The sequence below is a fragment of the Bacillus sp. GC_Bacil_1 genome, assembly GCF_026540675.1.
Taxonomy (GTDB): domain Bacteria; phylum Bacillota; class Bacilli; order Bacillales; family Bacillaceae_G; genus Bacillus_A; species Bacillus_A cereus.
Genome location: NZ_JALNUG010000006.1, coordinates 230,687 through 282,923, shown reverse-complemented (window position 1 = coordinate 282,923; position 52,237 = coordinate 230,687). Strand labels below are relative to the sequence as shown.

Sequence of the window (52,237 nt, the reverse complement as noted above, 5' to 3'; positions counted from 1 at the left end):
TGAAGTCGCAAGCCGGCTTAGCTCAATTGGTAGAGCAACTGACTTGTAATCAGTAGGTTGGGGGTTCAAGTCCTCTAGCCGGCACCACTTTCAAAATGAGCCATTAGCTCAGTTGGTAGAGCATCTGACTTTTAATCAGAGGGTCGAAGGTTCGAATCCTTCATGGCTCACCATTTTCAATTTAATGCGGGTGTAGTTTAGTGGTAAAACAAGAGCCTTCCAAGCTCTGGTCGAGAGTTCGATTCTCTTCACCCGCTTTTCAATTATGGGCCTATAGCTCAGCTGGTTAGAGCGCACGCCTGATAAGCGTGAGGTCGATGGTTCGAGTCCATTTAGGCCCACCATAATTGTTCCGCAGTAGCTCAGTGGTAGAGCTATCGGCTGTTAACCGATCGGTCGTAGGTTCGAGTCCTACCTGCGGAGCCATATTTATAGAGAAGTACCCAAGTGGCTCAAGGGGCTCCCCTGCTAAGGGAGTAGATCGCGAACGCGGTGCGAGGGTTCGAATCCCTTCTTCTCTGCCAGTAATTGGCCCGTTGGTCAAGTGGTTAAGACACCGCCCTTTCACGGCGGTAACACGGGTTCGAATCCCGTACGGGTCATACTAAAAGAGATAGCATAATCTGCTATCTCTTTTTTGTTGTGTATAAATATAAAAGAAGCTATAACAGATTATAAATAATCAATTTAAAAAAGTTATATTAATTTAAATAGGATTACCTCTTCTTATACATAAGAAAAGAGGTAATCCTATTTTTTGAATATGTTTTAACTCTCTGCTGAGCGGCCATCCGGTTTCATAACAGCATGACTATATGCGGAGTGAAGAGTTTTGTATCCTAAAAGTGCAATAGTTAAGGCAAGGCCTCCTGCTATAATAGCCACACTAAATCCTGCCCGAGCTCCAAAGTTATCAATAACTAAACCAGCTATCGCCGATCCTATGGAGACTCCAATACCAAGTCCTGTAATTGCCCAAGTCATTCCTTCAGTTATTTTTGATTCAGGTACGATTTTTTCCACAAGTCCCATAGTAATAATCATTGTAGGAGCGACAGATAACCCTGCAAAGAAAACAATAACTACTAGCCAAGGAATAGTGTTTACGAAAACTAGTGGCAGCATTGTTATCATGGACAGTGTGACTGCTATTAAAAACTGATTATAGGGTGGAGTATTGAGTTTAAGAGTACCGAAAATTAGACCTGCAAGGCATGAACCGATTGCATAGACAGAAAGCACAAAGCTAGCAGCTACCGTGTTTCCTTGATGTTCAGCAAAAGCTACACTAACGACATCTATTGTGCCAAATATAGTCCCTATGGCGATGAGTGTGAATACTAGTACTCGTAAAGAACCAATTTTAAACACTGTTCCTTTGTTTGTAATGTCGTGAGGGTGTACAGGCGGTTCTGTGCTTTTCTGCATGGCGAATAGGCATACCCCAATTGTAAGAAAAACAGATGATAAAAGTGGGCCTGCTTCTGGGAAGAACATAACACTTAAACTGACAGATAATACAGGCCCAATTATGAAGCAAATTTCGTCGACAACCGACTCTAAGGAAAATGCTGTATGCAATTTATGGGATCCACGGTATAGTTTAGTCCAACGTGCACGCACCATGGCTGACATGTTGGGCATACAACCTGCACATAAGGCGGATAGAAATAGCGTCCAATAAGGAGCTTCATATTTCGTACATAGAAGTAAGAGAATCGTAAAGAAAACACTGATACCTGTAGTCGGAAGAAGTATGCGAGATTGCCCTAATTGATCGGCCATCCGAGAAATATGAGGAGCTAGTAAAGCTGATGATAATGTAAAGGTGGCTGCAACAGCTCCAGCAAGCCAATAGTCACCACGTAACTGAGATAACATTGTAACAATACCAATGCCCATCATTGATATGGGCATCCGAGCTATAAATCCTGCTAATGAGAATCCTTTTGTACCAGGAGCACTGAAAATTTCACGGTAGGAATTAAACATAATAATCACCAAAGTATTTGACGTTTACATATACATTCTTCATTCTTTTAACTCCTCCTCTGTTTCATTAATACCTTCTATAAAAAGGGACAGTGAGTCAATGTAGGGGATGGGTAAGAAGTTATATTATCTTGTAAGCTAGAAATAATTGACATACGCACCGTATGCCAATATCATATTAACATACGGTGCGTATGTCAATTGAAATGTTTTATCTCTGGATAGAGAGCTGACGTTCAAAGGAGTTATTCTTTTACATAGAGAACGATACTATAATGCGATTTATTTTGAATAAAGAGAATGAATAGAAATAGGAGGAAAAGATGGTTAAAAAAACGAGAGCAGAAATGATTACTGAAACACGTGCTAAATTGCTGAGTGCAGCAAGAGAGGCTTTTGGTACAGTTGGATATGTAAACACGTCTATGGATGATTTTACAGCATCTGTCGGTTTAACACGTGGTGCAATTTATCATCATTTTGGTGATAAAAAAGGGTTGTTAGAAGCAGTTGTAAAAGAAATTGACATGGAAATGGATAATAAATTAGGGGAAGTATCAAATGAGGCGGAAGGAAAATGGGAAGGATTTGTTGGGCGTTGTCGTGCGTATTTAACAATGGCACTTAATCCAGAAATTCAGCGAATCGTACTTCGAGATGCACCAGCAGTATTAGGAAATAGTTATTATCAATCATCACAGTCGCAATGTTTAACGACGATGGCGGAGATACTTCAACAATTAATGAAGGACTCTATTATTGAAAAAACGGACTGTGAAGCCTTAGCAAGATTCATAAATGGCGGACTAGTGGACCTTGCTTGTTGGATTGCGAATTCTGAAGATGCAGAGATGCAGTTGTCTAAAGCTTTGCATGGCCTAACACTTATATTGGATGGTTTATTACTAGAAAAGAACGCTTAATTTTAACGGATATTTTTTAATATACAGTAATGGTTAAAAGGGAGGTGATAAAGTATAGGCTAATTCATTTATTTCACCGTAGTCTATATAGGCCAACTGACGTCCAGCTTATAAGGGGATAATGTGTTAGTTTGATTATAGAAATTGAATTTAGTTATAGGGAATAATCGAATCACATTCTTTTTGTTCACAATCTAAAGAAAACGCCTCCATTGAAATGGATTCCACACCTGATCTAATAACTTTACACTTTATGTGAAAAAGTTCACAAATAGGTCATAATTTGTGAAGTAATTCACAATGATACGTGCTACAATATGAGTGTAAAGAAGTTAAACAACATTAAATTAGTATTTTAATTAATTACTTAAACAATCATAAAAAATAGATGTGAACAATAGAGAGGGGAAATTACCATGAAAAAAGGTATCAATCGTGTAGTATTAGTAGGAACAGGAGCTGTAGGTTGTAGTTACGCTTACTCAATGATCAACCAAGGTGTAGCTGAAGAGTTCGTATTAGTAGATGTTAATGAAGCAAAAGCAGAAGGGGAAGCAATGGACTTAAGCCATGCGGTACCATTCTCTCCATCACCAACAAAAGTTTGGAGCGGTAGCTATGCAGATTGTAAAGATGCAGATTTAGTAGTTATCACTGCTGGATTACCACAAAAGCCAGGTGAAACTCGTTTAGACTTAGTTGAGAAAAATACAAAGATCTTTAAACAAATCGTTCGCGGTATTATGGATAGTGGATTCGATGGAATCTTCTTAATCGCAACTAACCCAGTTGACATTTTAACTTACGTAACTTGGAAAGAATCTGGTTTACCAAAAGAGCGCGTAATCGGTTCTGGTACTACTTTAGACTCTGCTCGTTTCCGTTACATGTTAGGTGACTACTTAGATGTAGATCCACGTAACGTTCATGCTTATATCGTTGGTGAACACGGTGACACTGAACTTCCAGTATGGAGCCACGCTACTATCGGTGTACAAAAACTAGAAACAATCTTAGCTAACAACGAACAGTACAATCAAGAAGACTTAGATAAAATCTTCGAAAACGTACGTGATGCAGCTTACCATATTATCGAGCGTAAAGGTGCAACTTACTACGGAATCGGTATGTCACTACTTCGTGTAACTAAAGCAATCTTAAACAACGAGAACAGCGTATTAACTGTATCTGCATACCTTGAAGGTCAATACGGAGAGAAAGATGCTTATGTAGGTGTTCCAGCTGTAATTAACCGCGAAGGTGTACGTGAAATCGTAGAACTTGAGCTAAATGAAGATGAAAAAGCGAAATTCGCTCATTCTGTAAAAGTATTAAAAGAAACAATGGCACCAGTACTATAATAATTGCTAAATAATTCAGAGGTGGGAAACTGCTTCTTACCTCTGAACTTATATAATTTAATATAAATTCCTTTTCCGGTTTCCCTTGTATATCCCCAATATACCCCTTTTGCTGGATAAGGGTCGTTTATAGAAAAGAGCACTCTACTTTACGTAGAGTGCTCTTTATTATCCCGCATTAACGGGCAGTAAGATCCCCACCTCAAAATGCAGCGAAAGCAAAGAAGTTAGTTTGGTGATCAACTGCCCGTAAAAGCCCGATTGGTTCAACTAATAATCAGTGGGGGGTGAACACCCCCCACTGATTAAAGTTTCACTTTATCATTTTTTAGGCGTTAATCCCAATTTCTTTAAAATATCTGTCAGTGTACCGCTTTTTGATTTTTCTACAGGTGTTTGTGATTTAGATGCATCTGGCCCTTTTTTCAAGAAGTTCTTGTCAACGAAGCGAATATCTTTTTCGTCGACAATCCCATCTTTATTAAGGTCTCCGTCTTTTACAGTTAGTCCTTTTTTACCATAGTTGCTAGCGATAATTTCAGCATCTTTAATATCGATTACTTTATCAGCATTTACATCGCCGGCAAGGTTTTCGTCAGGTCTTGCATAATAATATTGGCCAAGCAGCTTACCGTCTTTTTCAGTACCAAGTTTCGTTGTTAGGCGGCTTGTTAAATGTCCTGGCACTTCTACATATAGGTTATAGTCGCGTTTATTAACTGGAAGTCCATTTAGTTTGAAGTACCCATATTTATCTAGTGAGCCTTCAAACTTATGACGGTAAGAATCAGTTGCGTATACTTTTACGCCAAGCTTTGCATAATCAAACTTCTCATCTAAATATCCACGTTCATTTAAGAATGCACCAGGTTTAATATTTCCTTCTACTAGTGAATTTAAGGACATAACTGAGAATGTTTGATCTTGAAGTACACGCATTCTATTTGGTTCTGATTCACCTTGTTTCCAGTAAACAAAAATTGGTGACTCTAATTGAGCGTTTGCTTCATAAAATTCATCATTTTCTACTTTGAAAGTTACATCAATGAACGGGAAATCACCATCTAATCCAGCAAAGTTTTTGTCATCGATAGCGCCACCAACTGTAACCGAACTTGCCTCTAGTTTCGGTTCATTTACTTTTGCGGTTACTCCTTTTTCGGAAAGTAGCTTTTCAAAAGCAGGATTAAACTTCGCATTTGCAAATTTGAAGTTCTTCTCTAGGAAGTTTACATTAAATTGCCCAGCAACAAATTGTTTTACGTGTTTTGCGTTTAGTGTTACTGTGAACTCGTCATTTTTATATAATTCTTTTTTATCGTAACTAGCTTTCGAATATTGAGCACCTTGTGGGATAAACCAGTAGTTATTTACACCGCTTGGATAGTCAGCTCCTGCAGTTGCATAATCGAAAATATATACGCCTGTGTTCATTGGACCTTCCGTTTTGAAGGAGTCAGGTGTAATGCCAACTTTAAAGTCGCCATTTGCATTAATCGGTAAAAACTTATGCAAGTATGGAGAATAGTCATAGTACATAACGCCATTCGCTTCTTGCGTAATGTTTAATCCTTTTCCTTTTAAGTAGTCAACGTTTGAATCGTATACATTTCCTTTAATCCATAGTGCTTTTTTGCCATCTTCTACTGTATAATTTTCTTCATTTAACTCGTAAATACCAGGTTTTAATCCAGTTAGTTTCACTTCTGGTGGGGTATTATCAATTACAACATAATCACCTTTTACACGTGCTTTCCCAGCCTTATCATAACCGACAAACTCAATTGTGTAGTCTCCTTCTGGTAAGTTGATTTTCTCATCACCAATTGGTTTTGCAGGATCATTTGTAAAAGGATACACTTTTCCATTAAAGAATGAGTCTAAGTAGTAATACACATCAGTTTTTAGTCCACTTGTGTTTAATGTCCCAATGAAGCCCAGAGCTTTATCTGTTTTGGAATCTTTTACGATAAGATCTAACGTTTCAAGTTCGCTGTTTAATTGGAATGCCCCGTGAACATACGATTCACCGTATGGATTAAATTTAGATGTATCAGTTGAAATTGCTTTTCTTGATAGTATTGCATTTTCAATACCAGGCTCTGATACACGAATAGAGAATGGGATTTGATATGTTTCTTCTTTATTTTTCGTGTTCGTAATATGAATATATCCTTCATATCGGCCTTGTTTTACACCGGCTGGAACATTAATTTTTGCTTCAATTTCATCTGCTTTGCCAGCATCAAGAGTAATTGTTTCTGGAGCTGAGATTTTTACACCGTTTGCGACAGCATCGTTAATAGTAGAAGAAGCCGGTGTATAAGAAATTTCTGTTTTAAATTCTTTTTTCTCTTGTTTATTATGATTAGTTACTTTTATATTTCGTTTTTGTTCAAGAGCTTCACCGTCTTTTTGATAAAACTTACCGAATGCAATAGATCCAGTTTCTTCGGGCACTTCAATTACTTCATCATTTACAACAGTTTGTGTCGTATCTAATACTTTAAAGCTTGTTTCTGTACGAACGGCGTTGTAAGCATCTACTCGCCCAGCTCCAACTTCATACACCGAATATTTTTCTTTTAAATCATCAGCTGTGTTCATAAGAGACGCTTTTACATCGAACGGAGAGTAGTCTGGGTGTTCTTGTAAAATTAGAGCAGCAACGCCAGCAATATGAGGGGAAGCCATAGATGTTCCTTGCATACGCTCATAGGAAACAGCGTAGTTTTCACCCTCTTGCGGGTCGTTAATATATTCAGGAACTGTTGAAAGGACAGCGACACCAGGCGCTGTAATATCAGGCTTAATATCATCATTTGCTGTAACAGGACCGCGTGAGCTAAAGTCTGCAAGATGATCGCCTTCTGTTTGAATGTAATTAATTTCATCGAAAGTTAAGGATGTGCTACCTTGTTCAATTTGAGCTTTTAGTTTTTCACCGTCTTCTTTCGTTAGGCGGAATGCTGGAATGTATTTTGTGCTTTCACCAACGTAGAAAGGAATTTCTCCATCCACGTTGTTATAAATAATAACGGCTTTTGCACCTGCTTGTTTTGCGTTAGCAATTTTTTCATCAAATGAGGTTGTACCACGTGCAACGAGAGCGATTTTTCCTTTTACATCTTTTTTACTAAACTCGTCAGGCGTACCGATTCCTACAGATTCAATAGGTAAAGTTTGTCCCTTGAAATCTTCTATTTTATCAGTGAAGTTTTTGCCGAACAAAATTAGGTTAGGGAATTGTAATTGTCCAGCATGACCTGATAGTTTCGGTAAGGAAATAGAGCTATCACTGGCTCCAACCGTAATAGCAAATGGCGAAGCACCTGGTGATCCGAGTGTTGATGGATTCGGTCCAGAGTTACCAGCAGCAACGACTGTAACAACGCCTGAAAGCATCGCGTTATTAACAGCGATAGATGTTGGATCAAGAGGATTGTTGCTATCATCACCTAACGATAAGTTAATAACGTTCATACCGTCAGAAATAGATTTATCAATTGCAGCGATAATACCTGAACTATCTCCACTTCCGTATGGACCGAGTACACGATAGTTATACAGTTCAATGTCAGGTGCAACACCTTTTACTGCTGAATCAGATTGGTTCTTCTTTTGAGCAGAAACGATACCTGCTACGTGAGTGCCGTGGGCTGTGTAGAAGGAAGAACCACGGTTATCAAATTCAGGAGCACCAGATTGTTGCCATTCTGAATAAGTAGTTTCCATTGGATCTGCATCATTATTAATAAAGTCCCAACCCTTTACTGAATTTGGATCTACTTTGCTAGAGTCCTCACCAGGTTTTGCGCGATAGCCTTTATATACGTCTTTTAAGTCAGGGTGATTGTAATCAATACCTGTATCTAATACACCAACTTTAATTCCTTTTCCGGTAATACCCTCACTATGTAACTTATCTACCCCGATTTGAGGGATGCTGTCTGTTAGTTTTTGGGGTGCTTTTTGCTCAGCTTGTTTTGGTAAATTTAATTTCACTTCGTAATCTTTCCAAATGCGTTTTACAACACCAATTCGTAACAACTCTTCAACTGTATTTGCTGGTAATGTCATTGCAACACCATTTAGCGCATGCTTATAAGAACGTTTAATTTGTACAGACTGGAAGTTTCCTGATTTTACTGATGGGCTGAATTGATAAAGACGTTTTAGTCCTTTTTCGAATTCTTCATGTTCTTGATCAATACGTACTTTTATATTTTCAGGAGCAGATTGTAATCCTTTTTCTTTTTGTTTTAATTCATTAATCTTTACTGGAGCAGTTTGAAATTCTACAATGATATTTACAGGCTCAGAACTACTCGTATTAATATCTGGTGAAATTGTAAAACCAGGGTTGGCATCTACCGTTTGTAATGCCAGGCGTTGTTCTTTAGAAAGCTTCGATAATATAGAATGAGCATTTGAAGATTCAATTTGGTTAATAGGACTTTCAGCAAGTACATTGAACGGAATGGCAGTTGAAAACAGAACGCCAGCTGTTACCATTCCAGTAACAAAACGATTTTTCTTTTTCATTTATAGGCCTCCGGTAATTTATATTTTTAAAAATTATTTCTCCACACCTGCTGTTTGCTCAGCATGGAAAGTCCAGTTTAGCTGCAGGGAATCACCTTGAAATTTATTTTGATCTTGGTCGTTATCTTCAAATGAGAAGAGAACGTGTAAGTAATCTGTTTCACCAGATTTAATACCATCTATTAAGTTATGACGTTCTAGAGACGTAGCGACATCTTCAGGTTTCATAGTTTTTAATTTTGATAGTTTTGTTTCCCACAAAATCTCATGATCATCGTTTGGATTAGATGGCTGTCCATCATTCACTAGAAACTTGACGATAATGTGATCACCTAAATCTTCACCGTCATTATTTTGCTTTGCATCTGTAACTTCATATGATGTTTCAAGTGCTACTTTTGCGATATCCAATGTACCTTTATTTTCAAGCTTGAAGTTCCTTTCAATAAAATCACCTGGTTTTAAATCTTTCACATTAACGATTACACTTGGATTAAGAGAAAGATCTAGTGTTCCAGCTTGAAATGAGTTACTTGATGTTTCTGAATCACTGAAATAGGCGAATACACCTCCGAATGTAAGGGATAAACCAAGTGAAGCGGTGACAACTCCCATTCCTACTTTTCGTTTTAATGACATAAGAAAGCCCCCTAGTTAAATTTTTATAGCAATCGTTCGCAACAAGGATAAATAAGTAAACATAGTAGTCCGCTATGAATTATAGTTACGAAAGATAACGGTTCTTTATTGAGAACAAGTATATGCTTATGAATTTCGCATTTCAATAAAATCATGACAAAAAATGTTGAGAAACATTTTTTTATGACAGATTATTTTATGGTTATTTTAAGTGGAAAATAGGGTGAAAGATAGAATAAACCTAATAAAATAAAGGTTGAGAAAAAAATAATAGGAGGAAATATAGAAGTAGAATGAAGCGTTTACAATGAATATTCGTCAAAATTCGATATTTTACACGGAAATGTGAAGAAAAACTAACATTTTTAAGAAAAAAACGAATGTTTTTTATAAATTAACAAGGATATTGCAGTTTTTCGCAGAAATAGTTAAAGTATAAAAAATTCTGTCATCTAAGTGAGGTGAGCATATTGAGTGTAATAAATTGTGAAGAAGTGAAACGAGATGAGTTTCATACAGAAAAGTACTATGAAAGTTATAACATCTTTGGCGCGCATGTTGTGACGGAAGATGAGATTCAAGGGGTACGATTTACAGTGTGGGCTCCTCATGCGAAAGCAATGAGTGTTGTTGGGGATTTTAATGAGTGGGATTATGAGCAACATAAGATGCTACAAGTGACAGAAGAAGGCATTTGGTCCTTATTTATACCGCATATTGAAGAAGGAGAAATATATAAATATGCGATCGAAACGTTGGCTGGTGACGTCATTTTAAAGGCAGATCCGTATGCTGTATATGCAGAAGTAAGACCGAATACGGCATCTGTAGTTTTTGATATAAAAGGATATGAATGGAATGATAAAAACTGGAATCGTAAGAAAAAGAAAAAATCGATTTATAAAGAAGCGATGACAGTTTATGAATTACATTTTGGTTCTTGGAAAAAGAAAGAAGATGGAACGCTGTACTCTTACAGGGAAATGGTTGAAGAGCTCATCCCGTATGTGGTGGAACATCAATTTACACATATTGAAATTATGCCGCTTGTTGAGCATCCATATGATCGTTCTTGGGGATACCAAGGAACGGGATATTATGCAGCGACGAGTAGATTTGGTACGCCGCATGATTTAATGCATTTTGTCGACGAATGTCATAAATATGGAATCGGTGTCATTTTAGATTGGGTGCCGGGGCATTTTTGTAAAGATGCTCACGGTTTATATTTGTTTGATGGCACACCGACCTATGAATATAAAGATAAAGATGTACAAGAAAATCCAGTATGGGGAACTGTCAATTTTGATTTAGGGAAGAGAGAGGTACGTAATTTCTTAATTTCAAATGCGTTATTTTGGATGAGATATTTCCATATTGATGGTTTCAGAGTAGATGCAGTTGCGAATATGTTGTACTGGAATAAAGAAGGACAAGAGCAAAGTAATGAGCTTGCTGTTTCATTTTTAAGAGAGTTAAATGAAGCAGTGTTTGCAGAGGATGAAGATTTTCTTATGACGGCAGAAGATTCAACAGCTTGGCCATTTGTAACAACTCCAACGTATGAAGGTGGGCTTGGATTCAATTACAAATGGAACATGGGCTGGATGAATGACGTGCTGAAATATATGGAGTGTGCGCCTGAATATAGGAAACACATTCATGAGAAAATGACGTTTTCTTTACTATATGCGTACTCTGAAAACTTCATATTACCGCTTTCTCATGATGAAGTCGTTCATGGGAAAAAGTCGTTATTAAATAAAATGCCAGGTTATTACTGGGATAAGTTTGCTCAACTTCGTTTATTATATGGATATTTCTTTACTCACCCAGGAAAGAAGTTACTTTTCATGGGAGGAGAATTCGGACAGTTTGATGAGTGGAAAGACCTTGAAGATTTAGATTGGAATTTACATGATTTTGAAATGCATCGTTATATGCATGATTACTTTAATGAGCTCATAGCATTGTATAAGCGCTCAAAACCACTTTGGCAGCTTGACCATTCACCTGAAGGTTTTCAGTGGATTGATGCTAATAATAATGAGCAAAGTATTTTCTCTTTTATCCGCCAAGGGGATAAACAAGAAGATGCGTTAGTTGTCGTATGTAATTTTACGAAAGCTACATATGAAAACTATAAAGTAGGTGTACCAGATTTCGAGTATTATAACGAGATTTTAAACAGTGATGCACAGCAATATGGCGGTTCGGGGCAAGTGAATAAGAAACGTCTTAAGACAATTCTAGAACCGTACCATAATCAAGCGGCACATGTAGAGATTACAATTCCACCATTCGGCGTATCCATATTACGACCAGTGAAGACGAGAAAGGGGAGCAAAAAACAAGATGGCTCAAAAACAAAAGTGCGTAGCAATGTTACTAGCAGGGGGAAAAGGTAGTCGTTTAAGTGCATTAACAAAAAATTTAGCCAAGCCAGCTGTTCCATTTGGTGGTAAATATCGCATTATTGATTTTACGCTAAGTAACTGTGCGAATTCTGGTATTGAAACGGTTGGGATTTTAACACAATATCAACCACTTGAACTTCATAATTATATCGGAATCGGAAATGCGTGGGATTTAGACCGAGTAAACGGTGGGGTCACAGTATTACCTCCTTATGCGGAGTCTTCAGGGGTTAAGTGGTATACAGGTACGGCAAGTGCCATTTATCAAAATTTAAACTATTTAAGTCAGTATGAACCGGAGTATGTTCTTATTTTATCAGGTGACCATATTTATAAAATGGATTACAGTAAGATGCTAGATTACCATATTGAGAAAGAATCGGACGTATCCATTTCTGTTATTGAAGTACCTTGGGATGAAGCGAGTCGCTTTGGCATTATGAATACAAATGAAGAAATGGAGATTGTTGAGTTTGAAGAGAAACCACAATTTCCAAGAAGTAATCTTGCATCAATGGGAATCTATATTTTTAATTGGCCAATTTTGAAAGAGTATTTAGAGATGGATGCGAGAAACCCTGAATCTAGTAACGATTTTGGAAAAGATGTACTTCCGCTTTTATTGGATGAAGGGAAGAAGTTAATGGCGTATCCGTTTGAAGGATATTGGAAAGATGTTGGAACGGTGAAGAGCTTATGGGAAGCGAATATGGATTTGCTTCGCGATGAAACATCACTGAATTTAAACGATCGTAATTGGCGTATTTACTCTGTCAATCCAAACGAACCGCCTCAATATATTGCTGAAAAGGCGAAAGTAGAAGAATCGCTTATTAACGAAGGGTGCGTCATTGAAGGGGACGTGAAGCATTCTGTGTTATTCCAAGGAGTGACGGTGGAAGAAGGAAGTATGGTGATTGATTCTGTCGTTATGCCAGGGGCTAAGATTGGTAAAAATGTTGTGATTGAAAGAGCGATTGTTGGATCAGAAATGGTTATTGAAGATGGAACAATCATTCGTCCAGAAAAGAATGTTGACGATGTAGTATTAATTGCTGAAGGGAAATAGAAAAGGGGGATGAAATGAATGGGAGAAAAAATGTTAGGAATTATTAATGCAACGGGAAGTTTTCCTTCCTTAAAGAAAGTAACAGGGCATCGTTCACTAGCGGCGTTACCGTTTGGGGGCCGTTATCGACTCATTGATTTCATGCTTTCAAATATGGTGAATTCTAGTATTCATAGTGTAGCAGTTTTTACAAGCCATAAAAATCGTTCGTTAATGGACCATGTTGGTTCAGGAAAACAGTGGGATTTAGATAGAAAACGAGACGGACTATTTTTATTCCCGCCAAACTGCCAATGTGACCAAGATGAATTTGGGTCTTTTGCACACTTTAGAAGACATATTGATTATTTTCTAAGAAGCAGAGAAGAGTACGTTGTTATTACGAATAGCCATCTCGTAACAGCATTAAATTTTCAAGCGGTGTTAGAGCGACATATACATACGGCAGCTGATATTACAGAAGTTTGCCATGAAGGGGTTTCGCTTCAAACATACGTGTTAAAGAAACAATTATTATTAGATTTATTTGAGTCATATAAAGATGTGGAGCAATACAGTTTATTTGATGTAGTGAGAGAAAAACGCGGGAAATCATTACATATTGCTACATATGAACATACTGGATATGTAGCAATTATTGACTCGATCGAAAGTTACTATAAACATAGCTTAGAAATTTTGCAACCTGCTATTTGGAAGCAATTATTTAAGAAAGAAGCGCCGATCTTTACGAAAGTAAAAGATGAGCCACCAACTCGTTATCTAAAGGGTGCAGTCGTGAAAAATACAATGATTGCAAATGGCAGTATTATTGAGGGGGAGGTAGAAAACAGTGTTATTTCCCGTTCAGTTAAAATTGGAAAAGGATCAATTATTCGTAACAGTATTATTATGCAAAAGAGCCAAATTGGAGATAACTGTATAATAGACGGTGTTATTATTGATAAAGACGTGAAAATTGGCGACGGTGTCGTATTAAAAGGAAATATCGATGAGCCGTATGTTGTAGAAAAAGGAAGCGTACAAAACAGTACGATTAATAGTTATTCCTAAAGAATCAGTGGGGGCTTTTTCCTCCACTGATTAAAGTTTTAATTTAAATGAAAACTCGAAGGGAGGAAGCTGCAAGAGGAGTAATAAAAACTTTTCGCGCAGTGGGACAACAAGTGAATATTTTATTTGCAGTATCAGAATGTGTACCGTTTGTGAAATCGGGAGGATTAGCTGATGTAGCGGGTGCGCTCCCAAAAGAGCTGAAAAAATTAGGAGTGGACGTTCGTATTATACTTCCGAATTATAGCCTCATTCCACAAAAGTTAAGAGATGGATGTACGTTACATAAAGTAATTAACGTCCCGCTCGGGTGGAGGAATCAATATTGTGGAATTTTAAAAGGTGAGCAAGACGGAATTACGTATTACTTAATAGATAATGAATATTATTTTAAGAGAGATTCTCTGTATGGTCATTATGATGACGGGGAGCGTTTTTCTTATTTCTCAAAAGCAGTGTTAGAGTGTATTCCGCACCTTGACTTTGAAGTGGATGTTCTTCATAGCCACGATTGGCATACGGCTATGGTTAATTTCTTACTTCGTGAAAAGTATCAAGATAACCCGTTATATGAGCGTATTAAAACGGTATATACGATTCACAACTTGCAGTTCCAAGGAGTATTTCCTCCTGAAGTGATGTACGACTTGTTAGAGCTTGGTGATGAATATTTTCATAGTGAGCAGCTAGAGTTTTATGGAAACATAAACTTTATGAAAGGCGGTATTATCGCTTCGGATCAAATTACAGCGGTGAGCCCGACGTATAAAGAAGAAATTCAATATGAATTTTTCGGTGAGAAGCTAGATGGATTACTGCGAAAATATAATGATAAGCTTAGCGGCATTGTAAATGGTATTGATACGAGCGTATATAATCCAGAAACGGATTCGTATATTAAGGCTCAGTATGATGCAGAGTCATTATATGAAAAGAGTGAAAATAAACGCGCTTTGCAGCGTTATTTTGGTTTGCCAGAAAAAGAGGATACACCAATTATTTCAATGGTAACGAGATTAACGAAGCAAAAAGGTCTTGATTTAGTACGCACTGTATTCCGCGAAATAATGGAAGAAGATGTACAATGTATTATTTTAGGTTCAGGTGATTCGGAATATGAGCAATTCTTTGAGTGGATGGCATATGAGTATCCGGAGAAGGTAAAAGTTTATATCGGATTTAATGAAGAATTAGCGCACCAAGTGTATGCGGGAAGCGATTTGTTTTTAATGCCATCGCTGTTTGAACCGTGTGGACTTGGACAACTTATCGCATTAGCGTACGGTACGATTCCAATTGTAAGAGAAACAGGTGGATTAAACGATACGGTACATTCTTATGATGAAGAAACAGGCGAAGGAAATGGTTTCAGTTTCACGAACTTTAATGCACATGACATGCTGCATACGGTTCACCGTGCAATTGAATTTTATCACGATAAACCAGTGTGGGAGCAGCTTGTAAAACAAGCGATGACTGAAGATTATAGCTGGGAGCAATCGGCTCTTGCTTATAAGGAATTGTATAAAAGTCTCATGGAATAACATGTAGGTGGTGAAAAAATGTTTACTCATGTTGAAAGTTTTAAATCAACTTTTCTAGAAAAGTTAGAGACGATGTATGGGAAAAGTTTCAAAGATTCTACAACTCGTGATCAATATAATACGCTCGGCCATATGGTACGTGAGTATATGAATAGTCAATGGATTGCAACGAATGAGAGTTATCGATCCGGAGAGCAAAAGCAAATGTATTACTTGTCTATTGAGTTTTTGCTTGGACGTTTGCTTGGAAGTAACATCTTGAATTTAGGTATTAGAGATGTATGCGAGCAGGGGTTATCTGAACTAGGGATTTCGTTGCAAGAGTTAGAAGAAGTGGAAGCAGATGCAGGCCTTGGTAATGGTGGGCTTGGACGCTTAGCAGCCTGTTTTCTCGATTCACTTGCATCTTTAAACTTGCCAGGACACGGCTGTGGAATTCGTTATAAACATGGTTTGTTTGATCAGAAAATTGTTGATGGTTATCAAGTTGAATTTCCAGAACAGTGGCTTCTTCATGAAAATGTATGGGAAGTAAGAAGGCATGATCAAGCTGTGGAAGTAAGTTATTTCGGCAGTGTTGAACCGCTAGAAATTGACGGGCGTTTAGAGTTTAGGCATACAAATGCAGAAGTCATTATGGCAGTGCCATATGATGTGCCGGTAGTAGGCTATGAGACGAGTACTGTAAATACACTTAGACTTTGGAATGCTGAACCAGTTCCGTTCCCGCAAAACTGCAAAGATATTTTGAAATATAAGCGCGAAACAGAGGCTGTATCGGAGTTTTTATATCCAGATGATACGCATGATGAGGGGAAAATACTTCGGTTAAAACAACAGTATTTCCTCGTATCAGCAAGTTTACAAAATATCGTTCGAATGCATAGAGAAAGATATGGTGACCTTCGTCAATTACATGAAAAAATTGCGATTCACATTAACGATACACATCCGGTTTTAGCAATTCCAGAACTGATGCGTATTTTACTAGACGAAGAAAAGTTAACATGGGAAGAAGCTTGGCACATAACGACGCAGACGATTTCTTATACGAATCATACGACGTTATCAGAAGCGCTCGAAAAGTGGCCAATTCACATTTTTAAACCGTTATTACCGAGAATTTATATGATTATTGAAGAGATTAATGAACGTTTCTGTCATGAACTTTGGGAACGTTATCCTTATGAATGGCATCGCATCGAAGACATGGCAATTATTGCGCATGATCTTGTGAAAATGGCTCATTTAGCAATTGTCGGTAGCCATAGCGTAAACGGTGTAGCAAAAATTCATACGGAAATATTAAAGCAGCGGGAAATGCGATTGTTTTATGAATTTTATCCAGATAAGTTTAATAATAAGACGAATGGAATTGCTCATAGGCGCTGGCTTATGAAAGCAAATCCACAGTTAACAAATCTCATTTCAGAGGCGATTGGAACAGAGTGGAAGAAAGAACCGATTAAGCTTCAATCGTTGCAAACAGTTCAATACGATGCGAGTTTCCAAGAGAAATTTGCAGAAGTAAAACAAGAACGTAAAGAGATTTTAGCGGAGCGCATTCATAATACAATGGGGCTTACGATTGATCCAAATTCTATTTTTGATGTGCAAGTGAAAAGATTACATGCTTACAAACGACAATTATTAAATGTTCTTCATATTTTATATTTGTATAACCGTTTGAAAGAGGATGCTAGTTTTACATTTTATCCGCGTACTTTTATTTTTGGAGCGAAAGCATCACCTGGATATTATTACGCGAAAAAAATTATTAAATTAATAAATGAACTCGCAAGAAAAGTAAATAATGACCCGTATGTCAGTCAATATATGAAAGTTATCTTTCTAGAAAACTATCGAGTTTCTTTAGCGGAAGATATATTCCCGGCAGCGGATGTAAGTGAACAAATTTCAACGGCGAGTAAAGAAGCATCGGGAACAGGTAATATGAAATTTATGATGAATGGTGCGATTACACTCGGAACGCTAGACGGAGCTAACGTTGAAATAAAAGACCGGGTCGGTCATGATAACTGTTTCATTTTCGGCTTAACAGCGGAAGAGGTTCTTCATTACTATCAAAATGGTGGATATCGTGCAAGTGATTATTATCACCACAATAGGCACATTAAAAAAGTAGTTGATCAATTAACAAATGGTTTCTTTGCACAATCGGGAGCAGAATTTGAAGCGATTTATGATTCTCTCGTTATTCAAAATGATGAATATTTCGTTCTGCGAGATTTTGGCCCATATGCTGAAAAACAAGAAGCTGTCGGTAGAGCTTATGAGAACCGAACGAAGTGGCTAGAAATGTCGATTTTAAATATTGCACAGTCTGGTCATTTTGCGAGTGATCGAACGATTTTGCAGTACAGCAATGAAATTTGGGGTATTGGTAATGTAGTTAAACAGTTTTAAAGAGGATGCTATATTGGGAGATATATTATCGATTTACCAACAAAAATGGATATTAATAAATAAAACGGGCTTAATAAAATTAAGCTCGTTTTATTTATTTTGCTTAAGAAAGAAATGGAACAGTGGTATATATGATACCTGCCCCATCATACTCTCCTGTCGCAAAGTATGAAAATGTAAAGAAACCTGTGACCGTAAAAATTACAATAAGAAAAAGTGTGAAGATAAATTTTAACATGTAAGGTCCCCTCATCCAAAAATAACTTCATAGAGTATTATAGTATACGAATATTTTATTTCCAATTGTTTACTGGTTAAAAATGAGAAGTCAGACATGTTTTGTATGTTGTAATGGAATGATTATTTGTAATGGATTTTGTATTTTTTGTAAATGTCATATTGTGATGGACGTGTGCATACTCCCAATCATGATCATTAAAATTTATGTTTCGGGGAGGGAGAAGTGGAACGACATCGAACAAGTTGACGAAACGAAAGCTACTAGCTACTTGTAGTTTATAATAATTTCGAAAAGCGATATCTCCTACTTTTGGAGAAGCGAATGTATAAAGTCCATACTGTGCGAAGGCAGTATTTATACGTGCATCTAATATGTGTAATGTGGCAAGCGCACCACCTAGACTATGCCCAGTAGCTAGCAGTTTTTTATGTGCTGGCAATGATACGAGCATATCCATAATAGAATCACGACAAGACTCATAAATAGAGAGAAAGCCGTTATGGACATTTCCGCTATTTAAAGCATAAGGATAAGGTTTTTGATTGACGAGAGAGTCAATAATCCAATCAGGGTCTGTTTGAGTGCCCCTGAAGGCAACGATAATTGTATCCTCAGATTCTAATATAAACCCGAACCATTCTGTTGTTTGAATGGCTTTTCCTTGAAACCCTTGTACATATTGAAAACCATCTGGTATTTCGAAAATACCATTTTGTTTATATTGTTCATACGTTAACTCACAACAAGAAGCTAACAGTATGGCAGTGTCTTTATCAAAGGATAAAGGAGTACGCATTAAGGAAGCCCTCCTTAAGAAAAGGTATAGTTTAATATATGCGGTGAGGAACTTGATTCATGCTTTTGGAAAAAAGACTTGAACCTACAGTTACGTGAGGGAGTATGATTTTTGTAAACATATTGTTAGGAGGAGTGTAAGATGAGCAAAAGGGAAGGCTGTTCAATTGGTGAGTTTGCAAAGAGGACAGGCACATCAATACGGACACTACAATATTACGATGAAATTGGACTACTTAAACCTGGAAAGAATGTTAGCTCTGGTCACCGTGTGTACAAAGGAAAAGATATATTAGAACTACAGAAAATAGTGAGTCTTAAAGTATTAGGATATAGTTTAGAAGAAATACGCGTTATGCTGAAAATGCCAAGTTTGAATGTAAATTTAAAAGAAACGTTGGAACAACAAAGAAAAGCCTTTGAAGAAAAGAGAAGACACATTGAAGTTTCGATAAAGGCGCTTGAACGAACAATGGTATGTCTTGAGGAAGATGAAGAGTTGGATAGTGACATATTAATGAGTCTAATTAACAGCATTCAAAAAGAAAACGAACAACGTTTATGGCTTGAAGGATATGTATCAAAAGACTTGGCTGATGGATTATATAATAAGTCGGAAGAAGAGGGCATAGCACTTGATAAAGAGTTTGTGCGTTTAGCAAAAGAAGTGAAAAGGTTATTTGGAAGACAAATTGAGGATTCAGAAGTGCAAAAATTGGTTGATGAACATATGAAGGCGACTCTTAAGTATGTTGGTGAAGGGACAATGTATTCTTTAGGTAAATTAGAGAATATAGAAGAACAATATAATAATATGATGCCATCTCCTTACACGGAAGAAGAAGAGGCATGGCTTAATGAAGCGATGGAGTATTATATGATTCGAAATGGTATGTATAGCCCTCCGCAGTAAAAATAAAGTGCCATAGTCATAAACTTTAGAGAAATGCCTCCGATGTTTTTTTTGCATTGGAGGCATTTTTTACTCTTTTCCATCTAAAAGGTGAACAAGGCCACCTAATATACTACTTTCACCAGTACTTTATAATGCTGGTCTTGTAAGAGGTTTGAAAAAATAGCCTGTATATATTTGAACGATGATTACCTATTTACTTGTGTTTGTTCGCACTATATACCGAAAATTTCGGGAAACAAAACATATTATTTATCTGTTTGTTTTTGCCTTTTTTTCAAATACTCCGCACGTAATTGTTCAAGTTTTTGCTTTTTATCAAATTTGGCAGGCTTCTGTTTTTCATGAAACTTTGCCACAGCTACCTGACTTTTGGAATCCAATTGATATTTTCCCACTTTGTTCACCTACTTTTCTTGTCTTGAAAGAGAATCTATTCAACAAATATAATATACCTTATTTTACTGAAGTAAACCTTATTACTTTATTTCATCTGCTTTTTCTCGTTTGTAGACGTAAATTAAAACACCCTTCCACTGCATTACTGCAAGCAAGGGTGTTTAATTTTAGTATTATATTAGTCGATGGACAAGCCTGCATAAGGGCCCTTTTTACTCTTTCCCATCCAATAAACGACCAAGGCCACCTAATACACTACCTTCGCCAGTACTTTGCGCTGCTGGGCTTGTAAGGCGTGCTGCTAATCGGCTAAGTGTTAAGGACTGAATCCAAACTGTTCCAGGACCTTCTAATGTTGCGAAGAATAAACCTTCGCCGCCAAATAGAGCTGTTTTTACTTTACCAACGAATTCGATATCATAGTTAATATCTTTTGTCATGGCAACGAGACAACCTGTATCAATGCGAAGTTTCTCACCAGGTTTTAATTCACGTTTATATACAGTTCCACCTGCGTGCATGAAAGCAAGGCCGTCACCTTCAAGTTTCTGCATGATAAACCCTTCACCACCGAAGAAACCAGTTCCTATTTTTTTCGTAAATTCAATTCCGATAGAAACACCTTTTGCGGCACAAAGAAAGGCATCTTTTTGACAAACTACTTTTCCTTGATATTCTGTTAAATCTACAGGAATAATTTTACCAGGATAAGGAGCAGCAAATGAGACGTGGCGTTTGCCGTGACCTGTATTTGTAAATACAGTCATAAACATACTTTCGCCTGTAACGAGACGTTTACCAGCGCCCATTAATTTGCCGAATAAACCGTTAGATGGGCCAGAACCGTCACCAAAGATTGTTTCCATTTCAATGTAATCTTCCATCATCATCATTGCGCCAGCTTCTGCAATAACGCTTTCTTTTGGATCTAATTCAATTTCAACAAACTGCATATCATCGCCATATAGCTTATACTCGATTTCATGTGCTTGCATTTTTTCACCTCATAAATATGTAGTAATTATATTGTACAGAAGTTAAAAGAATTAGAGTACTGTATTTTTGTTAATTTTTGAATAAAAATAGAATGAAAATTTAAGGTTATACTAGGATTATAAAAAATGATGGAATGAAAGTGTTCTCATTTGACGTTTTCGATATAGCATGATATAGTGAAAGCACTATTGAGCTACATAATGTGGTACGGAAATAAAGCACGTTGTATTAAAGGCTGTAAGCTTGTTATACATTCATGTCCTTTATATCCACCTTTTCATGTGGATTCATAGTTTCATTTTTATTTAGGAGGTACATGACATGCAAACAGGTAAAGTTAAATGGTTTAACGGCGAAAAAGGTTTTGGCTTCATCGAAGTTGAAGGCGGAGAAGACGTATTCGTACATTTCTCAGCTATCCAAGGCGACGGCTTCAAAACTTTAGAAGAAGGTCAAGAAGTTTCTTTCGAAATCGTTGAAGGAAACCGCGGACCACAAGCAGCTAACGTTACAAAAAACTAATTAGCTAGCGATAAAAAGCATTCCGATTTTCGGAATGCTTTTTTTTATTCTTTGGAACTAGATTCATTTGAAGATAATTCACCTTTGAAGGTACGTTCTTCAAAATCATCAAGCATTTGTTCATATTCTTCATGCTCTTCTGTAGCGAAAACTTGTGGGTTTTTCCCGTACATATCCGTACCGATAAAGTTTTCAAAATCCTCCACGTAGCCTACGTTTTCTTCACTATTTACATACATGCCATTATAGTTTTTTGAATCTTGTCTTTCTAAATCAGACGGCGTTTCAGATGTTCCGTAATTTGCGACATCTTGCCACGCATCTTCCGCATCGTACTCAACAGAATGGTCCTCATCATGCTTGTGGAAAGAAGGAGACAACACTTCTTCTTCAACTGGCCGTGTATTCATATTTAACTTATTTGTCGCGTGCTGTATGCATGTTGTAGCAGTCGGCATTGCTTCCAATCTTTCAAATGGAATTTCTTCGCCAGACACTTCACAAATGCCGTACGTACCCGCTTCTATTTTTTGTAGGGCATGTTTCGTCTCCTCAAGCTGTTTATGCCAAAGTTCAATAAGCCCGAAGTCTTTTTCACGTTCATATAGCTCTGTAGCCATATCACCTGGATGGTTGTCATAGCTAGACAGTTCTCCTACTGAATCGCGTTCAGAAGCACGATCTGTATTTTCATGAGTTTGTATCGTTTGTTCCAGTTCTTGTTTTTGTTTTTCTAAAATGGATTTAAATTGACCTACTTGTTGTGGAGTTAACATAGTCGTCCACCTTCCTACAATTCAGTTTCTTTACATAGTATGAGCGTTGAGAGTAGGAATTATGAGATGAATTTCAGATATGAAAAAGGAGCCGCATAAGCAGCTCCTTTTATAGAAAGTATCCAAGTAATAATCCGATTCCCATTAGGAAACCGAAGATTGTATTTGTTTTTGCTGTTGCAATCATCGCAGGTACCATTTCCATTGGAATGCTTTTGCCGATAAAGCCTTTCGTCGCTTTAAATGCTTTCGGTGCACTTAAAAATACGATAAGCATCCATGGTGATACGATGCCCACGATAATTAAAGCAATTGTCCAAATGTAGGAAACGATGAACATCGAAGCAAGTACACCAACAGCTCTTTCACGTCCAACGAGAATTGCTAACGTTTTACGACCGTTTTCTTTATCGCCATCCAAGTCGCGAATATTATTAGCTAGTAAAATGGCGCCAATTAAAATGGAGCTTGGAATAGATAGTAAAATGACTTCTGATGTTACAGTTCCAGTTTGAATAAAGAATGAAATCCCAATAATAATGACACCCATAAATAATCCGGCTGTCAACTCTCCAAATGGTGTATATGCAATTGGAAGTGGGCCACCTGTATAAAGGTAAGCAACGGCCATACAAACAAGACCGATTGCAGCAAGCCACCAGCTAGAATTCATACAAATATAAACACCTAATAGTATTGCGATGCCGAAAAATCCAAATGCTAAGTTAAGCACTGTTTTTGGCTGAATGCCATCGCGAACGATAGCGCCGCCGATACCAACTGAACCTTCGTGATCGAGTCCTCTTTTATAATCAAAGTATTCATTAAACATGTTTGTTGCTGCTTGAATGAGAAGACAAGCAAGAAGCATCATAAGGAAAAGAGGAAGATGTATTTGATTTATACCTCCGACCTGCATCGAATATGCTGTTCCGATGAAAACAGGTACGAAAGCTGCTGTTAATGTATGGGGACGTAGTAAACTCCACCAGATGCGCCAGCCAGTTTGCTTACTTGGCTTTGGCGCCGTAGGAGAGGAATTCGTTTTGACGTTCATTTCCATGTTGAATCCTCCTTTGGTCACATATTGTACACAACTAAGTGTAGAAAAAGCATCATTTAGTGTCAACGTTTATTTTCTAGGAAGAGAAGGTGAATTTCTCAGAAATGCTAAACGTTGACAGGCCTTTCGTTTGAGGTGTATCTTAAAATCAAGCGTAATTATGACTATTTTTCGCCCATAGGGGGGAGACAATTGTGATTCAAACGAAACAAAAAGGCTTGCAAGAAGTTCTTATTGCAGCTATCAAGCGTGCAACTAACGAAAAAACATTGGTTAGTTTTGTAAAACAAATAGACTGGGTGGATCCGCTTCTGTTCTATGCAGCAGGAAAAAGGATTTCATTCGAAAATAGATGTTATTTTGCAGACCCGGCTCAGCATGTAATATTTGCAGGAATTGGCTCTGTTTTCACTATAGCAAATTCTTCTCATAAGCGCTTTCAAACCGCTCGTGACGAGTGGGAGAAAGTAAAAGAGAATGCATTTGTCCAAAGAGATGAATATGAATTTGGAACGGGTCCGCTTTTATTTGGTGGTTTTTCATTTGATCCAGAAAAAGAGAAAACGGACCTATGGAAAGAATTTAAAGATACGACATTTTCACTACCAGCATTTTTATTAACTGTAAAAAATGAAAAAGCATGGTTAACGATGAATACATTTGTTGCAGCAACAGATTGTGCAGAAACTCTTTATAATGAAATGATTTCTTTAGAAGAGAAAATTTTTGAGGAGAGTAAATGTGCGCTAAACGGATCGAAATTAACTGTTATTTCTAAAGTAGAAGTGGATCCGAAAGGCTGGATGAAAGCAATTGAAAAAGTACAAGATGAGATGAAGCAGGGTAACGTGCAGAAGGTTGTATTGGCGAGGGAACTAAAAGTAGAGATGAACCATTCGATTGATTCTGCTCTTGTTTTAGAAGCACTTCGCATTGGTCAACCGGATTGTTACGTATTTTCTTTTGATTATAAAGGAGCATGCTTCTTAGGAGCGACGCCTGAGAGATTAATTCGCAAAGAAGATGAGAAATTTACATCGATGTGTCTTGCGGGTTCAATCGGTCATGGTCATTCTATAGAAGAAAGTGAACGAAATAGTAATGCGCTTCTTCATGATGAAAAGAATTTAGCTGAACATGGGTATGTTGTTAACATGATTCGCTCGGTACTAAATGAACATTGCGAATACGTTAATATTCCGGAAAGCCCAGGCTTATTAACAACGAAAAACTTAATTCACTTATATACGCCTGTAGAAGCAAAAGGCGATGCGAGTCTTTTAACAATGGTAGAAGAATTACATCCAACACCAGCTCTTGGCGGGACACCTCGTTTGGAAGCGATGAAACTGATTCGTGATGTTGAATTGTTAGACAGAGGATTGTATGGTGCACCGATTGGCTGGATAGATGATGAAGGAAATGGTGAATTTGCGGTTGCACTGCGCTGCGGATTATTAAACGGCGAGAAAGCATCCTTATTTGCCGGTTGTGGTATTGTAATTGATTCAATCCCGCAGCTTGAATATGAAGAAACAAGTTTGAAGTTTAGACCGATGCTTGGTGCTTTGGAGGAATTAATGAAATGAACAATCATATAGAAGCATTATCATATTATTTAGGCGCGTTCGTGGATGAACTGACGCGTCTAGATGTATGTGATGTTGTCATTAGTCCAGGCTCACGGTCAACGCCGATTGCTTTACTAATGGAACAACACGAAGGAATGAACACATATTTACATGTAGATGAAAGATCAGCAGGATTTTTCGCGCTTGGTATTGCGAAAGCGAAAAAACGCCCAGTAGCATTATTATGTACGTCAGGAACAGCAGCAGCTAATTACTATCCAGCTGTATGTGAAGCTTTTCATTCAAGGGTCCCGCTTATCGTCTTAACAGCGGATAGACCGCATGAATTAAGAGATGTGGGTGCACCACAAGCAATGAATCAATTTAATTTATACGGTACTTTTGTGAAACAATTTACAGAGATGGCACTGCCAGAAGCGAGTGAAGCGATGTATCATTACGCTCGTATGACGACGCAGCGCATAGTAGCAAATGCTTGTTTAGCGCCGCAGGGTCCTGTTCATCTTAATTTTCCAGTTCGCGAGCCACTTATCCCTGATTTCTCACTAGAAAGCTTATGGGATAAAGGACGTAGTGAATATACAGGAGTAGTTCAGCAAGGAAACGTGACGATGCCGAGTGAATATGTAGATTCTCTTGTAGGGCGCCTTTCACATATGGAAAAGGGGCTTATTATTTGTGGAGATGATAGTCATTCAGAAATTGCAATGTTTGCAACGCAACTAGCTGAAAAAACTGGCTATCCTATATTAGCAGACCCACTTTCTAATATTCGTAGCGGACACCACGATAAAACGATGGTAATTGACTGTTATGATACATTTTTACGAAATGAGCAGTTAAAAGAAAAATGGAAACCGGACGTGTTAATTCGCTTTGGTGGTATGCCTATTTCTAAATCATTAACGCAGTTCATAAAAAAACAAACGAAAGCAGTTCATATCGTTGTCGATGAATCAGGACAATGGAGAGATCCAGCTCTTGTTGCGACAGAAGTTGTGCAAGCAAGTGACATTGAATTTTGCAAGGCAGTAATAGAAAAAATGCCAGTTATGAAGAAGAATGATTGGTTCGTAATGTGGCAACATATAAACGAAAAAACGAAGGAAACGCTTCGTGAAATGGAAACATATGAAACTGCATTTGAAGGAAAGGTTATTACAGATATTGTGCGCGTATTACCAGAAGACGCAACGTTATTTGCGAGCAATAGTATGCCAATTCGTGATACAGACTCATTCTTCTTCACATCGGATAAAAACATCCATGTGATGGCAAACCGTGGCGTAAATGGTATTGATGGAATCATTTCGACAGCTTTAGGAGCGAGCATTATTTGCGATCCACTTGTATTAGTGATTGGTGATTTATCATTTTATCACGATTTAAATGGGCTATTAGCAGCGAAATTACATGAATTAAACATAACAATTGTCGTTGTAAATAATGATGGCGGGGGTATTTTCTCATTCTTACCACAATATGAGAAAAAGGAACATTTTGAATCATTATTTGGAACACCAATTGGACTTGATTATGAGCACGTTGTCAAAATGTACGGTGGTTCATTTAGCCGTGTAAATGGTTGGGAGCAATTCCGTGAAGAAGTACAAAAGGGAGCAACGACAAAAGGTTTACACGTTGTGGAAATTTGTACGAACCGTGATGAAAACTTAACATTGCACCGTACGTTATGGGCAAAAACACAGGACGTAATTACTACATCGTTGCAAGGTGAATCAAAATGAACGTAACACTGCAAGGTGTATCGTATGAATATGAAGTAGTTGGAAGCGGGGAACCACTTCTACTTCTTCATGGTTTTACGGGAAGCATGGAAACGTGGCGTTCTTTTATCCCTTCATGGAGCGAGCAGTTTCAAGTCATTTTAGTAGATATTGTTGGGCACGGAAAAACGGAAAGCCCTGAAGATGTGACGCATTATGACATCCGAAATGTGGCATTGCAAATGAAAGAACTATTAGATTACCTTCATATTGAAAAAGTACATATACTTGGCTATTCAATGGGCGGTAGATTGGCGATTACGATGGCATGTCTATATCCAGATTATGTACACTCTCTTTTATTAGAAAACTGTACAGCTGGGCTCGAAAACGAAGCAGATAGAAAAGAACGTCGTGAAAAAGATGATCGACTTGCTAATAAAATTGAGCGAGAAGGCGTTCAAAGTTTTGTTTCTATGTGGGAAAATATTCCGCTTTTTGAAACGCAAAAACGTTTAGCAGAAAACGTACAAGAAGCGGTGCGAAAAGAACGGCTTGCTAACAACCCAAAAGGGCTCGCGAATAGCTTGCGCGGCATGGGAACAGGGGCTCAGCCTTCATGGTGGGATGAGCTGAAAAACTTAAAAATACCTGTTCTTTTAATGAACGGAGAATATGATGAAAAGTTCTTTCGCATATTAAAAAACATCGAAAAATGCGTTTCTGATGCGAAAATTGTCAAAATTGATGGTGCTGGCCATGCAATTCATGTGGAACAACCGGAAAAGTTTGATACAATAGTAAAGGGATTTCTAAAAACTATGCAGTGATGCTTTTTTCAGCAAGAAGGAAGTCACACTTATAGAGGAGATCAGAAATATACAAGGAGGTAGTTGTAATGGCTATTGAATGGGTAACAGAAGGCAATTACGAAGATATTATTTATTCAACATACAATGGTATCGCAAAGATTTCGATTAACCGCCCTGAAGTACATAACGCATTCCGTCCAAAAACGGTAATGGAGTTAATCAATGCATTTGCACACGCTCGTGATGATGCAAATGTTGGCGTTATCATTTTAACAGGAGAAGGTGGACGTGCATTCTGTTCTGGCGGCGACCAAAAAGTTCGCGGTCATGGTGGATATGTAGGTGACGACCAAATCCCACGTCTAAACGTATTAGACTTACAACGTCTAATTCGCGCAATTCCTAAACCAGTTATCGCAATGGTAGCAGGTTATGCAATCGGTGGAGGACACGTACTTCATATCGTATGTGACTTAACAATCGCTGCAGACAACGCTGTATTCGGACAAACAGGTCCTAAAGTAGGAAGCTTTGACGGTGGATACGGAGCTGGTTACTTAGCTCGTATGGTAGGCCACAAGAAAGCTCGCGAAATTTGGTACCTATGCCGTCAATATAGTGCTGGGGAAGCACTTGATATGGGCTTAGTAAACACTGTAGTACCATTAGAAGAGCTTGAAGCAGAAACAGTACAATGGGCACAAGAAATCTTAGCAAACAGCCCAATGGCACTTCGTTTCCTAAAAGCTGCATTCAACGCAGACACAGACGGTCTAGCTGGTATTCAACAACTAGCTGGAGATGCAACGTTATTGTACTACACAACTGACGAAGCAAAAGAAGGTCGCGACGCATTCAAAGAAAAACGCAGTCCGGACTTCGGTCAATTCCCTCGTTTCCCTTGATCAAAAGCGGAAGCGGCTCGCTTAGAATGTGAGGGGGATGGAGCTTCTGACGTAGAGGCGCTTTTTGCCTCGTAGGAAGAAGTGAAGCCACCGAACATTCTAGCTGCTGTAGCTGGATGTTTTAAAAGCGGAGCCGACTGTTTAGCCCCGTTGGCTAAGGTTCTTTCGCACAGAAAGTGTTTTTTACTTTCTCGTGCGGAAGGTTCTTAGACGGAAGGGGCTAGGAGGCGCAGCTGGATAAGGTCAAACCGGAAACAAAACAACTAAGAGACTTGATATCATATCAAGTCTCTTTCTTTCATGAAAGGAGAATGAATGATGGAGACGATGCCAAATTGGTTAATGCAACGTGCATTTTTAACACCAGATCGCACTGCAATTGAAATAGAGGAAGAGAAAGTTACTTTTATGGAGCTACATGAAAAAGTAGTATCTGTTTGTGAACACCTCACGCATGTTGGAGTGGAGCGAGGGCAAAAGGTGGCTGTTCTGATGAAAAATGGTATGGAGATGATTACAGTTATTCACGCCCTATCTTATGTAGGTGCAGTAGCTGTGCTTTTAAATACGCGTCTTTCAAGAGAAGAGCTACTTTGGCAAATGGATGATGCTGAAGTTGTTTGTTTAGTAACGGATCAAGATTTTGATGCTAAAGATGTTCCTGTTTATTCATTCGCCGAAGTGATGAATGGACCAAAAGAGGAAGCCTCTATACAAGAAGAGTTTTCTTTAGAAGAAGCGATGACAATTATTTATACGTCTGGGACGACAGGCAAACCGAAAGGCGTTATTTTAACGTACGGCAATCATTGGGCAAGCGCAGTCGGTTCGTCGCTTAATTTAGGACTTCGTGATGATGATTGTTGGTTAGCCTGCATGCCGATGTTCCATGTTGGCGGGCTATCTCTTTTAATGAAAAACATTATGTACGGCATGCGTATTTTACTTGTTCCGAAATATGATGCTAATTTTATTCATAAAGCACTTCAAAAAAGAGGAGTAACAATTATTTCTGTCGTTTCTAAAATGTTAACTGATTTATTAGAGCGACTTGGGGCAGAGACATATCCATCTTCTTTACGATGCATGTTACTTGGCGGAGGACCAGCGCCAAAACCACTATTAGAAGCATGTGTAGAAAAAGGGATTCCTGTATATCAAACGTACGGTATGACAGAAACATCTTCGCAAATTTGTACGTTATCCGCAGATTACATGTTAACGAAAGTAGGATCAGCTGGAAAACCACTATTTCAGTGCCAACTTCGTATTGAAAAAGATGGCGTAGTAGTGCCACCATTTGAGGAAGGTGAGATTGTAGTAAAAGGACCGAACGTAACAGGCGGTTACTTTAACCGTGAAGATGCGACGCGAGAGACTATTCAAAACGGGTGGCTTCATACTGGCGACCTCGGTTATTTAGACGAAGAAGGGTTTTTATACGTATTAGATCGTCGCAGTGATTTAATTATTTCTGGCGGAGAGAATATATATCCAGCTCAAATTGAAGAAGTGTTGCTTTCTCATCCGGCAGTAGCGGAAGCTGGTGTTGTCGGCATGGCTGACGATAAATGGGGACAAGTACCAGCTGCTTTTGTTGTGAAAAGCGGGGCGGTAACAGAAGAAGAAATTCTTCATTTTTGCGAGGAGAAGTTAGCGAAATATAAAGTGCCGAAGAAAGCATGTTTCTTAGAGGAATTACCACGTAACGCTTCGAAAAAATTGTTAAGACGAGAGTTAAGACAATTAGTGGAGGAGATGTAGGTGGAAATAAAAAAAGCGACACTGTATATAACGGAAATGCCACTCGTAATCCCGTTTGCTGCAAGCTACGGGACTTACGAAAAGCGTGAGAGTATCGTTATTGAATTAGAGGATACGGACGGGTACATCGGATTTGGGGAAGTCGTTGCATTCTCTGAACCGTGGTATACGGAAGAAACGGTGAAGACAGCGCTGCATGTACTGCAAGACTTTTTAATACCTGATTTATTAAAGGCTGAAATTTCTCATCCGAATGAGGTACCGGGTCTATTTCAACATATAAAAAGAAACCGAATGGCAAAAGCCGGAATAGAGGGGGCTGTTTGGGATTTATATGCGAAGCGTCAAAAGAAATCGCTAGCGACAGTACTTGGCGGAACTAGTCATGAAATTGAAGTCGGCGTTGTAATTGGGATCAATACAATTCCGGTTATGTTAAAACAAATCGAGAAGTACGCCGAAGAAGGATACGAGCGTTTTAAAGTGAAAATAAAGCCAGAGCATGATTATGAGTTATTAAAAGAAATTCGAAAAGAGTTTCCGCATATCCCGCTAATGGCAGATGCGAATTCAGCGTATACATTAGCGGATACGGAGAGGCTGAAACGACTAGATGAATTCCAATTAATGATGATTGAACAACCGTTAGCGGATTACGATTTTCTTGATCACGCGGAGTTGCAAAAGAAAATTGAAACGCCGATTTGTTTAGATGAAAGTATCCATAGTTTAGAAGATGCGCGCGTTGCGATTACGCTTGGTAGTTGCCGCATCGTTAACATTAAGCCAGGGCGAGTAGGCGGATTAACAGAGTCGGTTCAAATTCATAATTATTGCATGGAGCATAACATACCAGTTTGGTGCGGTGGTATGGTAGAAATGGGGATTTCACGAGCGCAAAATGTTGCTCTTGCTTCATTACCTAACTTTATGATTCCAGGAGATATATCCGCTTCTAGTAGACATTGGAAGAGGGATATTATTTCACCGGAAGTGATGCTTGAGGGCGGGAAAGTGATGGTGCCGCAAAGCGTTGATGCTGAGTATGAAGTAGATCGCGGAAGGCTGGCGGAAATCACGAAGCAGCGGATTGTGTTTGAACGGTAAATGGAAGTTTCATTAGGATGCCCGCAAGTAGCGAGAGGATTTTGTCGTTCATTGTCGGTAAGTCGATATATTTCAATAATCGCTGATATAATTTGAGTTACGGTCGATATATTTGGAAAATAGCTGATATAATTTTATTTACCAAGGTTACTTTAACGAGTAGCCTTTTCGTATTGTACAAATTGGATAGACTAGTTTACAATCGAGCGTATAAAAATGGAATGGAAAAGGGGGAGTAAAATGAAGCGCATTTCAATTTTAATAGCTGATGATGAGGCGGAAATTGCTGACTTAATTGAGATACATTTAGAAAAAGAAGGGTACCATGTTGTGAAAGCAGCGGATGGGGAAGAGGCAGTTCATATTATTGAAACGAAGCCAATCGACTTGGTAGTTTTAGATATTATGATGCCGAAAATGGATGGTTATGAGGTGACGCGTCAAATTCGCGCGAAACATCATATGCCGATTATTTTTTTAAGCGCGAAAACTTCGGACTTTGATAAGGTGACAGGTCTTGTACTAGGTGCGGATGATTATATGACGAAGCCTTTCACACCAATAGAATTAGTTGCACGTGTAAATGCACAACTGCGTAGGTTTTTTACGTTAAATCAACCGAAAGTAGCGGAGAGTAAATCTGCTTTAGAAATAGGCGGAGTCGTAATTAATCCTGAGCGCAGGACGGTTGATGTGTATGGTGAGCAAATTGAATTAACGCCGAAAGAGTTCGATATTTTATATTTATTAGCGAGTCATCCGAAGAAAGTATACAATGTGGAAAATATTTTTCAGCACGTATGGGCGGATGATTATTATGAAGGTGGAAATACAGTAATGGTACATATTCGTACTTTGCGGAAGAAACTTGGAGAAGATAAAAGAAAGGATAAATTAATAAAAACAGTGTGGGGAGTAGGTTATACTTTCAATGGCTAATATGATGAAAAGTTTTCGATTTAAAATGATTGCCTTATTTGCGTTAAGTATGGTGCTTGCAGCAACTGTAACTTATATAATTTATAAAGGATTGCAGTTGTATTATAAAACGATGGTTCGCTACGAAGAGCCTTTAGCACAATTTAGGTCAATGGTAAGGGAATTTGGAGACATTAACTTCTTTTTAATTTTCTTTATTCCGTTATCTATTATCTTTTTCTTCTTTTTGACAAAAACGTATTTAAAATACTTTGATGAAATTTCTAATGGGATTCATCATCTTGCGAACGGTAACTTTACGAATAAAGTTCAAGTTTCATCAAATGATGAGTTTGGAAATATCGCGCGTGAAATAAATGTTGCAAGTGAAAAGTTAAAAGAAGCTGTTGAAAGAGGAGATTTTGCAGAAAGTAGTAAAGATCAGCTTGTTGTGAATTTAGCTCATGATTTAAGAACACCGTTAACATCCGTGTTAGGATATTTAGATTTAATTCTTAAAGATGAAAATTTAACAAAAGAACAAATTAAACATTTCTCCACAATTGCATATACGAAATCGCAAAGGCTGGAAAGTTTAATTGATGAGCTATTTGAAATTACACGTATGAATTATGGCATGCTAAAACTGGATAAAAAGCCGATTGATATAAGTGAGTTGCTTATACAGTTAGAGGAGGAATTGTATCCGTTATTAGAAAAACATCATTTAGAAGCTAGATTGAATGTGGATCCTCATTTACCGATGCACGGTGATGGGAAATTGTTAGCTAGAGTATTTGAAAACTTGTTAACAAATGCCGTTCGTTACGGGTATGATGGGCAATTTGTTGATATGAATGGATATGTTGATAATGGAGAAGTTGTCGTACAAATTATGAATTATGGAGATAGCATTCCAGAAGAAGATTTACCGTATCTTTTTGATATGTTTTATACAGGTGATAAAGCGAGAACTGAGAACCGTGGCGGGACTGGCCTAGGACTATTCATTGCGAAAAATATTGTCGAGCAACATAACGGTACGATTTCTGCTGAGAGCAATGTAGTTAGAACGCTATTTGAAGTACGATTGCCAAAAGACGAGAATGTAACAATTTAATAAAAATTTAAACTTTACCCCACTTTTTATTTTAATAGTTTTTTCTATTCTATACGTAAGTTACGTTAAGGAGGAACTAGAAATGAAAAAGTGGGTATTTATTTCTTTTTTTATAGCATTCACAGTATGTGTAGGCGTTTATATATCACCGTTATTTCAAAAGGAAATCGATGTTAAAATTGTCGGGAAAGATGAGCTAGTAAAGGCGGCAAACACCGAGGGGAAAGAGATTACGAAGGAACAAATTTATAAGGGCGATTTATTATTAGTTAACAGGGATTATCCAGTAAAAAAAGATAGTATTAGGTCTGATATTATAAATGTAAATCATAATAGTGAATTAGTAAGAGGTTATGTAATATTTGATAGAAATCTTCGTTTATCAAAGGATGTTGTGAAAAAGTTTTTGAACGTTGTCGATGCGGCTGGAAAAGAAAGTGTTAACCATTTTTTGATTAGTAGTGGTTATAGAGATTTCCAAGAGCAAAAACAGCTATATGAAAAAATGGGATCTGATTATGCACTTCCAGCAGGATACAGTGAACATAATTTAGGATTATCACTGGACATTGGGTCTACTCAAAAGAAAATGGAGAAAGCGCCTGAAGGAAAATGGATTGAAGAGAACGTATGGAAGCATGGCTTTGTATTACGTTATCCGAAAAATAAAAGTAACATTACTGGAATTCAATATGAGCCATGGCATATCCGTTATGTCGGCCTACCTCATAGCGCAATTATGCAAAAAAAGAATTTTACACTAGAGGAATATTTAGAGTTTTTAAAAGAGGAAAAAGAGGTTTCAACTGAAGTAGAAGGTAAGAAATATACTGTTTCTTATTATAAAGTTTCTGAGAATACGAAAGTGAACGTTCCAGCAAACAAGCAGTATGAAATTTCCGGGAACAATATGGATGGGGTTATTGTGACGGTTCAGGAATAGAGAAAAAGGCTGTGCCATTTGGGACAGCCTTTTCTTATATAAGAAAGGAAGTGACGTTTTTTGTCGGTAAATCGATATTCTTTGTCGAATCGTTAATATATTATAAGTTATGATAGATATAATTGAAAAATCGTTGATATAATTTCCTATACTATTAGCATTTTGGAGGAGCATCTTTTTATTTACTTTTAAACATTATAACGTTATATTTACTTCTCCGTTTTTTTATGTTACGCTAAACGTGTGAAAGAGATATAAAAAATGAAACTTAAATGTAAGCGTATTCTTATGGCTTCTTATAGAAAAGGGTGGAAATACAATGACAGAACGATTCGTACTACGTAATGTGAAACGTGTGAACGGGGAAGAGATTGACATTGTAATTGAAAATAACAAAATCGCACAGGTGACGAAAGCTGGTGCTGGCGAGGGTGGAAAGGTTCTTGATTACTCTGGTACTTACGTATCGAGTGGCTGGATTGATTTGCACGTTCACGCTTTTCCAGAGTTTGATCCGTATGGCGATGAGGTAGATGAAATTGGCGTTAAGCAAGGGGTAACGACAATTGTTGATGCGGGTAGTTGCGGTGCTGATCGCATTGCAGATTTAGTAAAAAGTAGAGAGCAGGCAAAGACAAATTTATTTGCCTTTTTAAATATTTCTCGCATCGGTTTGAAACGAATTGATGAATTATCCAATATGGAATGGATAGATAAAGAGAAAGCGATAGAAGCAGTAGAAAAGTATAAAGATGTAATCGTTGGGTTAAAGGCGAGAATGAGTAAAAGTGTCGTTTGTGATAGTGGAATTGAACCGCTGCATGTAGCGCGCGCTTTATCTCAAGAAACATTATTACCGATTATGGTACATATCGGTTCAGCGCCTCCCCGTATAGAGGAAGTTGTACCTCTTTTAGAAAAAGATGATGTGATTACACATTATTTAAACGGGAAAGAAAATAATTTATTTGATGAAGAAGGGAAACCGCTACCTGTGTTGTTAGATGCGGTGAATCGCGGCGTGCATTTAGATGTTGGTCACGGTAATGCTAGCTTTTCTTTTAAAGTAGCAGAAGCGGCGAAGCGTCACGATATTGCCTTTAATACAATTAGTACGGATATTTACCGGAGGAATCGTATACATGGTCCAGTGTATAGTATGGCTCACGTTCTTTCGAAATTCCTTTACTTAGGTTATCCACTAGAAGAAGTGATTGATGCGGTTACGAAAAATGCGGCAGAGTGGCTTAAGAAACCAGAGCTTGGCCGTATTCAAGAAGGGGATATTGCAAACTTAACTTTATTTACGGTTAAAGATGAGAAGGTTACGTTAATTGATTCAGAAGGGGATCAGCGCATTGCTGAAAAAAGAATTGATACGAAAGGGGTTGTAATTAATGGGTCATTCATTGAATGCTAAGTACGGATTAAAAAGAGTGATTAATGCGAGCGGTAGAATGAGTATTTTAGGTGTATCTGCTCCTACAGATACAGTAATGGATGCGATGAAACATGGTGGACAAAATTATGTGGAAATTGCTGATTTAGTAGATAAAGCAGGAGACCATATTGCGAGAATTCTAGATTCAGAGGCAGCGGTCGTTGTGAATTCAGCATCGAGCGGAATTGCGCTTTCTATCGCTGGTATCGTTACAGAAGGAAATCGCCGTAAAAGTGAAAGACTTCATCAAGAAGTAATCGCGAAAAACGAAGTGATTATGTTAAAAGGTCATAACGTTCAATACGGTGCTCCTGTTGAAACGATGATTTACTTAGGTGGAGGAAAACTCGTTGAAGTTGGCTACGCAAATGAAGGGAAAGCAGAACATATTGAAGATGCGATTGGCGAAAATACAGCAGCAATTCTTTATGTGAAATCACATCATGCAGTGCAAAAAAATATGATTTCTGTTGAAGAAGCATGGGAAGTAGCGCAGCGAAATAACGTACCACTTATCGTTGATGCGGCAGCTGAAGAAGACATTCAAAAATATGTGAAGTATTCAGACCTTGCCATTTATAGTGGTTCAAAGGCAATTGAAGGACCTACTTCTGGTATTGTTGGCGGTAAACGAAAATATATCGAATGGCTGAAAGTGCAATTACATTGCATCGGAAGAAGTATGAAAGTCGGGAAAGAGACAACTTTTGGCTTACTTCAAGCGCTTGATGAGTACGGAGTAAAAGAAGATAAGAGCGAGCAAGAAAAAGAATTGCTACAAGTACTTATGCCGCTAAAAGAATTAAATGGTGTAAATGTAACGATCGTTCAAGATGAAGCTGGAAGAGCAATCTTTAGAGCTCGTATTCATATTAACGAGAAAGAGTTAAACAAATCAGCAAGAGATGTTGTGACTGCATTACGCGAAGGGGAAATCGCCATTTATACACGTGATTACGGAGTAAGACAAGGATTCTTTGATATTGATCCACGTCCACTTCAAGGTGATGACATACATGTGATTGAAGAAAAATTGAGAGAAATTGTAGGGGGAAACTAAAATGACAAACATTCAAAAACGTTTTTATAAAGGCCGCGTAGCATTAAATGTATTAGCAAACAATATAGAAAATGCAAAAGATATTTTTGAAGCAGCAGAAGGTTATGTAGTAGTGGGAGTGTTATCAAAAGACTATCCAACAGTAGAAGAAGCTGTTACAGCTATGAAAGCATACGGAAAAGAAATTGATGACGCTGTATCAATCGGACTAGGCGCAGGAGATAATCGCCAAGCAGCAGTTGTAGCTGAAATTGCGAAGCATTATCCTGGTAGCCATATTAACCAAGTGTTCCCTTCAGTTGGAGCAACGCGTGCAAATCTCGGCGAAAAAGATAGCTGGATTAATAGTTTAGTATCACCAACAGGAAAAGTAGGTTACGTAAATATTTCTACTGGCCCAATTAGTGCCGCTGGAGAAGAAAAAGCAATCGTTCCAATTAAAACAGCGATCGCACTTGTACGTGATATGGGCGGAAATTCATTGAAATACTTCCCGATGAAAGGGCTAGCTCACGAAGAAGAATATCGCGCAGTTGCGAAAGCTTGTGCAGAAGAAGGATTCGCATTAGAGCCAACAGGTGGAATTGATAAAGAAAACTTTGAAACAATTGTACGTATTGCGCTTGAGGCAAATGTAGAGCAAGTTATCCCGCACGTATACTCTTCTATTATTGATAAAGAAACTGGTAATACGAAAGTAGAAGATGTTCGTGAATTATTAGCAGTCGTGAAAAAGCTAGTTGATCAATATGCGTAAGAAAATTGCAGCGTTCGGCGAAGTAATGATGCGCCTGCAAGTACCTGGATATGAATTGTTGTCGCAAGCTAACACGTTAAATTACTCATTTTCAGGTACAGGTGTGAACGTTGTAGCGGCACTTTCTCACTTAGGGCATGAAGGGCTTCTTATTTCAACTTTACCGGAAAATTCGGTTGGAGATGCAGCTGTATCTTACATTCAAAAGTTAGGGATTCAAACTTCTCTTGTTTCAAGAGGCGGTAAATATGTAGGTATGTATTTTTTAGAAAATGGATTCGGTGCACGTGCAAGCCGCGTTACATATTCGAATCGATTAGAAAGTAGCTTCAATACGGCATGTGAAGAAATGTATCAATTTGAAGAAATCGCAAAGGAAATTGATATCGTTCATTTTTGCGGTATTACACTTGCGATGAATGATACGGTGCGTCATCATATGAAATCTTTAGCGAGAGCAGTTAAAGAAAACGGAGGAACCGTCGTTTTTGATTGTAATTATCGTCCCTCACTTTGGGGAGAAGACGGATATGAACAGGCAAAACCGCATTATGAAGAAATGCTGGGGCTTGCTGATATCGTTATGATGAACGAAAAAGATGCGATGTTCGTTCTTGGAATGAAAACAGAAGAGACGGAGCGAGAAGCGCAGCTGCTGGATCTTATTCCAAAGGTAGCTGAAACGTATCATATCGCTACAATCGCTGGTACTCATCGCTCTATTAACAGTGATAATACACATTCGCTTCGCGGGTTTATATGTAAAGATGGTTCGTTAACTTTTGCAAAAACACTTACGTTTTCTGTATATGATAGAATAGGTGCTGGAGATGCTTATACGAGCGGAATTATTCATGGCGAGATAAAAGAGTTTGCACCAGAGAAAGCTGTTTCATTTGCGTCAGCAGCTGGAATGCTAGCACATACAATCGTCGGTGATACGCCAATGTCATCAGAGAAAGATATACTTCGGGCGATGACGGCATCAGTAGGTGATGTAGAAAGGTAGTGGGTGTAACAGTGAACGTAACGAGGAAAAAAGGACCATTATATTTACAAATAAAAAATATTATTCGTGATCGAATATTGCATGGCGTATATGCGATTCATACGAATATTCCTTCAGAACCGCAATTAGAAGAAGAGTTCAAAGTTAGTAAGATTACAGTGCGTAATGCGATTAAAGAACTCGCTCAAGAAGGATATTTGGAAAAGAAGAGCGGCAAAGGAACGAAAGTGATTCGTAATACTTCTGCGACAAAACTGTCAAAGGGTAAGAAATTTACAGAAGTGTTAGTGGAAGAAGGATATAAAGTACAAAAGAAATTATTAAAAGCAGAAATCGTTCATAATGAGGAAGGAACAGTGCCGTTTCGATTATTCGGTAAAGAGAGTTTTCGTATCGAGCGCCTATATATGTTAAATGATACGCCGTATATTCATTATACGCACTATTTCTCAGCTCGAATGGCGAGTACAGATTTATCGGACTTTGATTTACAATCGCTTTACGATTTAGTTGAGGACCGAGGTATACATTTAGAAAACTTCAGAGATGAATTCGCGGTTGGGCTTGCACCTAATTTCGTTGCAGAAGCGCTAGGTGAAAAAGAGGGAACAGCGTTATTAAAACGTATGCGCTATTCTTATGATGAAGTTGGCGAAGTAATTGAATATAGCGAAGGCTACTACAATACAGAAATGCAGCATTATGTAGTGAATTATGACGTATAAAAAAGAGGGGATGTTCCCTCTTTTTTTATAAAGTAAAACTTTAATTAGTGGAGGAGGGCATCACCCACTAATTATTAGCCCACACCAATCGGGATAAAAGTAAGGAGAATGAGAGATGGATATATACTTATTAATCGTCACGTTACTTGCGATCACAATTGTTATTTTAGGGGTATCATGGTGGAAATGGCATGCATTTATTAGTTTAACAGTTGCGAGTTTGTTTTTAGCTATTATGTCTGGACTGAACTTAACGAAAATAGTGGCTGCCTATGAAACTGGTGTTGGTAGTGTACTAGGTCATTTAGTTGGTATTTTGGCACTTGGAACTATACTCGGGAAAATGATGTCTGATTCAGGAGCAGGCATGCAAGTTGCAGATTTCTTTATTCGATTTTTCGGCGTAAAAAAATTACCTTGGGCTATGTTATTTGCAGGTTTTGTTATAGGGATTCCCGTCTTTTTTGAAGTAGGGATTGTTATTTTATTACCACTTGTAATTTCAATTCGAAAAACAACGAAGCAAAACATATTATTAATTGCTTTACCTGTTATTGCGGGATTATCTATCGTACATGGGCTAGTACCTCCGCATCCAGGTGCCATGACTGCAATCGGTATTTATAACGCGAACTTAGGAAAGGTACTTTTATATTCATTAATTATCGCGTTACCGACGGCTATTATAGCAGGCCCAATATTTGCAAAGTGGGTACATAAGAGGGTTATACCTGAAAATGAACCGGAGCTTGTTCGAGTTACGACAGTATCAACTGATTTGCCAAGTCGTAAAGTTTCATTCTTTATTATTTTATTACCAGTTGTATTGATGATTTTATCAGTAGTTGCACCATATATTTCATTATCGAAAAAATTGACTGAATTTTTCGTATTTATAGGAAGTCCAGTAATCGCCTTACTTATTTCATGTTTCGCAGCATTTTATTTACTTGGTATCAAACAAGGTATTAATAAAAAGATGATTAAAAAATTAACAGATGAAAGTTTATTGCCTGTCGGTTCTATTATTTTAATAATTGGTGCAGGCGGTGGATTTAAACAAATATTAATTGAAAGCGGCGTTGGAACAGCTATTGCACAAATGGCAGAACATATTTCGTTATCACCAATCGTATTAGCTTTCATGGTAGCTGGTTTAATTCGAATTGCAACAGGTTCAGCTACAGTAGCATTAACGACAGCAGCAGGGATTGTTTCACCAGTTATTCAGCACATGTCTGGTGTGAATTTAGAGCTTCTCGTTATTGCAACCGGTGCAGGTTCATTAATGTTTTCTCACGTAAATGATGCAGGGTTCTGGCTTGTAAAAGAGTATTTAGGTTTGACGGTGAAGGAAACATTTAAAACGTGGACGGTGCTGGAAACATTGTTATCATTTATTGCATTTGGTTTTGCTCTTTTGTTGAATATGTTTCTTTAAAGGATACCTGAATAGGTATCTTTTTTTTTGATTAAGCCCAATTCCTAAAACAAGCCCGTTTTTAGGTAAGCCAAGCTTCCTATTCGCCCTGAAAACATAATATAAATGGAATCCCCTCATTTAGAGCAAGGTGAACTTGTTATGAATGATACTAAAGGAGGAATAGGGTAATGAGCGAAAAGTGTGAACACAGACATGATGATTGTAACCGCAGACATGGTTGCGGAGGCGGTTTTGCGCTTCTAATCGTATTGTTTATTTTATTAATTATCATCGGTGCTAGCTGCTTCGGCGGAGGCGGCGGCGGTTGTGGCTATGGTGGTTACGGCGGTTACGCAGGCGGCTACGGTGGATATTGCTGCTAATTATTAAAAACTATTGAAAATAGCCTTGTGCATATTGCACAAGGCTATTTTATTCATATTTTTATATGCTGTGATAATTTATTAATGTACAGAGAACGGATTAAGAAGAAGAAAATGATCTCGATAACCCCGAAAAAGGTGAGTACGATACATGTCTCTTTTAGTAAGGAGAAAGAAAACATGCTTTGTAAAAACTTAACCGCAAATAATGTGTGAACACCAGCAACGATGTAAGGAACGAAAAATAAAATTCCTAATTGAATCGTTGCAGAGCGAAACATTTCTGATTCAGTTAAGCCAAGCTTTGTAATCGTAATATATTTTTGTCTTTCAGTTGTTAAGTCATTATACATACGGAAATATAAAACACTAGCTGCTCCGATAAAGAAAATAAAGCCGAGAAATGCCCAAATAAAGAATTGAGCGACTGCATTTCCTTTACTATGAACGAGTTCATCCGTAGCTGTATAAATATAAAATGGTTTAATGAAATTTTCTTCATTTTTATGTGCTTCATACAAAATTTCTGCATCATGATCTAAGCTTTTTAATATATTTTTTGTTGGGACAATTGCATTTTCCCAATTTTCCACGAAGTAGTTATAGACTGTAATTGTTTCAATATGAGGAATCATATTTTCAATTACTTCATCTTGCATCACAATTAAGTGAGGTAATGCAAAGGGAGGCTCAATTCCTCTATTAATAAAACCTTTAATTTGAAATTCCTTTTTATTAGAGCCAAGTGTAATTGTGTTCTGCTTCGCAAATGGGTTAGACACGAGATTTAATAACGCTGGTGAATAGCGAGAAATATTATAAACTTGTGAAGAATCGAGAGTGATTTCTGGTCTGTTTAATTGCTGTGCTATTGCGTTATAATCACTCATTTTCATAATGGCAATTGACTCTTTTGAAGCTGTATCTTTTAAAACGGTAAACTTATATTTGTCATATTGAAAATTAGCATTTGTAAGTTCAGTTTCAATCGTAGTAATATGCTTTTGTTCAAATGCATTAACACCTTCTGATGTATAGGTGAATGGTATTGGATATCGTTCTAGTATGGGTGCTTTCGTATTATTGTTTGCAGCAAATAACCCGATAATAATTGTAAATGCAAGTGCAGATAGCATAGAAACAATAAAGAGTACATTAATATTACTGCGTGTACGAGAAACTAAATCTGAAATCCATAACATATTTATTTGTTTTAAGTAAAACTTTCTTCGTTTCTTTAAAATATAGATAAAGAGAAGAAATGTTTGTGAAAAAAATAAATACGTCCCAATCACTACAAGCGGTAAAATAGATAGCATAATTAAGAATACAGATCCATTTTGTGCATTTTTTTCCGTTATGTAGCCTTGCGGATAACCGGCAATATAATAACATAGTCCTAAACAAGTTAAAGCAAATAGTGAAATGAGTATAGATGGTTTTTTTTCGCTCTTCTCTTTGTTAACACCCTTAATAAGCTTCGTTGTTTTTCGAGTACGAATAAACATTGGTGTAAATGTAGAAACGATTAAAAATAAAATGATAAACGTTACGGTTGTAACGATAATCGCTTCTGTTGGCCAATATAAATAGAGACCTTTCGCGTTTGTTAATTTCGAAGTGACTAATAAGAAAAAGTTAGAAAATACAAGTCCACCTTGAATGCCGATAAAGATGGATAATATCCCAATTATCATGTTTTCGGTAAATAACAATCTTTTTAATTGTCTCTGTGAGATACCAAGAATAGTGAGTATCCCGAATTGCTGCTTCCGTACATTTAAAAATGTTCCAATTGAATATAAGAGAAAGAAGAACGAGAACATAACAATCACAAGCTGTGCTGTACTAGCTAAATTCATTAGAGGATCACGTTCTTGAAAGCTTTGTACACTCTGTAAGCGTGGATGATACGCGTATACAGTAAATGAAAAGAAAACCATGATAGAAAACGCACTACTTACAAAGTAGGCGAAATATGCTTTTGAATTACGTGAGACATTTTTAAATGCGAATTGCCAAAACGTCATCCACGTCTTCCTCCTAATAAGGCTAGAACATCTAATATTTCTTGATAAAACTTCTCGCGATATAATCCGCGGTGCAGTTCATTGTAAAGCTCTCCATCTTTAATGAAAATAACACGGTTACAATAACTTGCTGCAAATGGATCGTGCGTAACCATTAAAATCGTTGCATCTTCTTCTTTGTTTAATTTCGTAAATAACTCCATTACATCAATAGCGGCTTTTGAATCCAGGTTCCCTGTCGGTTCATCGGCTAGTAAGAGAGAAGGGTGATGAATAACAGCACGTGCTACTGCAGTACGCTGTGCTTGTCCTCCAGAAACTTCAAAAATACGTTTGTCCAAAATATGATCAATTCCAAGCTTTTTTGAAATGTTATCAAGCTTTTCATCCATTTCTTTTAATGGAACATTATCTAATGTTAAAGGTAGTACGATATTTTCACCGATTGTTAGTGTATCTAGTAGGTTAAAGTTTTGGAAAACAAATCCTAATTCTTGGCGGCGGAAAATAGCTAACTTCTCTCTACGAAATGTGTGTGGTTTTTTTCCGTTAATAACGACGTCACCAGAAGTAGGAGAATCAATTGTAGAAATAACGTTTAAAAATGTAGATTTCCCGCTACCAGATGGACCCATAATGGCAACGAATTCCCCTTTATCTACGTGTAAATTTATATTTTTTAAAGCAGTATGAGGGACTTTTCCCTCATATACTTTTGAGACGTTTTTTATGTGTAATACTTCTTCCATAGTAATCACCTTTCTACTTTTAAAACTTAATATGTTGTGATAATTTTTGCATATAAAAGGAACGAATTAAAAGGAAAAATAAAATTTCAACTGTTCCAAAAATCAACAGTACGACTGTAATCTCAGCGAAGAACGAGAGATGTAAAACTTCTTGTAGCATCTTTGTCGCAAACATCGTATGGATTGACGCCATGATGTAAGGCACGAAGAAAAGAATCGCAAGCTGAATTGTCGCTGAACGTTTCATTTCAGTTTCAGTTAAGCCAATTTTCGTAATCGTTATATATTTTTCTTGCTCATTTGTTAAATCTGTATACATTCGGAAGTAAAGAACACTACCAGCACCGATAAAGAAGATAACACCTAAGAAAGTACCAATTAAGAAGAACGAAGCGACATTTAGTTTTGTCTTATATAGGGAATCGCTCGCTTCACTTGCATGGAAAGGTGGATGCTCTGCTTGAATTGCTGCATTATCGTTATCAATTTTTGTTATAAACGATGAACCGATATTATGTGCTTTTTCCCAATCTGTAACTTTGAAGTTATATACACTCATTTGTTTGGAAACTGTGGATAAGGATTCTACATTTTCATCAGATAGTATGAGTAATTGGTATATTAAGCTGTTTGGGAATGGGCTATAACTTTTATATTCTTTCACTTGTAGTTGTAAATTGTTTTGAGTAAGTGTAAGAGTATTTTTCTTTTCTTCATTGTGAAGTGTTCCAATAACTTGATCATCTAAGTCTTTCATAAGAATATAAGATTCATTCTTATTTACCGTGAGTTTTTCCCAATTTAATGCTTTAGCAAGTACATTATAGTCACTTTGTTTAATTGCGTAATAGAGCTGCGTGTTATCTTCAGCTGAAGATACCTCATATATATCCGTTTTAAATTTTGTATAAGTAAAGTGCTCTTCATTAAATTTCTGCTCTAACCAGTTTAAATGTTCATCAGCTAATGTATTTTCAGTATGCGATAAATACGTAAACGGGAAAGGGTTCTGTCTAATTGCATCAAACTTTGTAAATTTCCCAAAACCGTATAAGAATGTAATCATTGTAAAAGCGAGTGTTGATAGCATCGCTACAATAAAAAGCATGTTAATGTTTGTCCGAATGCGCGCTGCTAAATCCGAAATCCAAAGCATATTAATTCGTTTCATATAAAACGTTCTTCGCATTTTTAAAATACGAATAAGTAAAAAACTAATTTGTGAAAAGAAAAAGTATGTTCCAGCTGCAATAAGCGATGGAATAACAAATATACTAGAGACGGCATATAAAAGCCCAATGATATCGCCTAACGACATAAAATATAATGGATTGGATTCTAATACATATCCAGTTATTAAACATGCCGCACCAAATAGAGAGATGAGCACGGATGCTTTTCTTTCTTTTTGTTGTTTTCCTTCTTTTAAAAGACGTACGGCTTTTCTCGTGCGAATGAGCATCGGTGTAAAAGATGATACGAGAATGAAGAGCCCGAGAAAGATGATGATAGTTAAAACGATAGCACTTGTAGGCGGATATAAATATAAACCAGGTACGTGTGTAATTTTGGCGGTAACTAATAAAAAGAACTGTGAAAAGACAACTCCAAGTTGAATGCCAAAAAATATAGAAAGAGCACCAATTAACATATTTTCTATAAATATGAGTCGCTTTAATTGTTTTTGGGATATGCCAAGTACTGTTAAAATCCCGAACTGTTTTTTTCGTACTTTTAAAAACGTCCCGATTGAATACAGTAAAAAGAAAAATGAAAAGAACACAATGACAACTTCTGAAATTGTCATTAATATGTTCAGAGAATAATTCACGTCTGTCATATGCAATTTAGGATGAAATAAATAAACTGCAAATGAGAAAAAGATTGCGATGGAGAACGCACTGCTTACAAAATAGGCGAAATAAGCTCTGGCGTTCCGCGTCACGTTTTTAAATGCAAACTGCCAAAATGTCATTCACCTGAACCTCCTGATAGGGTGAAGATGAGAAGAGCATAAGAAATACTCTTTTCATCAAGTTTGTTTTAAATATTTTGTCCACTCGTGTATTGTGATAATTTTTGCATATAAAGTGAACGAATGAATACGAAAAATACGATTTCAACGAATCCAAAAATAATAAGAACGGCTGAAACCTCTTTGAACAGAGATAAACCAATTACATCTTGTAGCATTTTTGTTGCGAACATTGTATGAATGGATGCCATAATGTACGGAATGAAAAATAAAATACTAAGTTGAATGGTTGCAGATCGTTTCATCTCTGTATCTGTTACACCGATTTTAGAAATCGTTATATATTTCTCTTGTTCGTTCGTCAAATCCGTATACATTCTAAAGTAAAGAACGCTACCAGCTCCAATGAAGAAAATAACTCCTAAAAATGTCCCAATTAGGAAAAATGCAGCACTGCCTGATGTTATTTTGTATAACGATCCTGCTGATTCAAAGGAACGAATAAGAGGTCCTTCATACTGGGATTTATTTCGATCTTTTTGAACTTTTTCTATAAAATTATCAGCAATTTCATATGTCTGTTCCCAGTTTTGAATTTTGTAATTGTATGCTGATATATGCTTTACGGTGCTAGGTAAGTTATTTACGATAACATCAGGCAAAACTATCGTTTGATATGAAAAGCCAGATGGAATTGCATTCACATGCTCATAGCCTTTCACTCGTAATTTCGTATTTGTACTAGAGAGTGTAATGTAATCTCTTTTGTAGCTTTGCTCAAATTCGTTGAATATGGTGATATAAGATGTCCCTGTTAGCACATATGCTTCGTTATCATCCATAAATAGTTGTTTCATTCGTAAAGAATATGCAAGTTTGTTATAGTCACTTTGCTTAATTGCGTATACGTCATTATAAATAGCTATATCTTTATCTTCTTTTAGTGGTGTTTCATATATATCAGCTTTTATTTTTTGATAGGGGAAATGCTCTTTTTGTAATTGTTGCTCAAGCCAATTTAAATGCTCTGTAACAAAAGGGTTCGCATCATAAGAAAAATAAGAAATTGGAAAAGGAGAAGTTCTATTAACTTCTAGCTTAATAAATTTCCCGAATCCATATAGAAACGTAATCATTGTGAAAGCAATTGTAGATAGCATTGCTACAATAAAAAGCATATTAATATTCGTTCGAATACGGCTCGCTAAATCCGAAATCCAAAGCATATTAATCCGTTTCATATAAAACTTCCTTCTTTTCTTTAAAATATAAATCAGTAAGAAACTAATTTGTGAAAAGAAGAAATATGTTCCGATTGTAACAAGCATTGGGATAACGAAAATACTTGAAACCATATATATAACACCGATTTGCGGGCTTACTGATACGAAATATTTAGGATTTCCAGCTAACGCATAACCACCAAATAAACAAATCGCACCAAATAATGAAACAAGTATGGATGGTTTTCTTTCTTTTTGTTTTCCACCATTTGTTTTTAAAAGGTGTACCGCTTTTTTTGTACGAATAAGCATTGGTGTGAATGCAGATACAATGATAAAAAGACTAAGGAAAACAATGGTTGTTAAAATAAACGCGTTAGTAGGACCGTATAAATATATTCCTGGAACATGCGTAAGTTTGGATGTTACTAATAAGAAAAATTGAGAAAAAACAACTCCAAACTGCATGCCGAAAAAGATAGATAAAATCCCGATTAACATATTCTCCATAAAAACAAGACGATGTAATTGTTTTCTCGATATTCCTAAAATGGTCAAAACACCAAATTGTTTTTTTCTAACTTTTAAAAAAGTACCAATGGAATATAGTAAAAAGAAGAAAGAGAAAAATACAATTACTACTTCTGAAAATATCATTAATCCTGAAATTTCAGAAGTCATGTCAAAGTTTTGTAATTTCGGATGGAATAAGTAAACAGCAAACGAAAAGAACACAGCAATGGAAAAGGAGCTACTAACAAAGTAAGCAAAATAAGCTCTTGAGTTGCGCGTGACGTTTTTAAATGCAAATTGCCAAAATGTCATAGATTATACCTCCGGCTAGAAGATATAGAAGTAGTTGTATTGCAAAAAATGTATGAGAGTGAGTTCTCATACATTTTGCTTGCATATGTTACGATCATGCTTCGGTCACCTTCTCCGTATGTTCTGCTTGATTATTTGCAGCGTTGTGGAAGATGATTTTAATCGTCGTTCCTTTACCAACTTCAGAATCTAGTTTGACAGAGTGACCTAAATAATCACAAATTTTACTTACAATATAAAGTCCCATACCAGTAGATTCTCCGAATGCGCGACCGTTTTTCCCAGTGTAAAATGGTTCAAATACTCTTCGAATATCTTCTTGCGGAATACCAACACCTTCATCGCGAACTTCTAAAATAATATCTTTTCCGTTTCGGTAAGCAGATAAGAAAACTTTCTTTCCGCGCTCACCAGAGTAACGAACAGCATTTGTCATTAACTGATAGATGATAAATTTTAGCCATTTTGCATCAGAAGCAACTTTTAAATCAGAATGGACTTCTAAAACAGGGAAGACACCATTACGAATGAATAGTTCTTTTAATCCGTTAATATTTTTTGTTACCGTATCTTTTAATGAAATCGTCTCGACATGGAAATCTTCATGGAAGTTATTTAACCTAGCCATGTATAAAGCCATATCAAGCCCTTGGTTTAGACGCTCTAATTCTTTTTTAAACTTTGGAATTAAATGCTCATCTTCCATTTCTAGCACCATAAGCTGCATAACAGAAACAGGTGTTTTCATTTGATGTACCCAATGGTTAATGAATAATTGATGTTCTTGTTGTTTTACTTCATACGATTGTAGTTCTTTTTGGAAGAGACGGTACTGTGTACGTACGAGTTCATTGACACCGTGAGGCATCGGAGCAGTTGCTCTTTCAATAAACGCATCTTCCATTTTTTCTGGTTGCTCGCTTAATCTATGGTACATTCTACGATTGCGAACGTAACGGTAAGCGAGGAAACAAATAAATAAATATAAACTTAAAACGACGAAGTAAAATTTATTGTTTTGAAATCCATCTACTGCATCATAAAGAACGAAAATGATACCGAAGTTTAAAACGTACAGTAGGAAAAATGCAAAATGATCACGTAAAAATAGCTTCATGCTTATTCACTCCAAGTTGCGTTAAAGCGATATCCAAGTCCACGTACTGTTTCAATAGAGTTCTCAATGCCAAGCTCATTAAACTTTTTACGAAGACGCGTAATGTTTACGTTTAATGTATTTTCTTCAACGAAGCTCTCGTCATCCCAAAGCGCAGCTAATAAATCTTCACGGCTCGCTGTACGAGGGAATTTAGATAATAACATTTCAGCTAAAATAGCTTCTTTCTTCGTTAAAAGAACTTGTTCAGATCCGAAGTGAATTTCAGGACGTTCTGGGAATAGTTTTAAACCTTCTACTTCAACGATACGTTCAGAAATATTTGGTGCATAATCACCGTAAATACGACGTAATTGTCCTTTAATTTTCGCCATTACAACATCGTAGTGGAACGGTTTTGTAATGTAATCATCCGCACCGCTTTCAATTGCCATAATTTGTTCCATCTCACCAGCACGAGCTGAAATGAAAATAATTGGACAAGTAGATTCATGACGAATTTGACGGCACCAGTAGAAACCATCGAATTTCGGTAAGTTTACATCAAGTAAAACAAGATGTGGTTTCACAGCGTTAAACGATTCCATAATATCATCGAAATTCTCCGCTACCACAGCCTCATAACCGTACTTCTGAATGTGAGATTGCAGTAATGATGAAATATTTGGATCGTCTTCAACGATTAAAATTTTATACATATGTATATTCCTCCTCAAAAAAACAATTGTAGCTATAGTGTATCATGTGTTTCAAGTCTTTTCATTATGTTGAAAGATAAGCTAGTAAACAGTATAGGTTAAAAGTGAGAAAAGTAAAAAGGGCGCTGGATTAAATTGACAAATAACGGTAATCGGTTTAACATTTAGATAAATATCTAAATGTCTAATTATCGAAAGGAAGAAAGACATTGAATCAAGCATTCAAAGCATTAGCAGATCCAACAAGGCGAAAAATTTTAGACTTATTAAAAGAAGGTGATTTAACCGCTGGTGAAATCGCTGAACATTTCAATATGACAAAACCAAGTATTTCACACCACTTAAGCGCACTTAAAAATGCTGAACTTATTCAAGATGAAAAGAAAGGGCAATTCGTTGTGTACTCTTTAAACACAACTGTCTTTCAAGATTTATTAACTTGGGTGTTTACATTTACGAATAAGGGGGAAGAGGGGAAATGAAAAAACATCTTTTTGCAATCTTATTAATTGTTATAACTTGTTTAGCTTGGGCGTTTGCTTGGCCACATTTGCCGGATACAATTGCAACGCATTGGAGCGGAGGTAAGGTAGATGGATATTCTTCTAAATTTTACGGAATGATTTCTATGGTCGGAATTATGATTGCATTATATATATTTCTAAATGTGATACCAAAGATTGATCCAAGAAAAGCAAATTACGAGAAATTTTCTAAAGCCTTTATGATGATGAATAATGGTGTACTATTGCTACTATTTGTAGGAAATATAGATATTATTACAAGTGGATTAGGATACAATTTATTCATTAATCGCGTGCCGGAATTATTAGTGGGTATTTTATTTATAGTCATCGGAAACTATTTACCACAATGTAAACCAAATTATTTTGTAGGTATAAAAACGCCGTGGACGTTAAGTAGCGAAGAAGTATGGAGAAAGACACACCGTTTTAGCGGAAAGGTGTTTGTTGCATTGGGGATCATTATGATTTTAAGTGTTTTTGCACCAGTAACGTGGAAATCTTTCGTAATGGTTGGAATTATTATTGGTGCAGTAGGATTAACGATGGGATATTCATATATTGCTTATAAAAAAGAAATAGGGGCCTAATAAAAAATTATGGGGGAGAGAGGATGAAAAGACACGTATTACCATGGAGTTTAATTATTGGCATTGCAATTGGATGGTATATTGTATGGCCATATTTACCAGAACAAATTCCACGCCATTATAATGCAGCAGGAGTAGTAGATGGATATTTTTCTAAAATAGAAGCAAGTTCATTCTCGATAGGTAGTATGGTAGTGCTCTATATGATATGGCTAGTTTTTGGATTCATAAAAGATAAGTCTACACAGCAATCCAAAGTTCTTTCAGCGATTAATTATGCCATTCTCTTTATCGGATTTGGATGTAACATATTTGCACTATTAGCAGCGTCTAATTATATTGCATCGGGCTCAATTGCATTTAATTTTGGATTTGGAACATTGTTTCTTGTACTAGGTAATTACATGCAACAAACGAAGCCGAACGGGTTAGTAGGCATTCGAATGGACTGGACATTAGAAAATCCTGTAGTTTGGAGAAAAACACATAGATTTGCTTCGAGGGTATTTGTAATAGGTTCACTTTGTATATATGCCGGGGCTTTGCTTCCAGATCCATTTAATATTTTTATGGGGATTGGAATCATATTAATATGTATTATCGTATCAACAATAAAGTCATATAGTATTTATAAAGAAGAGTTGAAAATGTAAATAAAGCTGCTTTTCCTTTTAGGGAAGAGCAGCTTTGTTTTTTTATCACTTCTTCAAAACCGGTATCCAAATTTCACTTTTAAAGTTTGGAGAAGATATGTGTTTCTGTTCATTCCACAATACTTCCGGTCCTTCCGCTAGTTCATAGTTCGAAGAAGGGAACCATTCAGAATAAATACGCCCCCATACATTTTGTAGTGCATCAGGAAATGGACCGACAGCTTCGAATATAGCCCATGTTGAAGCTGCGACTTCGAGTTGTTTAAACTGCTCTGGACAATCCTTTGTTGTGGCTACTCCAATATAGTGATCAAGTTCTCCTTTTTCCGCCATTCTTCCTTCAGAAAAATTAGTAGAAGCACTAATAATTCCAGTAGGTGCAATGTTTGAAAGGGACTTTAATGTTTGAATAGACTCTGGGTTTAAACTTTTCCACATAGAAGCAATTTCTTCATTTACACCGTTAAAAACGATTGGGACTCGTTTTGTAAT

At 37.1% G+C, this 52,237-nt stretch carries 44 protein-coding genes and 7 tRNA genes (1 of these 51 only partly in view); 35 read left to right on the top strand and 16 right to left on the bottom strand.

Features of this window, described 5'->3' with window-relative positions; genetic code table 11:
• The first annotated feature begins 11 nt into the window (after positions 1-11).
• The 7 genes from OXT04_RS12455 to OXT04_RS12425 all read left to right on the top strand — a co-directional run bounded on the left by OXT04_RS12455 (position 12) and on the right by OXT04_RS12425 (position 602).
• Positions 12-87: transfer RNA gene (locus OXT04_RS12455), tRNA-Thr, on the top strand.
• Positions 88-97: 10 nt separating this feature from the next.
• Positions 98-173: transfer RNA gene (locus OXT04_RS12450), tRNA-Lys, on the top strand.
• Between the two features lie 13 nt (positions 174-186).
• Positions 187-257: transfer RNA gene (locus OXT04_RS12445), tRNA-Gly, on the top strand.
• Positions 258-267: 10 nt separating this feature from the next.
• Positions 268-344: transfer RNA gene (locus OXT04_RS12440), tRNA-Ile, on the top strand.
• A gap of 7 nt (positions 345-351) precedes the next feature.
• Positions 352-426, top strand: a tRNA-Asn gene (locus OXT04_RS12435).
• 7 nt (positions 427-433) lie between these two features.
• A tRNA-Ser gene (locus OXT04_RS12430) sits at positions 434-524 on the top strand.
• Between the two features lie 6 nt (positions 525-530).
• Positions 531-602 (top strand) — tRNA-Glu (locus OXT04_RS12425).
• 166 nt (positions 603-768) lie between these two features.
• Here OXT04_RS12425 and OXT04_RS12420 read toward each other — a convergent pair.
• Positions 769-1,992 (bottom strand): MFS transporter, encoded by a 1,224-nt coding sequence (locus OXT04_RS12420; RefSeq protein WP_098562314.1) that lies wholly within the window; start codon positions 1,990-1,992, stop codon positions 769-771.
• 323 nt (positions 1,993-2,315) lie between these two features.
• On the opposite strand from OXT04_RS12420, the gene OXT04_RS12415 reads away from it, so the two are divergent.
• Together OXT04_RS12415 and OXT04_RS12410 are read left to right on the top strand one after the other, a co-directional pair.
• Positions 2,316-2,915: a TetR/AcrR family transcriptional regulator gene (locus OXT04_RS12415; RefSeq protein WP_097912898.1), complete on the top strand. Its 600-nt coding sequence runs from the start codon at positions 2,316-2,318 to the stop codon at positions 2,913-2,915.
• Between the two features lie 416 nt (positions 2,916-3,331).
• On the top strand, positions 3,332-4,276 hold the full coding sequence (locus tag OXT04_RS12410) for an L-lactate dehydrogenase (protein WP_000715346.1): 945 nt from the start codon (positions 3,332-3,334) through the stop codon (positions 4,274-4,276).
• Positions 4,277-4,597: 321 nt separating this feature from the next.
• Here OXT04_RS12410 and OXT04_RS12405 read toward each other — a convergent pair whose 3' ends face one another.
• On the bottom strand, positions 4,598-8,821 hold the full coding sequence (locus tag OXT04_RS12405) for a S8 family serine peptidase (protein WP_267415017.1): 4,224 nt from the start codon (positions 8,819-8,821) through the stop codon (positions 4,598-4,600).
• Between the two features lie 33 nt (positions 8,822-8,854).
• Positions 8,855-9,460: a CalY family protein gene (locus tag OXT04_RS12400; protein WP_000054003.1), complete on the bottom strand. Its 606-nt coding sequence runs from the start codon at positions 9,458-9,460 to the stop codon at positions 8,855-8,857.
• A gap of 470 nt (positions 9,461-9,930) precedes the next feature.
• On the opposite strand from OXT04_RS12400, the gene glgB reads away from it, so the two are divergent.
• The 5 genes from glgB to glgP all read left to right on the top strand — a co-directional run bounded on the left by glgB (position 9,931) and on the right by glgP (position 17,970).
• Positions 9,931-11,868 (top strand): 1,4-alpha-glucan branching protein GlgB, encoded by a 1,938-nt coding sequence (gene glgB / locus OXT04_RS12395; protein ID WP_098854502.1) that lies wholly within the window; start codon positions 9,931-9,933, stop codon positions 11,866-11,868.
• Positions 11,816-12,946, top strand: coding sequence for a glucose-1-phosphate adenylyltransferase (gene glgC, locus OXT04_RS12390; RefSeq protein ID WP_097821666.1), 1,131 nt, complete (start codon positions 11,816-11,818; stop codon positions 12,944-12,946). Before glgB ends, glgC begins: the two co-directional genes overlap by 53 nt.
• 18 nt (positions 12,947-12,964) lie before the next feature.
• A complete protein-coding gene (glgD, locus tag OXT04_RS12385) occupies positions 12,965-13,999 on the top strand; it encodes a glucose-1-phosphate adenylyltransferase subunit GlgD (protein ID WP_000504162.1) in 1,035 nt (344 codons plus the stop codon).
• Between the two features lie 113 nt (positions 14,000-14,112).
• The gene (glgA, locus tag OXT04_RS12380; RefSeq protein WP_029948456.1) at positions 14,113-15,543 is read left to right on the top strand and encodes a glycogen synthase GlgA; all 1,431 of its coding nucleotides are present in this window, start codon (positions 14,113-14,115) and stop codon (positions 15,541-15,543) included.
• Between the two features lie 18 nt (positions 15,544-15,561).
• Positions 15,562-17,970: a glycogen phosphorylase gene (glgP, locus tag OXT04_RS12375; RefSeq protein WP_090976755.1), complete on the top strand. Its 2,409-nt coding sequence runs from the start codon at positions 15,562-15,564 to the stop codon at positions 17,968-17,970.
• 103 nt (positions 17,971-18,073) lie between these two features.
• On the opposite strand, the gene OXT04_RS12370 is transcribed toward glgP, so the two are convergent.
• Together OXT04_RS12370 and OXT04_RS12365 are read right to left on the bottom strand one after the other, a co-directional pair.
• A complete protein-coding gene (locus OXT04_RS12370) occupies positions 18,074-18,208 on the bottom strand; it encodes a hypothetical protein (RefSeq protein WP_016079902.1) in 135 nt (44 codons plus the stop codon).
• A 76-nt stretch (positions 18,209-18,284) separates the two neighbouring features.
• On the bottom strand, positions 18,285-19,007 hold the full coding sequence (locus OXT04_RS12365; RefSeq protein WP_001260112.1) for a lipase family protein: 723 nt from the start codon (positions 19,005-19,007) through the stop codon (positions 18,285-18,287).
• 141 nt (positions 19,008-19,148) lie between these two features.
• Here OXT04_RS12365 and OXT04_RS12360 point away from each other — a divergent pair, with 141 nt between their 5' ends.
• Positions 19,149-19,919, top strand: coding sequence for a MerR family transcriptional regulator (locus OXT04_RS12360; protein ID WP_097821664.1), 771 nt, complete (start codon positions 19,149-19,151; stop codon positions 19,917-19,919).
• Positions 19,920-20,167: 248 nt separating this feature from the next.
• On the opposite strand, the gene OXT04_RS12355 is transcribed toward OXT04_RS12360, so the two are convergent.
• Positions 20,168-20,317: a hypothetical protein gene (locus OXT04_RS12355; protein ID WP_065229491.1), complete on the bottom strand. Its 150-nt coding sequence runs from the start codon at positions 20,315-20,317 to the stop codon at positions 20,168-20,170.
• A gap of 213 nt (positions 20,318-20,530) precedes the next feature.
• Positions 20,531-21,313, bottom strand: coding sequence for a TIGR00266 family protein (locus OXT04_RS12350; RefSeq protein ID WP_001147841.1), 783 nt, complete (start codon positions 21,311-21,313; stop codon positions 20,531-20,533).
• 322 nt (positions 21,314-21,635) lie between these two features.
• Here OXT04_RS12350 and cspD point away from each other — a divergent pair, with 322 nt between their 5' ends.
• On the top strand, positions 21,636-21,836 hold the full coding sequence (gene cspD, locus OXT04_RS12345; protein ID WP_001193052.1) for a cold-shock protein CspD: 201 nt from the start codon (positions 21,636-21,638) through the stop codon (positions 21,834-21,836).
• 44 nt (positions 21,837-21,880) lie between these two features.
• Here the strand turns inward: cspD and OXT04_RS12340 are convergent, their stop codons facing one another.
• On the bottom strand, positions 21,881-22,612 hold the full coding sequence (locus OXT04_RS12340) for a yteA family sporulation protein (RefSeq protein WP_000957398.1): 732 nt from the start codon (positions 22,610-22,612) through the stop codon (positions 21,881-21,883).
• Positions 22,613-22,721: 109 nt separating this feature from the next.
• Positions 22,722-23,675, bottom strand: coding sequence for a 1,4-dihydroxy-2-naphthoate polyprenyltransferase (locus OXT04_RS12335; protein WP_000425770.1), 954 nt, complete (start codon positions 23,673-23,675; stop codon positions 22,722-22,724).
• A gap of 194 nt (positions 23,676-23,869) precedes the next feature.
• Between OXT04_RS12335 and OXT04_RS12330 the strand changes: the two genes are divergently transcribed.
• The 16 genes from OXT04_RS12330 to OXT04_RS12255 all read left to right on the top strand — a co-directional run bounded on the left by OXT04_RS12330 (position 23,870) and on the right by OXT04_RS12255 (position 41,361).
• Positions 23,870-25,264, top strand: a complete 1,395-nt coding sequence (locus OXT04_RS12330) for an isochorismate synthase (RefSeq protein WP_000616737.1) — start codon at positions 23,870-23,872, stop codon at positions 25,262-25,264.
• On the top strand, positions 25,261-27,015 hold the full coding sequence (gene menD / locus OXT04_RS12325) for a 2-succinyl-5-enolpyruvyl-6-hydroxy-3-cyclohexene-1-carboxylic-acid synthase (RefSeq protein ID WP_098033597.1): 1,755 nt from the start codon (positions 25,261-25,263) through the stop codon (positions 27,013-27,015). The genes OXT04_RS12330 and menD overlap by 4 nt, the downstream gene beginning before the upstream one ends.
• Positions 27,012-27,824, top strand: a complete 813-nt coding sequence (gene menH, locus OXT04_RS12320) for a 2-succinyl-6-hydroxy-2,4-cyclohexadiene-1-carboxylate synthase (RefSeq protein ID WP_098361105.1) — start codon at positions 27,012-27,014, stop codon at positions 27,822-27,824. The genes menD and menH overlap by 4 nt, the downstream gene beginning before the upstream one ends.
• Before the next feature lie 68 nt (positions 27,825-27,892).
• Positions 27,893-28,711, top strand: a complete 819-nt coding sequence (menB, locus tag OXT04_RS12315; RefSeq protein WP_065229489.1) for a 1,4-dihydroxy-2-naphthoyl-CoA synthase — start codon at positions 27,893-27,895, stop codon at positions 28,709-28,711.
• A gap of 318 nt (positions 28,712-29,029) precedes the next feature.
• Positions 29,030-30,475, top strand: coding sequence for an o-succinylbenzoate--CoA ligase (locus OXT04_RS12310; protein ID WP_141549514.1), 1,446 nt, complete (start codon positions 29,030-29,032; stop codon positions 30,473-30,475).
• Positions 30,476-31,582, top strand: a complete 1,107-nt coding sequence (gene menC, locus OXT04_RS12305) for an o-succinylbenzoate synthase (RefSeq protein ID WP_098361107.1) — start codon at positions 30,476-30,478, stop codon at positions 31,580-31,582.
• A 240-nt stretch (positions 31,583-31,822) separates the two neighbouring features.
• The gene (locus OXT04_RS12300) at positions 31,823-32,521 is read left to right on the top strand and encodes a response regulator transcription factor (protein WP_090976770.1); all 699 of its coding nucleotides are present in this window, start codon (positions 31,823-31,825) and stop codon (positions 32,519-32,521) included.
• Complete coding sequence (locus OXT04_RS12295; RefSeq protein WP_098361108.1) at positions 32,514-33,620, top strand: sensor histidine kinase; 1,107 nt, start codon at positions 32,514-32,516, stop codon at positions 33,618-33,620. The genes OXT04_RS12300 and OXT04_RS12295 overlap by 8 nt, the downstream gene beginning before the upstream one ends.
• 82 nt (positions 33,621-33,702) lie before the next feature.
• Entirely contained in the window at positions 33,703-34,563 is an 861-nt protein-coding gene (locus tag OXT04_RS12290; protein WP_000759402.1) for a D-Ala-D-Ala carboxypeptidase VanY, read from the top strand.
• A gap of 319 nt (positions 34,564-34,882) precedes the next feature.
• Positions 34,883-35,983: an amidohydrolase/deacetylase family metallohydrolase gene (locus OXT04_RS12285; protein ID WP_000139934.1), complete on the top strand. Its 1,101-nt coding sequence runs from the start codon at positions 34,883-34,885 to the stop codon at positions 35,981-35,983.
• Positions 35,961-37,064: a DgaE family pyridoxal phosphate-dependent ammonia lyase gene (locus tag OXT04_RS12280; RefSeq protein WP_000510109.1), complete on the top strand. Its 1,104-nt coding sequence runs from the start codon at positions 35,961-35,963 to the stop codon at positions 37,062-37,064. The genes OXT04_RS12285 and OXT04_RS12280 overlap by 23 nt, the downstream gene beginning before the upstream one ends.
• Position 37,065: 1 nt before the next feature.
• Positions 37,066-37,821, top strand: coding sequence for a 2-dehydro-3-deoxy-phosphogluconate aldolase (dagF, locus tag OXT04_RS12275; protein ID WP_000181907.1), 756 nt, complete (start codon positions 37,066-37,068; stop codon positions 37,819-37,821).
• Positions 37,814-38,830, top strand: coding sequence for a sugar kinase (locus OXT04_RS12270; protein WP_001227512.1), 1,017 nt, complete (start codon positions 37,814-37,816; stop codon positions 38,828-38,830). Before dagF ends, OXT04_RS12270 begins: the two co-directional genes overlap by 8 nt.
• Complete coding sequence (locus OXT04_RS12265) at positions 38,830-39,555, top strand: GntR family transcriptional regulator (RefSeq protein WP_000539259.1); 726 nt, start codon at positions 38,830-38,832, stop codon at positions 39,553-39,555. Before OXT04_RS12270 ends, OXT04_RS12265 begins: the two co-directional genes overlap by 1 nt.
• Positions 39,556-39,670: 115 nt before the next feature.
• Complete coding sequence (gene gntP, locus OXT04_RS12260) at positions 39,671-40,996, top strand: gluconate permease GntP (protein WP_267414985.1); 1,326 nt, start codon at positions 39,671-39,673, stop codon at positions 40,994-40,996.
• A gap of 170 nt (positions 40,997-41,166) precedes the next feature.
• Positions 41,167-41,361: a YjcZ family sporulation protein gene (locus OXT04_RS12255; RefSeq protein ID WP_242255691.1), complete on the top strand. Its 195-nt coding sequence runs from the start codon at positions 41,167-41,169 to the stop codon at positions 41,359-41,361.
• Positions 41,362-41,414: 53 nt separating this feature from the next.
• Here the strand turns inward: OXT04_RS12255 and OXT04_RS12250 are convergent, their stop codons facing one another.
• From OXT04_RS12250 to OXT04_RS12225, 6 genes are all read right to left on the bottom strand, one after another.
• Entirely contained in the window at positions 41,415-43,391 is a 1,977-nt protein-coding gene (locus OXT04_RS12250) for an FtsX-like permease family protein (protein ID WP_000144949.1), read from the bottom strand.
• Positions 43,388-44,140 (bottom strand): ABC transporter ATP-binding protein, encoded by a 753-nt coding sequence (locus OXT04_RS12245; RefSeq protein WP_000393250.1) that lies wholly within the window; start codon positions 44,138-44,140, stop codon positions 43,388-43,390. The genes OXT04_RS12250 and OXT04_RS12245 overlap by 4 nt, the downstream gene beginning before the upstream one ends.
• 19 nt (positions 44,141-44,159) lie before the next feature.
• Positions 44,160-46,115 (bottom strand): ABC transporter permease, encoded by a 1,956-nt coding sequence (locus OXT04_RS12240; RefSeq protein WP_098361110.1) that lies wholly within the window; start codon positions 46,113-46,115, stop codon positions 44,160-44,162.
• A gap of 68 nt (positions 46,116-46,183) precedes the next feature.
• Positions 46,184-48,163, bottom strand: coding sequence for an ABC transporter permease (locus tag OXT04_RS12235; protein ID WP_098361111.1), 1,980 nt, complete (start codon positions 48,161-48,163; stop codon positions 46,184-46,186).
• Between the two features lie 94 nt (positions 48,164-48,257).
• The gene (locus tag OXT04_RS12230; protein WP_000765341.1) at positions 48,258-49,280 is read right to left on the bottom strand and encodes a sensor histidine kinase; all 1,023 of its coding nucleotides are present in this window, start codon (positions 49,278-49,280) and stop codon (positions 48,258-48,260) included.
• Positions 49,281-49,282: 2 nt separating this feature from the next.
• Positions 49,283-49,978, bottom strand: coding sequence for a response regulator transcription factor (locus OXT04_RS12225; RefSeq protein WP_000276738.1), 696 nt, complete (start codon positions 49,976-49,978; stop codon positions 49,283-49,285).
• A 209-nt stretch (positions 49,979-50,187) separates the two neighbouring features.
• On the opposite strand from OXT04_RS12225, the gene OXT04_RS12220 reads away from it, so the two are divergent.
• The 3 genes from OXT04_RS12220 to OXT04_RS12210 are packed head-to-tail and all read left to right on the top strand — an operon-like array spanning position 50,188 to position 51,745.
• Positions 50,188-50,460: an autorepressor SdpR family transcription factor gene (locus OXT04_RS12220; protein WP_001070531.1), complete on the top strand. Its 273-nt coding sequence runs from the start codon at positions 50,188-50,190 to the stop codon at positions 50,458-50,460.
• Complete coding sequence (locus tag OXT04_RS12215) at positions 50,457-51,092, top strand: SdpI family protein (protein ID WP_090976789.1); 636 nt, start codon at positions 50,457-50,459, stop codon at positions 51,090-51,092. Before OXT04_RS12220 ends, OXT04_RS12215 begins: the two co-directional genes overlap by 4 nt.
• Before the next feature lie 23 nt (positions 51,093-51,115).
• Positions 51,116-51,745 (top strand): SdpI family protein, encoded by a 630-nt coding sequence (locus OXT04_RS12210; protein WP_090976792.1) that lies wholly within the window; start codon positions 51,116-51,118, stop codon positions 51,743-51,745.
• Positions 51,746-51,790: 45 nt separating this feature from the next.
• Here the strand turns inward: OXT04_RS12210 and OXT04_RS12205 are convergent, their stop codons facing one another.
• Positions 51,791-52,237, bottom strand: the 3' portion of a protein-coding gene (locus OXT04_RS12205; RefSeq protein ID WP_090976794.1) for an AraC family transcriptional regulator. The gene runs 426 nt beyond the window's last position; the window shows 447 of its 873 coding nt (coding positions 427-873); its start codon lies beyond the right edge, outside the window — the gene reads right to left on this strand; its stop codon occupies positions 51,791-51,793.

Bases quoted from the DNA above. Each gene is read 5' to 3' on its own strand.
- OXT04_RS12420 (WP_098562314.1), bottom strand. From the start codon at position 1,992: ATGTTTAATTCCTACCGTGAAATTTTCAGTGCTCCTGGTACAAAAGGA.
- OXT04_RS12415 (WP_097912898.1), top strand. From the start codon at position 2,316: ATGGTTAAAAAAACGAGAGCAGAAATGATTACTGAAACACGTGCTAAA.
- OXT04_RS12410 (WP_000715346.1), top strand. From the start codon at position 3,332: ATGAAAAAAGGTATCAATCGTGTAGTATTAGTAGGAACAGGAGCTGTA.
- OXT04_RS12405 (WP_267415017.1), bottom strand. From the start codon at position 8,821: ATGAAAAAGAAAAATCGTTTTGTTACTGGAATGGTAACAGCTGGCGTT.
- OXT04_RS12400 (WP_000054003.1), bottom strand. From the start codon at position 9,460: ATGTCATTAAAACGAAAAGTAGGAATGGGAGTTGTCACCGCTTCACTT.
- glgC (WP_097821666.1), top strand. From the start codon at position 11,816: ATGGCTCAAAAACAAAAGTGCGTAGCAATGTTACTAGCAGGGGGAAAA.
- glgD (WP_000504162.1), top strand. From the start codon at position 12,965: ATGGGAGAAAAAATGTTAGGAATTATTAATGCAACGGGAAGTTTTCCT.
- glgP (WP_090976755.1), top strand. From the start codon at position 15,562: ATGTTTACTCATGTTGAAAGTTTTAAATCAACTTTTCTAGAAAAGTTA.
- OXT04_RS12370 (WP_016079902.1), bottom strand. From the start codon at position 18,208: ATGTTAAAATTTATCTTCACACTTTTTCTTATTGTAATTTTTACGGTC.
- OXT04_RS12365 (WP_001260112.1), bottom strand. From the start codon at position 19,007: ATGCGTACTCCTTTATCCTTTGATAAAGACACTGCCATACTGTTAGCT.
- OXT04_RS12360 (WP_097821664.1), top strand. From the start codon at position 19,149: ATGAGCAAAAGGGAAGGCTGTTCAATTGGTGAGTTTGCAAAGAGGACA.
- OXT04_RS12350 (WP_001147841.1), bottom strand. From the start codon at position 21,313: ATGCAAGCACATGAAATCGAGTATAAGCTATATGGCGATGATATGCAG.
- cspD (WP_001193052.1), top strand. From the start codon at position 21,636: ATGCAAACAGGTAAAGTTAAATGGTTTAACGGCGAAAAAGGTTTTGGC.
- OXT04_RS12340 (WP_000957398.1), bottom strand. From the start codon at position 22,612: ATGTTAACTCCACAACAAGTAGGTCAATTTAAATCCATTTTAGAAAAA.
- OXT04_RS12335 (WP_000425770.1), bottom strand. From the start codon at position 23,675: ATGGAAATGAACGTCAAAACGAATTCCTCTCCTACGGCGCCAAAGCCA.
- menD (WP_098033597.1), top strand. From the start codon at position 25,261: ATGAACAATCATATAGAAGCATTATCATATTATTTAGGCGCGTTCGTG.
- menH (WP_098361105.1), top strand. From the start codon at position 27,012: ATGAACGTAACACTGCAAGGTGTATCGTATGAATATGAAGTAGTTGGA.
- menB (WP_065229489.1), top strand. From the start codon at position 27,893: ATGGCTATTGAATGGGTAACAGAAGGCAATTACGAAGATATTATTTAT.
- OXT04_RS12310 (WP_141549514.1), top strand. From the start codon at position 29,030: ATGGAGACGATGCCAAATTGGTTAATGCAACGTGCATTTTTAACACCA.
- OXT04_RS12300 (WP_090976770.1), top strand. From the start codon at position 31,823: ATGAAGCGCATTTCAATTTTAATAGCTGATGATGAGGCGGAAATTGCT.
- OXT04_RS12295 (WP_098361108.1), top strand. From the start codon at position 32,514: ATGGCTAATATGATGAAAAGTTTTCGATTTAAAATGATTGCCTTATTT.
- OXT04_RS12290 (WP_000759402.1), top strand. From the start codon at position 33,703: ATGAAAAAGTGGGTATTTATTTCTTTTTTTATAGCATTCACAGTATGT.
- OXT04_RS12285 (WP_000139934.1), top strand. From the start codon at position 34,883: ATGACAGAACGATTCGTACTACGTAATGTGAAACGTGTGAACGGGGAA.
- OXT04_RS12280 (WP_000510109.1), top strand. From the start codon at position 35,961: ATGGGTCATTCATTGAATGCTAAGTACGGATTAAAAAGAGTGATTAAT.
- dagF (WP_000181907.1), top strand. From the start codon at position 37,066: ATGACAAACATTCAAAAACGTTTTTATAAAGGCCGCGTAGCATTAAAT.
- OXT04_RS12270 (WP_001227512.1), top strand. From the start codon at position 37,814: ATGCGTAAGAAAATTGCAGCGTTCGGCGAAGTAATGATGCGCCTGCAA.
- gntP (WP_267414985.1), top strand. From the start codon at position 39,671: ATGGATATATACTTATTAATCGTCACGTTACTTGCGATCACAATTGTT.
- OXT04_RS12255 (WP_242255691.1), top strand. From the start codon at position 41,167: ATGAGCGAAAAGTGTGAACACAGACATGATGATTGTAACCGCAGACAT.
- OXT04_RS12250 (WP_000144949.1), bottom strand. From the start codon at position 43,391: ATGACGTTTTGGCAATTCGCATTTAAAAATGTCTCACGTAATTCAAAA.
- OXT04_RS12245 (WP_000393250.1), bottom strand. From the start codon at position 44,140: ATGGAAGAAGTATTACACATAAAAAACGTCTCAAAAGTATATGAGGGA.
- OXT04_RS12240 (WP_098361110.1), bottom strand. From the start codon at position 46,115: ATGACATTTTGGCAGTTTGCATTTAAAAACGTGACGCGGAACGCCAGA.
- OXT04_RS12235 (WP_098361111.1), bottom strand. From the start codon at position 48,163: ATGACATTTTGGCAATTTGCATTTAAAAACGTCACGCGCAACTCAAGA.
- OXT04_RS12230 (WP_000765341.1), bottom strand. From the start codon at position 49,280: ATGAAGCTATTTTTACGTGATCATTTTGCATTTTTCCTACTGTACGTT.
- OXT04_RS12225 (WP_000276738.1), bottom strand. From the start codon at position 49,978: ATGTATAAAATTTTAATCGTTGAAGACGATCCAAATATTTCATCATTA.
- OXT04_RS12215 (WP_090976789.1), top strand. From the start codon at position 50,457: ATGAAAAAACATCTTTTTGCAATCTTATTAATTGTTATAACTTGTTTA.
- OXT04_RS12210 (WP_090976792.1), top strand. From the start codon at position 51,116: ATGAAAAGACACGTATTACCATGGAGTTTAATTATTGGCATTGCAATT.